The 57,671-nt window shown below is 72.9% G+C and carries 44 protein-coding genes (1 of these 44 only partly in view); 15 read left to right on the top strand and 29 right to left on the bottom strand.

The genetic code is table 11. The annotated features are described in order from the left end of the window. The first annotated feature begins 106 nt into the window (after positions 1-106). From EUS26_RS09565 to EUS26_RS09545, 5 genes are all read left to right on the top strand, one after another. On the top strand, positions 107-1,627 hold the full coding sequence (locus tag EUS26_RS09565) for an aldehyde dehydrogenase family protein (protein WP_130013514.1): 1,521 nt from the start codon (positions 107-109) through the stop codon (positions 1,625-1,627). Beyond that, positions 1,620-3,416, top strand: coding sequence for a choline dehydrogenase (gene betA / locus EUS26_RS09560; RefSeq protein WP_130013512.1), 1,797 nt, complete (start codon positions 1,620-1,622; stop codon positions 3,414-3,416). The genes EUS26_RS09565 and betA overlap by 8 nt, the downstream gene beginning before the upstream one ends. Beyond that, entirely contained in the window at positions 3,416-5,461 is a 2,046-nt protein-coding gene (gene betT / locus EUS26_RS09555) for a choline BCCT transporter BetT (RefSeq protein ID WP_130013510.1), read from the top strand. The genes betA and betT overlap by 1 nt, the downstream gene beginning before the upstream one ends. A 34-nt stretch (positions 5,462-5,495) precedes the next feature. Then, positions 5,496-8,348: an FAD-binding and (Fe-S)-binding domain-containing protein gene (locus tag EUS26_RS09550; protein WP_130013508.1), complete on the top strand. Its 2,853-nt coding sequence runs from the start codon at positions 5,496-5,498 to the stop codon at positions 8,346-8,348. Between the two features lie 151 nt (positions 8,349-8,499). Further along, complete coding sequence (locus EUS26_RS09545; protein ID WP_130013506.1) at positions 8,500-10,494, top strand: DUF305 domain-containing protein; 1,995 nt, start codon at positions 8,500-8,502, stop codon at positions 10,492-10,494. A gap of 92 nt (positions 10,495-10,586) precedes the next feature. Here EUS26_RS09545 and EUS26_RS09540 read toward each other — a convergent pair whose 3' ends face one another. The 6 genes from EUS26_RS09540 to EUS26_RS09515 form a co-directional block, all read right to left on the bottom strand. Beyond that, positions 10,587-12,239: a thiamine pyrophosphate-binding protein gene (locus tag EUS26_RS09540; RefSeq protein ID WP_130013504.1), complete on the bottom strand. Its 1,653-nt coding sequence runs from the start codon at positions 12,237-12,239 to the stop codon at positions 10,587-10,589. Between the two features lie 143 nt (positions 12,240-12,382). Then, positions 12,383-13,183 carry an aldolase/citrate lyase family protein gene (locus tag EUS26_RS09535; protein WP_130013502.1) on the bottom strand — a complete coding sequence of 267 codons (801 nt, stop codon included), beginning with the start codon at positions 13,181-13,183 and terminating at the stop codon, positions 12,383-12,385. Then, the gene (locus EUS26_RS09530) at positions 13,168-13,953 is read right to left on the bottom strand and encodes a 2-keto-4-pentenoate hydratase (protein ID WP_130013500.1); all 786 of its coding nucleotides are present in this window, start codon (positions 13,951-13,953) and stop codon (positions 13,168-13,170) included. Before EUS26_RS09530 ends, EUS26_RS09535 begins: the two co-directional genes overlap by 16 nt. A 16-nt stretch (positions 13,954-13,969) precedes the next feature. Next, the gene (hpaD, locus tag EUS26_RS09525) at positions 13,970-15,136 is read right to left on the bottom strand and encodes a 3,4-dihydroxyphenylacetate 2,3-dioxygenase (protein WP_130013498.1); all 1,167 of its coding nucleotides are present in this window, start codon (positions 15,134-15,136) and stop codon (positions 13,970-13,972) included. Positions 15,137-15,185: 49 nt separating this feature from the next. Continuing rightward, a complete protein-coding gene (hpaE, locus tag EUS26_RS09520) occupies positions 15,186-16,709 on the bottom strand; it encodes a 5-carboxymethyl-2-hydroxymuconate semialdehyde dehydrogenase (protein WP_130013496.1) in 1,524 nt (507 codons plus the stop codon). Between the two features lie 42 nt (positions 16,710-16,751). Then, positions 16,752-18,317: a fumarylacetoacetate hydrolase family protein gene (locus tag EUS26_RS09515; RefSeq protein WP_238148892.1), complete on the bottom strand. Its 1,566-nt coding sequence runs from the start codon at positions 18,315-18,317 to the stop codon at positions 16,752-16,754. Positions 18,318-18,493: 176 nt separating this feature from the next. Between EUS26_RS09515 and EUS26_RS09510 the strand changes: the two genes are divergently transcribed. Beyond that, positions 18,494-20,392, top strand: a complete 1,899-nt coding sequence (locus EUS26_RS09510) for an FAD-binding monooxygenase (protein WP_130013493.1) — start codon at positions 18,494-18,496, stop codon at positions 20,390-20,392. 49 nt (positions 20,393-20,441) lie between these two features. Further along, positions 20,442-21,848, top strand: coding sequence for an AI-2E family transporter (locus EUS26_RS09505; RefSeq protein WP_130013491.1), 1,407 nt, complete (start codon positions 20,442-20,444; stop codon positions 21,846-21,848). A 17-nt stretch (positions 21,849-21,865) separates the two neighbouring features. On the opposite strand, the gene EUS26_RS09500 is transcribed toward EUS26_RS09505, so the two are convergent. The 3 genes from EUS26_RS09500 to EUS26_RS09490 are packed head-to-tail and all read right to left on the bottom strand — an operon-like array spanning position 21,866 to position 24,121. Next, positions 21,866-22,225 (bottom strand): 2-polyprenylphenol hydroxylase, encoded by a 360-nt coding sequence (locus tag EUS26_RS09500; RefSeq protein ID WP_130013489.1) that lies wholly within the window; start codon positions 22,223-22,225, stop codon positions 21,866-21,868. Then, on the bottom strand, positions 22,222-23,484 hold the full coding sequence (locus EUS26_RS09495; protein ID WP_202865103.1) for a saccharopine dehydrogenase family protein: 1,263 nt from the start codon (positions 23,482-23,484) through the stop codon (positions 22,222-22,224). Before EUS26_RS09495 ends, EUS26_RS09500 begins: the two co-directional genes overlap by 4 nt. Before the next feature lie 52 nt (positions 23,485-23,536). Next, positions 23,537-24,121, bottom strand: coding sequence for a TetR/AcrR family transcriptional regulator (locus EUS26_RS09490; protein WP_130013485.1), 585 nt, complete (start codon positions 24,119-24,121; stop codon positions 23,537-23,539). 23 nt (positions 24,122-24,144) lie between these two features. On the opposite strand from EUS26_RS09490, the gene EUS26_RS09485 reads away from it, so the two are divergent. After that, positions 24,145-25,272, top strand: coding sequence for an MFS transporter (locus EUS26_RS09485; RefSeq protein WP_130013483.1), 1,128 nt, complete (start codon positions 24,145-24,147; stop codon positions 25,270-25,272). A 64-nt stretch (positions 25,273-25,336) separates the two neighbouring features. Here EUS26_RS09485 and EUS26_RS09480 read toward each other — a convergent pair whose 3' ends face one another. From EUS26_RS09480 to EUS26_RS09405, 16 genes are all read right to left on the bottom strand, one after another. Then, positions 25,337-25,990, bottom strand: a complete 654-nt coding sequence (locus EUS26_RS09480) for an HAD family hydrolase (protein ID WP_130013481.1) — start codon at positions 25,988-25,990, stop codon at positions 25,337-25,339. 26 nt (positions 25,991-26,016) lie between these two features. Further along, positions 26,017-27,279 carry an AGE family epimerase/isomerase gene (locus EUS26_RS09475; protein WP_130013479.1) on the bottom strand — a complete coding sequence of 421 codons (1,263 nt, stop codon included), beginning with the start codon at positions 27,277-27,279 and terminating at the stop codon, positions 26,017-26,019. A gap of 22 nt (positions 27,280-27,301) precedes the next feature. Beyond that, positions 27,302-28,033 carry an SDR family oxidoreductase gene (locus EUS26_RS09470; RefSeq protein WP_130013477.1) on the bottom strand — a complete coding sequence of 244 codons (732 nt, stop codon included), beginning with the start codon at positions 28,031-28,033 and terminating at the stop codon, positions 27,302-27,304. Continuing rightward, the gene (locus EUS26_RS09465; protein WP_130013475.1) at positions 28,030-28,950 is read right to left on the bottom strand and encodes a tagatose-bisphosphate aldolase; all 921 of its coding nucleotides are present in this window, start codon (positions 28,948-28,950) and stop codon (positions 28,030-28,032) included. Before EUS26_RS09465 ends, EUS26_RS09470 begins: the two co-directional genes overlap by 4 nt. Positions 28,951-29,023: 73 nt before the next feature. Beyond that, on the bottom strand, positions 29,024-30,517 hold the full coding sequence (locus tag EUS26_RS09460; protein WP_202865102.1) for an FGGY family carbohydrate kinase: 1,494 nt from the start codon (positions 30,515-30,517) through the stop codon (positions 29,024-29,026). Between the two features lie 140 nt (positions 30,518-30,657). Further along, positions 30,658-31,665 (bottom strand): ABC transporter substrate-binding protein, encoded by a 1,008-nt coding sequence (locus EUS26_RS09455; protein ID WP_130013471.1) that lies wholly within the window; start codon positions 31,663-31,665, stop codon positions 30,658-30,660. Then, on the bottom strand, positions 31,665-32,774 hold the full coding sequence (locus tag EUS26_RS09450; RefSeq protein WP_130013469.1) for an ABC transporter permease: 1,110 nt from the start codon (positions 32,772-32,774) through the stop codon (positions 31,665-31,667). Before EUS26_RS09450 ends, EUS26_RS09455 begins: the two co-directional genes overlap by 1 nt. Next, on the bottom strand, positions 32,771-33,538 hold the full coding sequence (locus EUS26_RS09445; RefSeq protein WP_130013467.1) for an ATP-binding cassette domain-containing protein: 768 nt from the start codon (positions 33,536-33,538) through the stop codon (positions 32,771-32,773). The genes EUS26_RS09450 and EUS26_RS09445 overlap by 4 nt, the downstream gene beginning before the upstream one ends. A 73-nt stretch (positions 33,539-33,611) precedes the next feature. Then, positions 33,612-34,775, bottom strand: a complete 1,164-nt coding sequence (locus EUS26_RS09440) for a LacI family DNA-binding transcriptional regulator (protein ID WP_165368568.1) — start codon at positions 34,773-34,775, stop codon at positions 33,612-33,614. A 163-nt stretch (positions 34,776-34,938) separates the two neighbouring features. After that, positions 34,939-35,493 carry a P-loop nucleotide/nucleoside kinase family protein gene (locus EUS26_RS09435; protein WP_165368567.1) on the bottom strand — a complete coding sequence of 185 codons (555 nt, stop codon included), beginning with the start codon at positions 35,491-35,493 and terminating at the stop codon, positions 34,939-34,941. A gap of 10 nt (positions 35,494-35,503) precedes the next feature. Next, positions 35,504-37,357, bottom strand: a complete 1,854-nt coding sequence (locus EUS26_RS09430) for a glycoside hydrolase family 2 protein (RefSeq protein WP_130013461.1) — start codon at positions 37,355-37,357, stop codon at positions 35,504-35,506. After that, a complete protein-coding gene (locus EUS26_RS09425) occupies positions 37,354-38,418 on the bottom strand; it encodes a glycoside hydrolase family 43 protein (protein ID WP_238148891.1) in 1,065 nt (354 codons plus the stop codon). The genes EUS26_RS09430 and EUS26_RS09425 overlap by 4 nt, the downstream gene beginning before the upstream one ends. Then, positions 38,415-40,673 (bottom strand): glycoside hydrolase family 43 protein, encoded by a 2,259-nt coding sequence (locus EUS26_RS09420; RefSeq protein WP_130013459.1) that lies wholly within the window; start codon positions 40,671-40,673, stop codon positions 38,415-38,417. Before EUS26_RS09420 ends, EUS26_RS09425 begins: the two co-directional genes overlap by 4 nt. A gap of 40 nt (positions 40,674-40,713) precedes the next feature. Next, positions 40,714-41,541 carry a carbohydrate ABC transporter permease gene (locus EUS26_RS09415; RefSeq protein ID WP_130013457.1) on the bottom strand — a complete coding sequence of 276 codons (828 nt, stop codon included), beginning with the start codon at positions 41,539-41,541 and terminating at the stop codon, positions 40,714-40,716. Next, the gene (locus EUS26_RS09410; protein WP_238148890.1) at positions 41,538-42,479 is read right to left on the bottom strand and encodes a carbohydrate ABC transporter permease; all 942 of its coding nucleotides are present in this window, start codon (positions 42,477-42,479) and stop codon (positions 41,538-41,540) included. Before EUS26_RS09410 ends, EUS26_RS09415 begins: the two co-directional genes overlap by 4 nt. A 9-nt stretch (positions 42,480-42,488) precedes the next feature. Then, complete coding sequence (locus EUS26_RS09405) at positions 42,489-43,841, bottom strand: ABC transporter substrate-binding protein (protein WP_130013455.1); 1,353 nt, start codon at positions 43,839-43,841, stop codon at positions 42,489-42,491. 131 nt (positions 43,842-43,972) lie between these two features. On the opposite strand from EUS26_RS09405, the gene EUS26_RS09400 reads away from it, so the two are divergent. Beyond that, complete coding sequence (locus tag EUS26_RS09400; RefSeq protein ID WP_130013453.1) at positions 43,973-44,989, top strand: LacI family DNA-binding transcriptional regulator; 1,017 nt, start codon at positions 43,973-43,975, stop codon at positions 44,987-44,989. A 105-nt stretch (positions 44,990-45,094) separates the two neighbouring features. On the opposite strand, the gene EUS26_RS09395 is transcribed toward EUS26_RS09400, so the two are convergent. Beyond that, on the bottom strand, positions 45,095-46,261 hold the full coding sequence (locus EUS26_RS09395) for a M14 family zinc carboxypeptidase (RefSeq protein ID WP_238148889.1): 1,167 nt from the start codon (positions 46,259-46,261) through the stop codon (positions 45,095-45,097). Between the two features lie 196 nt (positions 46,262-46,457). Here EUS26_RS09395 and EUS26_RS09390 point away from each other — a divergent pair, with 196 nt between their 5' ends. Beyond that, on the top strand, positions 46,458-47,189 hold the full coding sequence (locus EUS26_RS09390; protein ID WP_130013452.1) for a flavodoxin family protein: 732 nt from the start codon (positions 46,458-46,460) through the stop codon (positions 47,187-47,189). Between the two features lie 54 nt (positions 47,190-47,243). Here the strand turns inward: EUS26_RS09390 and EUS26_RS09385 are convergent, their stop codons facing one another. Continuing rightward, positions 47,244-48,230 carry a diacylglycerol/lipid kinase family protein gene (locus EUS26_RS09385; protein WP_165368566.1) on the bottom strand — a complete coding sequence of 329 codons (987 nt, stop codon included), beginning with the start codon at positions 48,228-48,230 and terminating at the stop codon, positions 47,244-47,246. Positions 48,231-48,292: 62 nt separating this feature from the next. On the opposite strand from EUS26_RS09385, the gene EUS26_RS16930 reads away from it, so the two are divergent. Next, entirely contained in the window at positions 48,293-48,787 is a 495-nt protein-coding gene (locus tag EUS26_RS16930; RefSeq protein WP_165368565.1) for a hypothetical protein, read from the top strand. After that, entirely contained in the window at positions 48,784-50,733 is a 1,950-nt protein-coding gene (locus EUS26_RS09375; RefSeq protein ID WP_130013446.1) for a DUF5671 domain-containing protein, read from the top strand. The genes EUS26_RS16930 and EUS26_RS09375 overlap by 4 nt, the downstream gene beginning before the upstream one ends. 75 nt (positions 50,734-50,808) lie before the next feature. Here EUS26_RS09375 and EUS26_RS09370 read toward each other — a convergent pair whose 3' ends face one another. Then, a complete protein-coding gene (locus tag EUS26_RS09370) occupies positions 50,809-52,050 on the bottom strand; it encodes an amidohydrolase (protein ID WP_130013444.1) in 1,242 nt (413 codons plus the stop codon). An 11-nt stretch (positions 52,051-52,061) separates the two neighbouring features. Between EUS26_RS09370 and EUS26_RS09365 the strand changes: the two genes are divergently transcribed. The 3 genes from EUS26_RS09365 (at position 52,062) to EUS26_RS09355 (ending at position 56,596) form a co-directional block, all read left to right on the top strand. Then, entirely contained in the window at positions 52,062-53,219 is a 1,158-nt protein-coding gene (locus tag EUS26_RS09365; RefSeq protein WP_130013442.1) for a M20 family metallopeptidase, read from the top strand. 243 nt (positions 53,220-53,462) lie between these two features. Continuing rightward, complete coding sequence (locus EUS26_RS09360) at positions 53,463-56,057, top strand: hypothetical protein (protein ID WP_130013440.1); 2,595 nt, start codon at positions 53,463-53,465, stop codon at positions 56,055-56,057. 62 nt (positions 56,058-56,119) lie between these two features. Beyond that, positions 56,120-56,596, top strand: coding sequence for a PPOX class F420-dependent oxidoreductase (locus EUS26_RS09355; protein ID WP_130013438.1), 477 nt, complete (start codon positions 56,120-56,122; stop codon positions 56,594-56,596). A 114-nt stretch (positions 56,597-56,710) separates the two neighbouring features. Here the strand turns inward: EUS26_RS09355 and EUS26_RS09350 are convergent, their stop codons facing one another. Continuing rightward, positions 56,711-57,671: the 3' portion of a cryptochrome/photolyase family protein gene (locus EUS26_RS09350; RefSeq protein WP_130013436.1), read on the bottom strand. The gene runs 527 nt beyond the window's last position; only the last 961 of its 1,488 coding nucleotides appear in the window; the start codon falls outside the window, past its right edge; its stop codon occupies positions 56,711-56,713.

Genomic DNA, 57,671 nt, shown 5'->3' with positions numbered 1-57,671 from the left:
GGACCAGCGCCACGCAACACCAGATCGCCCCGCGACGCACGTCGAAGCAGCGCGACCGTCCCGCTGGACTGGTGACGGCCGGCCGGTTTCCTGGTATCTATGGGCGATGAGCCAACTCTTCATCGACGGCACCTGGCGCGACGCTTCCGATGGGGGGACACGGACGATCCTGTGCCCGGCCGACCAGACCGAGGTCGGCGTGGTCGCGGAGGCGACCGCGGAGGACGCCGAGGCGGCCGTGCTGGCCGCCCGTCGCGCCTTCGACGACGGCGCGTGGCCGCACACCCCGGCACCGGAGCGCGCGCAGCTGCTGCGCCGCGTCGCGGACCGGCTCGCCGCCGAGCGCGACGAGGTCGCGCGGCTGGAGTCGCGCGACACCGGCAAGCGCTTCGTCGAGTCGCAGATCGACGTCGACGACATCGAGGCGGTCTTCCGCCACTTCGCCGATCTCGCGGCCAGCGAGGCCGGTCGTGTCGTCGACACCGGTATGCCGGACGTCGCCAGCAGGGTGGTGCACGAGCCGGTCGGCGTCTGCAGCCTCATCACCCCCTGGAACTTCCCGCTCCTGCAGACCAGCTGGAAGGTCGCCCCGGCCCTGGCCGCCGGCAACACCTTCGTCCTCAAGCCCAGCGAGCTGACCCCGCACACCTCGGTGTGGCTCATGCACGCGCTCACCGACGCGGGGCTGCCCGCCGGTGTCGCCAACCTGGTGCTCGGCAGCGGTGCCACGGTCGGCCCGACGCTCACCTCCCACGAGGCGGTCGACCTGGTCTCCTTCACCGGCGGCGTCGAGACCGGGCGGACCATCATGGCCGCGGCCGCGCCGACGGTGAAGCGGGTCGCCCTCGAGCTCGGCGGCAAGAACCCCAACGTCGTCTTCGCCGACGCCGACCTCCCCGCGGCGATCGACAACGCGCTCACCGCGGTCTTCCTCGACTCGGGACAGGTCTGCAGTGCCGGCGCGCGACTGATCGTCGAGGAGTCGGTGCACGACGAGGTCGTCGACACCCTGGTGGAGCGCGCCCGGCAGATCCGGCTCGGCGGCCCCTTCGACGACGACGCGGAGACCGGGCCGCTCATCAGCGAGGCGCACCGCGACAAGGTCGCCCGCTACGTCGCCGAGGCGCTCGAGGACGGCGCCGAGCTGCGGTGCGGCGGCGGCCCGCCGGAGGACCCCGCGCTCGCGGACGGGTGGTACTTCTCCCCCACCGTCCTGGACCACTGCGCCCAGGACATGCGGTGCGTGCACGACGAGTCCTTCGGCCCGGTCCTGACGGTCGAGACGTTCTCCGGAGAGGACCCCGACGCGGCCGAGGAGGCCGCCGTCGCGATCGCCAACGACACGATCTACGGCCTGGCCGGCGCGGTGTGGACGCAGAACGCCGGGCGCGCCGAGCGGGTGGCGGGGCGGCTGCGGCACGGCACCATCTGGATCAACGACTACCACCCCTACGTCCCCGGGGCGGAGTGGGGCGGGTTCAAGCAGTCCGGCATCGGGCGCGAGCTGGGGCGGGCGGGGCTGGAGGAGTACCGCGAGACCAAGCACATCTACCACAACACCCGCCCCGCCCCGGCCGGTTGGTTCGCCGACCGCGGCGCCCCCACCCCGGAGGACAGTGATGCCTGACCGCTACGACTACGTCATCGTCGGCGGCGGCTCCGCCGGCTCGGCCCTCGGCAACCGGCTGAGCAGCGACCCCTCGACGAGCGTCCTCGTCCTGGAGGCCGGCCGCAACGACTACCGGTTCGACCCGTTCATCCACATGCCGGCGGCGCTGCCCTTCCCCATCGGCAGCCGCTTCTACGACTGGAAGTACGAGTCCGACCCCGAGCCCGCCATGGGCGGGCGCCGGATCTACCACGCCCGCGGCAAGGTGCTCGGGGGCTCCTCCTCCATCAACGGCATGATCTTCCAGCGCGGCAACCCCATGGACTTCGAGCGCTGGGCCGCCGAGCCGGGCCTGCAGGACTGGGACTACGCCCACTGCCTGCCCTACTTCAAGCGGATGGAGACGGTGCTGCTCGAGGACGGCAGCACCGGGGCGGACGCGTGGCGCGGCGGCTCCGGCCCCCTCGTCACCGAGCGGGGCCCCGCCAGCTCGCCGCTCTTCGGCGCCTTCTTCGAGGCCACCCAGCAGGCCGGCTACCCGCTCACCGACGACGTCAACGGCTACCGGCAGGAGGGCTTCGCCAAGTTCGACCGCAACGTCCACCGCGGCCGCCGGCTGTCGGCGGCACGGGCATACCTGCACCCCGTCGAGCACCGCCGCAACCTGCACATCGAGACCTTCGCCACGGTCACCGGCCTGCGGATGCAGGGCACCCGGTGCACCGGCGTCGACTACACCCGGGCCGGGCGCCTGCACCGCGTCGTCGAGGCCGGCGAGGTCATCCTGTGCGGCGGCGCCTTCGCCTCGCCGCAGCTGCTCCAGCTCGCCGGCATCGGCGACCCCGAGGTGCTGAGCGCGGCCGGCGTGCCGACCCGGGTCGAGCTGCCCGGGGTCGGGGCCAACCTGCAGGACCACCTCGAGGTCTACCTGCAGCACTCCTCCACCCAGCCGGTCTCCATCGCGCCGTGGATGGCGCACCACCACAAGCCGCGGATCGGCGCCGAGTGGCTCTTCGGCCGCCGCGGCGTCGGCGCCAGCAACCACTTCGAGGCCGGCGGCTTCATCCGCTCCAACGACCAGGTGGAGTGGCCCAACCTCATGTTCCACTTCCTGCCGATCGCGATCCGCTACGACGGCAGCAAGCCGGCCAGGACCGAGCACGGCATCCACGGCTACCAGGTGCACATCGGGCCGATGTATGCCGACACCCGCGGCCACGTGCACATCCGCTCGGCCGACCCGGCGCAGCGCCCGTCGATCCTGTTCAACTACCTGTCGACCGACACCGACCGGCGGGAGTGGGTCGAGGTCGTCCGGGCAGCCCGCGACATCCTCGCCCAGCCGGCGTTCGCGCCGTTCAGCGGCGGCGAGATCTCCCCGGGGCCGGACGTCGAGACCGACGAGGAGATCCTTGAGTGGGTCCGCGGCGACGCCGAGACCGCCCTGCACCCCTCGTGCACGGCGCGGATGGGCAGCGCGGAGGACCCGCAGGCCGTCGTCGACCCCACGTCGATGCGGGTGCACGGCACCCAGGGCCTGTCGGTCGTGGACGCCTCGGTCTTCCCCTACGTGACCAACGGCAACATCTACGCCCCCGTGATGATGGTGGCCGAGAAGGCCGCCGACCTCATCGCCGGCAACACCCCGCTGCCCGCCTCGCAGGCCCCGTGGTACCGCCACGGCACCGGGCAGCCCCTGTACCCGCCGGGCGACCCGCGCAACGACGCGTGGGACGCGATGCAGGACCCGCCATCGGCCGAACGGCTCCGACGGGAAGCCGGGTCCACCAGCGAGAGGAACCCGTGATGACCGCCAAGACCGAGCAGGCCGCCCCCGCCCCCTCCCCCGCCGAGAAGCCGTCCGGGTCACCCCCGGTCCGCCTCCCCGTCTTCGTCGCCTCCCTCGTGGGCGTCGTCGTCTTCGCGACGTGGGCCATCCTCATGCCCGACCGCGCCTACGAGACCATCTTCTCCTGGACGGAGTGGGTCGGCGGCACGTTCGGCTGGTTCTACATCGCGCTCGGCACGGCGATCCTCGTCTTCGTGCTCTTCCTCGGGTTCTCCCGCTACGGCACGCTGCGCCTCGGCCCGGCGCACTCCCGCCCGGAGTTCTCCACCTTCGCCTGGGCGTCCATGCTCTTTGCTGCCGGCATCGGCACCGACGTCATGTTCTTCTCCGTCGTGGAGCCGGTGACGCAGTACATCAATCCCCCGCTGATCGAGGGCGAGACGGTCCAGGCGGCGCGGGAGGCCACGGTCTGGACGCTGTTCCACTACGGCATCACCGGGTGGGGCATGTATGCGCTCATGGGGATGGCGCTGGCCTTCTTCGCCTACCGGCTCAACCTGCCGCTCGCCGTCCGGTCGGCCCTCGCACCGGTCTTCGGCCGGCGCATCGACGGCCCGCTCGGCCACGCCGTCGACACCGCAGCCGTGCTCGGCACCATCTTCGGGGTGGCCACCAGCCTCGGGATCGGTGTCGTCTTCCTCAACTTCGGCCTCGGCGAGCTGTTCGGCGTACAACAGGGTCTGGCCGCCCAGATCGGCCTCATCGTCCTCGCCATCACCATGGCCGCGATCTCGGCCACGACCGGTGTCGACAAGGGCATCCGCTTCCTCTCCCAGCTCAACGTGCTGCTCGCCCTCGGCCTCGCGGCGTGGGTCCTCGTCACCGGCCGCACCCAGCTGCTCATCGAGGGCGTGGTGATGAACGTCGGCGACTTCGTCGCCCGCTTCCCCTCCATGACGATGGACACCATGGCCTACGACGGGGCCAACGAGTGGATGAACCTCTGGACCCTGTTCTTCTGGGCCTGGTGGGTGGCCTGGGCCTCGTTCGTGGGCATGTTCCTGGCCCGCATCTCCCGCGGCCGCACGATCCGGCAGTTCGTCGCCGGCACCATGGTCATCCCGTTCGCCTACATCGTCATGTGGGTCTCCATCTTCGGCAACGCTGCGCTGGCTCGGGTGCGGGACGGCGACGCCGACTTCGCGGCCGCGGCGCAGGAGTACGACGGCCGGGGTTTCTTCATGCTGCTGCAGGACTACCCGGCCGCGGGGCTGCTCGTGCTCCTGGCCACCGCGGTGGGCCTGCTGTTCTACGTCACCTCCGCCGACTCCGGGGCCCTGGTCATGGGCAACCTGTGCTCGCAGCTGCGCGAGGTGCAGGAGGACTGCGCGCCCTGGCTGCGGATCGTCTGGGCGGCGGCCACCGGCCTGCTGACCATCGCGGTGCTGGCCGTCGGCGGCATCTACGCGCTGCAGTACGCCACCGTCATCATGGGCCTGCCCTTCGCCGTCGTGCTCGTCCTGGTGATGTGGGGACTCTTCACAGCCCTGCGCACCGAGCTGCGCCGCGTCGACGCCGGCAACGGGACCCACGCCGTGCTGTATGCCGTGGGTGACGGCAAGGCGGACCGGGAGACGTGGAAGGCGCGGGTGGCCCGCGCGACCAACTTCGTCGACACCGAGGACGCCGAGGCATACCTGGACAGCGTCGTGGACCCGGCGCTCACCGAGGTCGCCGAGGAGCTGCTCAGCCGCGGGGTGGAGGCCGAGACGAGCAGCGGCACCGCACCGCCCGACGACCAGGACAACGAGGGCGGGCGGTTCGTCGAGCTGCGGACCGGGGAGGACGAGCACCCCTTCGTCTACCGGGTCAAGATCTCCCAGCACCCCGTCCCGACCTACGGCGGGCGGATGATCGGCAACCGCGACCGGTACGCCCGGCTCGAGGTGCACCTGGCGGACGGCGGCCAGGACTACGACGTCATGGGGTTCACCCGTTCGCAGGTCATCCACGACTGCCTCGACGCCTACGAGGCGCACCTGGACTTCCTGCGCACCGTGTGAGGCGTCGGGGAGGTGCCGGTCTAGGCTGGCCGGCGTGCCGCGGACGACCCTGGAGATCCCCTGGAGCCGGCTCGAGAGCGCGCTCGGCGAGCAGCTGGGAGACGGCGCGGTCAGCCGGCGGCCGCTGGACCTGCACGCGCTGGCGCACGACGCGTCGCACTACCTGCTGACGCCCGAGCTGCTGGTCCGTCCCACCTCCACCGCGCAGGTGGCCGTGGTGATGGCCGCCTGCGACCGCGTGGGCGCGCCCATCACCTTCCGTTCCGGCGGCACCAGCCTGTCCGGGCAGTCCGTCACCGACGCGGTGCTGGTCGACACCCGCCGGCACTTCACCGATGTCGAGGTGCTCGACGGCGGGGCCCGTGTCCGGGTCCAGCCCGGGGTGACGGTCCGCGCGGTGAACGCACGGCTCGCGCCCTACGACCGCAAGCTCGGGCCGGACCCGGCGAGTGAGGGCGCCTGCACGCTCGGCGGCGTCATCGCCAACAACTCCAGCGGCATGCACTGCGGCACCGAGCTCAACACCTACGCCACCCTCGAGTCGCTGACCTTCGTGCTCCCCTCGGGCACGGTGATCGACTCGGCCGCCCCCGACGCCGAGGCCGAGCTGGCGGCCCGCGAGCCCGAGCTGGTCGCCGGGCTCCTCGCGCTGCGGCGCCGTGTGCTGGCCGACCCGGAGTCGGTGGCGACCATCCGCCGGCTGTTCTCGATGAAGAACACCATGGGCTACGGCATCAACGCGCTGCTCGACTACGAGCGGCCGCTCGACATGCTCGTGCACCTCATGGTGGGCAGCGAGGGCACGCTCGGCTTCGTCGCCTCGGCCGTGCTGGCGACCGTGCCCGTCCACCCCGAGGTGGCCACGGGTCTCCTCGTCCTCGACACCATCGCGGAGGCCACCGGCGCGGTGCCCGCGCTGGCCCAGACCGACGTCGCCACCGCCGAGCTGCTCGACGCCGCGTCGCTGCGGGTGGCCCAGCAGGACCCGACCTGCCCGCCCCAGATCGCCTCCCTCACCGTCGACGAGCACGCCGCGCTGCTCGTCGAGTGGCAGGGCGACACCCCCGCCGAGCTGGACGGCACGCTGGGGTCCGCGGCCGCCACCCTCGACGGGCTGACCCTGACCGAGCCTGCCCGGCTCACCCGGGACGCCCGGGAGCGCGCCGCGCTGTGGAGGGTCCGCAAGGGGCTGTTCTCCGCCGTCGCCGAGGCCCGCCCCGCCGGCACCAACGCCCTGCTCGAGGACGTGGTGGTGGGCGTCGACGTGCTCGGGGAGACCTGCGTCGCGCTGACCGAGCTCTTCGACGCGCACCGCTACGAGCAGTCGGTCATCTTCGGGCACGCCCGCGACGGCAACGTCCACTTCCTGCTCAACGAGCGCTTCGACGACCCCGACGCGATGCGCCGCTACGCGGCCTTCACCGAGGACATGGTCGACCTGGTGCTGGGCCAGGGCGGCTCGCTCAAGGCCGAGCACGGGACCGGCCGCATCATGGCGCCCTTCGTCCGGCGGCAGTACGGCGACGAGCTCTACGACGTCATGTGGCGGCTCAAGCGGCTCGTCGACCCCCGGGGCCTGCTCAACCCGGCGGCCGTCCTCTCCGACGAGCCCACGTCATACCTGCAGGACCTCAAGACCGCGCCGCCGGTCGAGGAGGAGGTCGACCGGTGCGTCGAGTGCGGATACTGCGAGCCGGTCTGCCCGTCCAAGGACCTCACGCTCACCCCGCGCCAGCGGATCGTGGTGCGCCGCGACATCCAGACCGCGCGCGCCGCTGGCGACCACGCGCTCGCCGACTCCCTCGAGCGCGACTACGACTACGACGGCAACCAGACCTGCGCCGTCGACGGCATGTGCCAGAGCGCGTGCCCGGTCCGCATCGACACCGGCGCCCTCACCCGGCGGTTGCGCCGGGAGTCCGCCACCCGCACGGCGCAGGCAGCCTGGGCAGGGGCGGCGCGGGCCTGGGGCACGGTCGCGCCGCTGGGAGGGCTGGCGCTCAGCGCGGCGAGGTTGGTGCCCTCCGGCGTCCCGGTGGCTGCCACGCGGGTGGTGCGCGCGGTGGCCGGCGCCGACGCCGTGCCGCTCTACGACCCGCGCCTTCCGCGCGGCGGCCGGCGTCGCCGTGAGCTCGACCCCGCCTCCCCCGCCGCCGTGCTCTTCAGCACCTGCATCGGCGAGATGTTCGGGACCGAGCCGGGCGGCCACCGCGGCGACCTGGGCTCCGGGGCGACCGGCGCGCTCGTCGACCTGTGCGTGCGCGCCGACGTCCCGCTGCGCACGCCGGCCGGCATCCGCGACCTGTGCTGCGGCACCCCGTGGAAGTCCAAGGGGCTGGACGACGGGTATGACGTCATGGTCGACCGGGTCGTCCCGGCCCTGCGGGAGGCCACCGAGGGTGGCCGGCTGCCGGTGGTGGTCGAGGCGTCCTCCTGCGTCGAGGGCCTCGTCGTGATGCTCGCCGAGCGCGCACCGGAGCTGCGGGTGGTGGACGCCGTCGAGTTCGTCCGGGACACCGTGCTCCCCCGGCTCGCCGTGCGTCGCACCGACCAGACCGTCGTCGTGCACCCCACCTGCTCGTCCGAGCGGGCCGGCAGCACCGAGGCCCTGGTGGCGCTGGCCCAGGCGGTCTCGACCGACGTGGTGGTGCCGGTGTCCTGGGGCTGCTGCGCCTTCGCGGGCGACCGGGGCCTGCTGCACCCCGAGCTCACCGCCTCGGCCACCGCGGCGGAGGCCGCCGAGGTCGCGGAGGTCGTCGGGAAGTCGGGTCCGTGCGAGCCGGGCTTCGTCTCGTCCAACCGCACCTGCGAGATCGGGATGACCCGGGCCACCGGTCACCCCTACCGGCACGTGCTCGAGCTGCTCGCCGAGGCGAGCCACGCCTGACCGAGGAGGGATGCGCGTCTGGCCGCCCACGCTGTCAGCGCTTCCACCAGGTCCGTAAAGGTTGTCCCAAGTTTGGTGGTTCACCCTCGGCTTCCCCGACGTCACCCCCCTAGGGTCGAAGGATCCCCGAAACCACTGGAGGTTGGCTGTCATGGGCGACACCACGAACCGGACCAGACGTCTGCTGCGCACGGCGGCGACGGCGGTCTTCGCGACGACCCTCAGCGTCGCGTACCTACCGGGAGCGGTCCAAGCCGACCCCGACGACATCGAGACCAGCGACAACATGACGCTGCTGAGCAACACCCCGAAGCAGGCGCCGCTGGAGGGCTTCAACTCCGACATCGCCTTCTGGGGCGACTACGCCTTCCAGGGCAACTACGACGGCTTCCGCATCTGGGACATCTCCAAGCCCAAGGACCCCGAGCTCGTCACCCAGGTGCTGTGCCCCGGCGGCCAGGGCGACGTGTCCGTCTCCGAGGACGGCTCACTGCTCTTCATGTCGGTCGACTCCCCCCGGTCCGACGACAGCTGCTCCAGCACATCCGGCAGCATCCTCAGCCCGGACTCCTGGGAGGGGATGCGCATCTTCGACATCTCCGACCTGGAGAGCCCCGACTACGTCAAGGCCGTGCGCACCGACTGCGGCTCGCACACGCACACCCTCATCCCGGGCGAGGACGAGGGCACCAACTACCTCTACGTCTCCTCCTACGGCCCCAACTCCCGCTTCCCCAACTGCCAGCCCCCGCACGACGGGATCTCGGTCGTCGAGGTGCCGACGGACGACCCGGCCTCGGCCGCGGTGGTCTCCGAGCCGGTGCTCTTCCCGGACGGCGGCAACCCCCGCACGAGCGGCTGCCACGACATCACGGCCTACCCCGAGCGGGACCTGGCCGCCGGCGCCTGCATGGGCGACGGCATCCTCATGGACATCTCGGACCCGGTGAACCCCGAGGTGGTCGAGCGGGTGCAGGACTCCAACTTCGCGTTCTGGCACTCGGCCACCTTCAACGACGACGGCTCGAAGGTGATCTTCACCGACGAGCTCGGCGGCGGTGGCGCGGCCACCTGCAACGAGGCGGTGGGGCCCAACCGCGGCGCCAACGCGATCTTCGACATCGCCTACGGCGACACCGCGTCGCTGGACTTCCGCAGCTACTACAAGATCCCCCGCTACCAGGAGGACACGGAGAACTGCGTCGCGCACAACGGCTCGATCATCCCGGTCGTCAAGGGTGACGTCATGGTGCAGGCGTGGTACCAGGGCGGCGTCTCGGTGTTCGACTTCACCGACTCCGACAACCCCGAGGAGATCGCCTACTTCGACCGCGGTCCGATCGACGACGACAACCTCGTCCTCGGTGGCTCCTGGTCGGCGTACTACTACAACGGGCACATCTACTCCAGCGACATCACGCAGGGGCTGGACGTGCTCAAGGTGCGCGGCACCAAGGGTGACAACCGGGTGAAGATGGACTTCCTCAACGCCCAGACGCAGTACGAGTCGACCCCGGGACGCTCCGGCTCCCGCCCGGGGAACGCCCCCGGTCTCGACGGCAAGGACGTCACCTCCGCGGTCGTCCCCGCCGCCCCGGGCGCGAGCGCTCAGGTCGTCCCGGCGCCGCAGGCCGAGCGCATGGTCGCGCAGAGCCGCCAGGACATGGCCGACCACTCCGACCACGACGCGATGTTCATGTCGATGATGGTGCCGCACCACTACCAGGCGATCCTCATGGCGCAGCTCGCCGAGGACCGGATGGCCGACCCGCAGCTCGCGGCGCTGGCCGACCGGATGCTCCTGGAGCAGCAGCTGGAGATCGACGTCATGCAGGGCTGGCAGGGCGCCAACGGACACCCGGTCACCGACGAGGTGGCGGCCTACGAGCGCATGCTCGCCGACCCCGCCATGCGTGAGCAGATGGGTATGGCCTCGCCCGAGCAGATGCAGCAGCTCGCCGAGGCGGAGGGCGCCGCCTTCGACGCCCTCTTCGTCGAGCTCATGGTCCCCCACCACGAGGGCGCCATCGACATGGCCGTCGAGGAGATCATCTTCGGCTCGGACGTCACCGTGCAGCAGCTGGCGACCGACATGATGGTCACCCAGAGCGTGCAGATCGACCAGATGCAGCGCCTGGCCGGCTGACGGCACGAGCAAGGGCCCGGCACCTCACGGTGCCGGGCCCTTCGTGCTGCCCGGGGCATGCCCCGGGGCCGGCTCCCGCGAGCCCGGCCGCCTCAGCTGTTCACCCGGATGATCTCCTCCTGGTAGGGCGCGACGACGTCGCGGGACACCCGGCAGTCGAGGACCAGGAACGGGCGCTCGTCGGCCGGCTGCGCCGCCCAGTCGGCGAGCTGGTCGAGGTCGTCCAGGCTCCGCACGACGACGCCCCGGGCGCCCACACCGGAGGCCAGCGCGGCGAAGTCGACCTCCGGGATGAGCATCGGCGCGAGCGCCAGCCCCTGCAGCCCGTAGAGGTTGACCTCGGCGCCGTAGGCCCCGTCGTTCCACACCACCGCCATCCCGGACCCGCCGGCGACGCGCACCGCCGACTCCAGGTCGGCGAGGGCCATGAGCCCACCCCCGTCCCCAGTGGTGAGCACGACCGTCGCCTCCGGGCGGGCCAGGGAGGCGCCGAGCACCGAGGGCCAGCCCAGCCCGATCGACTGGAAGGCCGTGCCCACCATGATCATCCGGTCGGGCGCCGCCACCGGCCAGTACATGTTCGCCCACCCGATGAAGTGCCCGCCGTCGGAGACGACGACCCGGTCCTGCGGCAGCAGCTCGCCGATCCGGACCGCCACCGACCGCGGGTCCAGCCGGCCGTCGGGCGCGAGGTCCTCCCCGGGGTGGTAGGCGCGCAGCTCGGCGACGGGGACGGACTCGCGCCAGGCGCCGGGCACGTGGCCGAGCTCGGAGAGCTGCTCGGTGACCGCCCGCGCCACGAGGGCCGCGTCGCCCTGGACGTAGCCCCCGACGTGAGGGTGCGTGGCGGCCGGCGCGACGTCGACCTGGAAGATGCGGGTGCCGGGCGCCAGCAGCGCCCCGAAGCGCATCGTGAACTGGTTGAGCGAGGCGCCGAAGACGACCGCGACGTCGGCCTCGCGGACGAGGTCCATCGCACCCTCGGCACCCCAGCCACCGGCCACCCCCAGGTCGTACTCCGCCCGGGGGAAGATGTTGCGCCCCAGCGAGGTGGTGGCGGTCACCGCGCCGGTGGCGTCGGCGAGGTCCCCCAACGCCTCCCCCGCGCCGGCCAGCCACGCCCCGCGCCCGGCGAGCAGCAACGGCCGCTGCGCCCCGGCCAGGGCGGTGGCGATCTCCGTGATGGAGCCGGCGGCGAAGTCGCCGACGGGCTCCCGGGGCGCCGGGGTCAGCGGGGCGGGCACCTCGGGCACCGGCCCGGCCTCGAGGCGGGCGACGTCGTAGGGCACCGCCAGCACGGTGGGCACCCGGTAGGTGAGGGCGTGCTCGATGGCGATGACCGTGGTCGCCGCGGCGTCGGTCCGCCCGACCGTGTAGGTGCGGGCGCCGACCGCGGAGGCCAGCGCGATCTGGTCGACGTCCCAGGGGCGCGGGCCGGAGGTCGGGCCGTCGCCGACGACGAGGACGAGCGGCACCTTGGCCTGCACCGCCTCGGCCAGCGCCGTGAGCGTGTTGGTGAAGCCGGCGCCGTAGGTCGAGGTCGCCGCGGCGATCCGCCCGCAGGCCCGGTGGTGGGCGTCCGCCGCCACGACTCCCCCGGCCTCGTGGCGGACCGCGGTGAACTGCACGTCGCTCGAGCGCTCGAGGGCGTCGAGGACGTGCGCGTTGCCGTTGCCCATGACCCCGAAGACGTGGTCGACGTGGCGGGCCAGGGTGTGGGCGACGTGGGCGGAGACGGTGGGCATACGAGCTTCCTCTGCTGGAGACATGACGGGATCGAGGCCGTATGTGTCTCTCGCGCCGGGCGCGACTCCGTGCTCCTTTTTCGAGCACCGGCGCGCAGCGGCGCCGGACCCCTCGACTATAGGTGCTGGCGGCAGGCGGGACGTCAGGACCGGTCGGTGTCCTCCCCGGCGGAGCCGATGAAGCGCGTGGCCAGCGCCTCCGACCCGCGGGCGAGGAGCGCCACGTCGGCGCCGACGAGGACGAAGGAGGCGCCCTGCTCGAGGTAGGCGTCCGCCACGGCCGGGTCGAAGGCGTTGACGCCCACGGGGGTGCCCGCTGCCCGGACCGCGTCGAAGGTCCGGAGCACGGCGGCCCGCACGTCCGGGTGCGTCTGCTGCCCCAGCACGCCCATGGACGCCGCCAGGTCGCTGGGCCCGACGAAGACCCCGTCGACGCCGTCGACCGCCCCGATCTCGGCCGCCGCCTCGACGGCGGCCTCGGACTCGATCTGCACGAGCAGCGAGACGTGCTCCTCGGCCTGCTGGAGGTAGCCCTCGACGCGGTTCCACCGCGCCGAGCGGCCGAGGGCCGAGCCCACGCCCCGCCTGCCGCGCGGCGGGTAGCGGACCGCCGCGACGGCGTCGGCGGCCTCCTGCGCGCTGTCGACCATGGGCACGAGGATGGTCTGCGCGCCGAGGTCGAGGACCTGCTTGATGAGCACCGGGTCGGCGGAGGGGACGCGGACGACCGGCACGACGGGGTATGCCGCCACCGCCTGCAGCTGCGCGAGCACCGACTCCAGGCCGTTGGGGGCGTGCTCCATGTCGATGAGCAGCCAGTCCAGGCCGGAGCCGGCGGCGATCTCGGCGACCAGCGGCGAGCCCGAGCTGACCCACATCCCGACCATCGGCCGGTCCAGGGAGGCCAGCACGTCGCGGAAGGTCGGCGTCAGACGAAGCGGCACGTGACGGTCCCCATCTCGCGGTAGTCGCAGTGCACGTCGTCCCCCCGGGAGACCCACATCGGCCGGGTGAACGACCCGGCCAGGATGATCTCGCCGGCCTCCAGCCGGGCGCCGTGCTGGTGGAACTTGTTGGCCAGCCAGGCCACCCCGGTGGCGGGGTGCCCGAGGACACCCGCGGCCACGCCGGTCTCCTCGACCTCCCCGTTGCGGGACAGCACCCCGGGGACCCAGCGCAGGTCGATCTCGTCCGGGCGCCGGCGCTCCTCGCCGAGCACCATCGCGCCGTAGGCGGCGTTGTCGCTGATGGTGTCGACGATGGTGCGACCCTCGAGCTCGATGTGCGAGTTGAGGACCTCCAGCGCCGGGACGGCGTAGTCGATGGCGTCGAGCGCCTGCTCGAGGGTGCAGTCCGGCCCGGACAGCGGCCGCGCGAGGACGAACGCGAGCTCGACCTCGATGCGGACGTTGGAGAAGTCGTCCACCGGGATCTCGGCGCCGGAGGCGTGGACGGTGTCGTCGAACATGACGCCGTAGTCCGGCTCGCTGATCCCCGTGGCCTGCTGCATCGCCTTGGAGGTCAGCCCGATCTTGCGGCCCACCAGGCGGCGGCCGGCGGCGAGGTTCTGGTCGCGCCACACGCCCTGGATGGCGTAGGAGTCCTCGATGGTCGCCTCGGGGTAGCGCGCGGTGATCCGTGGGATCACCGAGTGCGTCCGGTCCGCCTCGGCCAGCTCCTCGGCGATCGTGGCGATCTGCTCGGGTGTCAGCATCCGTGGTCCTCCCTCGTCACAGCTGGTGCCCCAGCTTGTACTCGCCCTTCTTCCACTCGGGCATCTCCTCGTCCTCGTCCCGGCGGGTGTAGGAGAACCCGTCGGCACCGATGGTGACGCCCATCTCGGAGTCGTCGGTGCGCTCGACCACCGGTTGCGGGTTGCCGTCGAGGTCGAGCACGAGGGAGGCCTCGGTGTACCACGAGGGCACCACCGGGTTGCCCCACCAGTCCCGGCGCTGGTTGTCGTGGACGTCCCAGGTGATGACGGGGTTGTCCGGGTCGCCGGTGTAGTAGTCCTGGGTGTAGATCTCGACCCGGTGCCCGTCGGGGTCGCGCAGGTAGAGGTAGAAGGCGTTGGACACCCCGTGCCGGCCCGGTCCGCGCTCGATGGCGTCCGAGCGGCGCAGCGCCCCGAGCTTGTCGCAGATCGCCAGGATGTTGTGCTTCTCGTGCGTGGAGAAGGCGACGTGGTGCATCCGCGGACCGTCGCCGCCGGTCATGGCGGTGTCGTGGACGGTCGGCTTGCGCCGCATCCACGCGGCATACACCGTCCCCGCGTCGTCCTGGATGTCCTCGGTGACGCGGAAACCCAGGTCCTGCATGAACTTGGTGGCGCGGGGCACGTCGGGCGTCACCTGGTTGAAGTGGTCCAGGCGCACCAGCGCACCGGGGGTGTAGAGGTCGTAGCGCCAGGCCAGGCGCTCCACGTGCTCGACGTCGTGGAAGAACTCGTAGGGGAAACCCAGCGGGTCGGTGACGCGGACCGAGTCGCCGACCCCCTTCGTGAAGCCCTCGGCCCGCCGCTCGACGCGGCACCCCAGCTCGGTGTAGAACGCCACCGCCTTGTCCAGGTCCTCGGGGCTGCGCACCCGGTAGGAGAACGCCGCCACGGCGGCCACCGGCCCCTGGCGCAGGACGAGGTTGTGGTGGATGAACTCCTCGATCGAGCGGAGGTAGACGGTGGAGTCGTCCTCCTCGGTGACGGTCAGGCCGAGCACGTCCACGTAGAAGTCGCGGGACGCAGCCAGGTCGGTGACGACGATCTCCATATAGGCGCAGCGCAGGATGTCCGGAGCCGGCACCGACGGGGTCGGCACCGGGTCGTCGGTGTGGATGGGTGCCTCCTGGGAGACGTAGTAGCCCGAGGAGGTGAGGGTCTTGTCGATGTGCCTGTCGCTCATGTCGCGTCCTTGCGAGGTCGGGGTGGTCGGGGCTGCTCGGGGTGGGCGGTCAGCGGTCGGCCGGGTCGTGCTTGCCGAAGGTCGGGTGGTGGGCCCCACCGAGGGTGATGTGCACGGCCTGCTGGTCGGTGTAGAAGTCGATGGACCGGTAGCCGCCCTCGTGCCCCAGGCCGGAGGCCTTGACGCCGCCGAAGGGGGTGCGCAGGTCGCGGACGTTGTTGGAGTTGAGCCACACCATGCCCGCCTCCACGCTCTGGGCGAAGGTGTGCGCGCGGCGCAGGTCGTTGGTCCAGATGTAGGCGGCCAGGCCGTACCTCACCCCGTTGGCCAGCTCGAGCGCCTCCTCCTCGGTGTCGAAGGGGGTGATCGCCACCACCGGCCCGAAGATCTCCTCCTGGAAGATCCGGGCGTCACGGGGGACGTCGACGAAGACCGTCGGGGCGACGAAGTTGCCGCTCTCGAAGCCCTCGGGCCGGCCGCCGCCGGCGACCAACCGGCCCTCGCCGCGGCCGATCTCGATGTAGCTCATCACCTTGTCGAAGTGCTCGGGGTGGACCAGCGCGCCGACCTCGGTGCGCTCGTCGTGGGGGTGCCCCACGACGACGCGCCGGGCCTGAGCGGCATACCGCTCGACGAACTCGCCGTAGACCTCGCGCTGCACGAGGATCCGGCTGCCGGCGGTGCACCGCTCCCCGTTGAGGGAGAAGACGCCGAAGATGGTCGCGTCGATCGCGGCGTCGAGGTCGGCGTCGGCGAAGACGACGGCCGGCGACTTGCCGCCCAGCTCCATCGACAGACCCTTCAGGTGGGGAGCCGCGTTGGCGAAGATGAGCTGCCCGGTGCGGCTCTCGCCGGTGAAGGAGATGAGCGGCACGTCCGGGTGCTTGACCAGGGCGTCCCCGGCCTCCTCCCCGAGACCGTTGACCAGGTTGAAGACCCCCGGCGGCACCCCCGCCTCCTCGAAGATCCCTGCCCACAGCGAGGCCGACAGCGGGGTGAACTCGGCCGGCTTCAGCACCACCGTGTTGCCCGTCGCCAGCGCCGGGCCCAGCTTCCAGGACTCCAGCATGAACGGCGTGTTCCAGGGGGTGATGAGGCCGGCCACCCCGATGGGCTTGCGGTTGACGTAGTTCACCTGGCGCCCGGGCACCTTGTAGGTGTCGTCGGCCTGGGCCACCACCAGGTCGGCGAAGAACCGGAAGTTCTCCGCGGCCCGGCGGGCCTGGCCGAGCGCCTGGGTGATCGGCAGCCCGGAGTCGAAGGACTCCAGCTCCGCGAGCCGGGTGTCCCGGGACTCGACGATGTCCGCGACCCGGTGCAGGATGCGGCTGCGCTCGCGCGGCAGCATCCCCGGCCACGGTCCCTCGGTGAACGCCCGTCGGGCGGCGGCGACCGCACGGTCGACGTCCGCCTGCGTGCCGGCCGCCGCGCTGAGGTACGTCTCGTTCGAGACGGGGTCGAGCACCTCGAAGGTCGCGCCGTCCACGGAGTCGACGAGCTCGCCGTCGATGTAGTGCTGGATGCGCTCGGGCAGGTCGGCGGGGCGGTGCCCCGCGCCGGTGGGGTCGGTCATCATGCTCCTCCTGGGGTGGTCGGTGTCTGCGTCATCGGGTGCTCAGCCCTGCTCCTGCAGCCAGGTGTCGTAGCGGGCTCGCCAGTCGGGGTTCATCGGGAAGAGCCCGTCGACGGGATGGCCCTCCGCGACCCGTTCGGCGATCCAGGCGTCCTCGGCCTCCTTGGCGAGCGCGGCGTCGACGACCTCCTCGGCCAGGCCGGGCGGGATGACGACCACGCCGTCGGCGTCACCGACGAGGATGTCACCGGGCTGCACGGTGGTGCCGCCGCAGGCGATCGTGAGGTCGTGGTCCCAGGGGACGTGGCGGCGGCCGAGGACCGCGGGGTGGGCCCCGGCGCTGTAGACGGGGATGCCGACCGCGGCGACGGCGTCGTGGTCGCGCACCCCGCCGTCGGTGACGATGCCGGCCGCACCGTTGGCGTGGGCCCGGATGGCGAGGATGTCCCCGAGGGTCCCGGAGCCGGCCTCGCCGCGGGCCTCGATGACGATGACCTCGCCCTCGCCCACGGCGTCGAAGGCGCGCTTCTGTGCGTTGTAGCCCCCGCCGTGGCTGCGGAAGAGGTCCTCGCGGTTGGGCACGAAGCGCAGGGTGCGGGCCACTCCGACGAGCTTGGCGCCAGGGTGCAGCGGCTGGACGCCGTCGATGGTGACGTTGTCGAGGCCGCGCTGCCGCAGCTGCTGCGACAGCCCGGCGACGGGCACCTGCAGGAGCCGCTCGCGCAGGTCCGGGTCCAGGGCCGGGCGCGTCGCGACCTGGTGCTCGGGGGCGTCGATGGAGGAGGTGTCCTCCGCCGGCAGGCCGGCCGCCTCCCGGGAGCCCCACGCCTCCGCGCGCTGGGTGTCGTCGACCGCGGGCAGTGAGCCCAGCTCGGGGTCGAACCCGCCCTCCCCCTGGACCACCGTGGTGACGAGCCGCCCGCTGGTGGGTGCGCCCTCGGCGGTGGGGGCGTCCACCTCGACCTCCACGACGTCACCGGGGGCGAGGACCGAGGAGCCGGCAGGGGTGCCCGTGAGGATGACGTCCCCGGTCTCCAGGGTGAGGTGCTGGGCGAGGTCGGCGACGATCTGCGGCAGCGAGAAGATCAACCCCGCGGTGGTGTCGTCCTGCACCAGCTCGTCGTTGACCCAGGTACGCACCCTGAGTGCAGCGGGGTCGACGAGCCGCGCGTCGACGAGCCCCGGTCCGACCGGGGTGTACCCGTCGCGGCCCTTGGAGCGGGTGTTGGACCCCTTGTCGTTGGCGCGGAGGTCGTAGAGGCCGAGGTCGTTGGCGGCGGTCACCCAGCCCACGTGCGACCACGCCTCCTCCTCGGTGACGTGCCGCGCGGGCCGGCCGATGACGAGAGCCACCTCGCCCTCGAAGGCGAGCAGCTCGGTCCCGGCCGGGCGCTCCACGGTGCCCTGCGTGGGCGCCACGGAGCTGGACGGCTTGAGGAAGTAGGACGGTGCCTCCGGACGGCGACCGCGCTGGTCTGCCCGTGAGCCGTAGCTCAGGTGGACGGCGATGATCTTGCCGGGCCGGCCCGGCAGGGCGGCGAAGCGCGGGTCCGGGTCCCCCGTCCGGTCTCCGCCACCAGCGCCGGACGCGGTCTGGTCTGCCGACATCGGAGCTCCCTCGCTCATCATCATGGCTAGACCGTAGCCCGACGTCGCGCCGTCGCCGAACCGTGGGCCGGACGCGTCCGAGGGCCCGGTCCGTGCCTCGACCTCCCGTGCGATGCTGACATCCCGTACCCCGACGGCGTCCATCCGTCACCCGGTCGACGAAGGAGTCACCACCCATGCAGTTCCACCACCACGGCTACGTCTCGGGCGACCCGCGCGTGCAGGAGGCGGCGGGCACCGGGGTGGACCGGCCTGCGGACCTGCCGGACGTGACCGACGTGCTGCTCGTGGGGTCCGGGCCGGCGGGCATGCTGCTCGCGGCGCAGCTCTCGCAGTTCCCCCAGGTGTCCACCCGGATCATCGAGCGGCGGGAGGGCCGGCTGCCGCTAGGGCAGGCGGACGGCATCCAGCCGCGCAGCGTCGAGACCTTCCAGGCCTTCGGGTTCGCCGAACGCATCGTCGCGGAGGCCTACAACATCGCCTACATGAACTTCTGGGGCCCCGACCCCGAGCACCCGGAGAACATCGTCCGCACCGCCCGGACCGAGGACTACGCGTTCAAGATCAGCGAGTTCCCGCACCTCATCGTCAACCAGGCCCGCGTGCTCGACTACTTCGCCGAGGCCGCGCGCAACGGCCCCGGCCGGATCGTCCCGGACTACGGCGTCGAGTTCCTCGGGCTGACGGTGCACGAGGAGGGCGAGCACCCCGTCGAGGTGCGGCTCCGCCACGTCGCCGGCGACCGGGAGGGCGAGGAGCGCACGGTCCGGGCGAGGTATGTCGTGGGCTGCGACGGCGCGCGCAGCGGCGTGCGCGAGGCGATCGGGCGGCGGCATACCGGGAAGTCGGCCGCCCACGCCTGGGGCGTGATGGACGTGCTCGTCAACACCGACTTCCCCGACTGGCGCACCAAGTGCGCGATCAACGCGGAGGCGGGCAACATCCTGCACATCCCACGCGAGGGGGGCTACCTCAGCCGGATGTACATCGACCTCGGTGAGTCCCCGGAGGACCCCGACCACGCGATCCGGCGCACCCCCATCGAGGACATCATCCGTCGGGCCAACGAGATCCTGCACCCCTACTCGATCGACGTGAAGCAGGTCGCCTGGCACAGCGTCTACGAGGTCGGCCACCGGGTCACCGACAAGTTCGACGACGTGCCCGAGGGCGTCGACCGGGCGCCCCGCGTCTTCCTCACCGGGGACGCCTGCCACACGCACAGCGCCAAGGCCGGCCAGGGCATGAACGTCTCGATGCAGGACGGCTTCAACCTGGGGTGGAAGCTCGGCCACGTGCTCACCGGGCTCAGCCCCGAGTCGCTGCTCGCGACCTACTCCGCCGAGCGGCAACCGGTCGCGCAGCAGCTCATCGACTTCGACCGCGAGTGGTCCTCCCTCATGGCGCGCAAGCCGCAGGACATCTCCGACCCCTCCGAGCTGGCCACCTTCTACCTCGGCACCGCCGAGTTCCCCTCCGGCTTCATGACGCAGTACGCGCCCTCCACCCTCGTCGCGGACACCGGCCACCAGAGCCTCGCCGAGGGGTTCCCGCTCGGCAAGCGCCTCAAGTCCGCCGAGGTGGTCCGGGTGTGCGACGGCAACGCCGTGCACCTGGGGCACCACGCGCGGGCGGACGGGCGGTGGCGCATCTACGCGTTCGCCGACGCGCCCGCCGCCGGCGAGGCCTCGGCGCTCTCCGACTGGGCCGCGTGGGTGGCGTCGTCGGAGTCCCCGGTCTCCCGGTTCACGCCGGAGGGGGCCGACCCGGACGCCGTGTTCGACGTCAAGGTGGTCTACCAGCAGGCCTACGAGGACGTCGACCTCGGTCAGGTCCCGGAGGTGTTCCTCCCCCGGAGCGGGCCGCTGGGCCTCACCGACTGGGAGAAGGTCTTCGCCGCGGCGCCCAGCGCCTGGACGGACACCGACATCTTCGTCGAGCGGGGCCTGTCCCGGGAGGGCGTGGTCGTCGTCGTGCGGCCGGACCAGTACGTCTCGGCCGTCTTCCCGCTCACCGCCACGCAGGAGCTGGGTGCGTACTTCGAGAGCAACATGCGGGTGCGGACCACGGGCTGACCGGCCCCTGACGCTGCCGCGGACCGGTGTCGAACCTATGCTGCAGGACATGCCCACCCACGACCTTCCGCACGAGGCGCGCGCCGCCGCCTCGCTCGACGTCCAGGCCGAGGAGCCGGCCGCCGAGCCGGGTCACCGGCCACCCACCGTGCCCGGGAGCCACCGGCGGCCCGACGGGCCACCGGCACCGACGACCAACGTCGGCGTCGACCGCATCCGGGTCATCGGGGACGGCTTCAGGTTCGTCACCGCGTGGTCGCTGCGTCTCATCATCGTGGCGGTGGCCCTGTGGCTGCTCTGGTGGATCCTCGAGAAGGTCTGGTTCGGTGTCCTGCCGATCCTGCTCGCCCTCATCGTCGCGACGGTCCTGGCTCCCGTCGTCGCGCTCGGGCGACGGATCGGGCTCCCGTCGAGCCTGGCGACCGTCCTCACCCTGCTGCTGTCCCTCGCCGTGCTCGCCGGGGTGGTCGCCGGTCTCGTCCCGTCCATCGCCACCCAGTCCCGGGAGATCTTCCAGCAGGCGAGAGAGGGCGTCGGCCAGGTCCGCAGCTGGATCAGCGGACCCCCGCTCAACCTGGACGACGCGCAGGTCGACGAGTACCTCAACTCCGGGGTCTCCTGGATCCAGGAGCGCAGCAGCGAGACCGCCGGCGCGGTCGCCTCCGGTCTCGGTGCGGTGGGGTCCGCCCTCGTGACCCTGGCCCTCATGCTCGTGCTGCTCTTCTTCTTCCTCAAGGACGGCCCGCAGTTCCTCCCCTGGGTACGTCGCACCACCGGGCGCACGGTCGGGCGGCACCTCACCGAGGTGCTGAGCCGCATGTGGGGCACCCTCGGCGGCTTCATCCGCACCCAGGCCATCGTCAGCGCCGCCGACGCCGTCCTCATCGGCGCCGGGCTGCTCATCCTCCAGGTGCCGCTCGCGCTCACGCTGGCGGTGCTCACCTTCCTCGGCGGCTTCATCCCCATCGTGGGCGCGGTCGTCGCCGGCGGCATCGCCGTCCTCGTCGCGCTCGTCACCCAAGGGCTCACCAGCGCGCTCATCGTCCTGGGCCTCGTCCTCCTGGTGCAGCAGATCGAGGGCAACGTGCTGCAGCCGATGCTGCAGGGCCGCAGCATGCAGATGCACCCCGGCATCGTCCTGCTGGCGGTCGCCGGCGGCAGCACGCTCTTCGGCATCATCGGAGCGTTCCTCGCTGTCCCCTTCGCGGCGACCTTCGTCGTGGGCCTGCGCTACCTCAGCGAGCAGGTGGACCTACGCAGCGGCGACATCGGTGCCGCCGAGCTCCCCTTCGTCACGCCGGAGGGCTACGTCGCCGCGGCCCAGGCGGAGTATGCTGCCACCGCCGCCCGCGAGGCGGAGCAGACCGCCATGGCTGCCGCGGCCCAGGGCACCGTCGCCTCGGCGGTCCCGCGCGAGCGGCCGGGCTTCGTCGGCTGGCTCCTCGGCCGGCACTGACCGATACGTCGGAGACCTCAGGCCCCGCCGCCCTCGCCTGCATCCGGTTCGGCGTCGTCCAGCGCGTCCAGCTCCCGGAGCGCCAGCTCCCAGCGCTCTCGTCGCTGCTGCTCGTCCTGCTCCCACCAGGGGTCGCCACGCTCCCCCAGCCCATGCTTGGCCAGGTCGACCCGCCGTCGGGCCGGCGCCGGGTCGTCCCCACGGCGCCGCAGCGCCCGCACGCCCGACCGGCCCCGGCCCAGGTGCGACAGCAGCCGAGCCGCTACGTCGGCCGGCAGTGACGGATCCTGGCGCCGCCACCGCCGCCCGTCGACGACCAACCAGCGCTCGTCCTCACCCTTTCCCGGACCACCGGTGCCCGACCCCGACCCGGTCACGAAGGCCCGGCCGGGGCGGCCGCCGCCGCTGGCACCACCGGGCCGGTCCGCGCCACCTCGAGGGTGAACCCCTGCGCGCGCAGGGCATCGACCAGCTCGTCACCGAGCGCCACCGCCGGGGTCAGCACGCCGCCCTCCCGGCCCTCACCGCCGCGGGTCGCGAGCAGCACCAGGGCCGACTGCCCCAGCTGCACGGACGTGGCGGCATAGCCCGGGTCCCCCTGGGCGGCGACGGTCGCGGCATACCTCGAGCCGTCCTCCGTCGTCGTCATGGTCTCGGTGCGGAACGACCCGGCCTCGCGCTGCTCCCGGCTCGGGCCCTCTCCCGGTGAGGGCAGGAGCCGGTCGACGATGCCGCCGAGCCCGGGTGTCGCCATCGCTCCCATGAGCCCGCCGATCGCGGCGACCATGGCGTGGGCGCGCCACCGGCCGCGCAGCCCACGCCCGGTGGCGACCAGCTCGCGGTAGCGGAAGCGAGGACCGTAGGCACCGTCGCGCAGCGCGTCGGAGCGACGCACGACCCGGGTGTTGTAGGGGGCCATGAAGAAGGGGGCGGCCCACCGCCCGCTGTGCTCCTCGACGAAGGGGCGCCAGTGCTCGCGCTGGCCCGGCGCGCCACGGTGGCCGCCGCTCAGCGCGAAGGGGTCACCGACCACGCGGCGCAGCGCCGGGTCCTCGCGGGTGCGCTGCACCTGCACCCGCAGCGAGTCGACGGTGCCGCCGCTGAACCCGCCCTTCCCCTCGCGCGCCCACAGGGTGGTGTCCGTGAGCCCGCCGGCACCGTCCGCCTGCGCCGCGCGGTGGACCAGGTGCACCCCCAGGTCGGAGGGCACCGAGTCGAAGCCGCACGACACCACGATCCGCGCCCCGGTCTCCCGCGCCTGCTCGTGGAACCGGTCGACCACCTCGCGGACGAAGAGCACCTCGCCGGTGAGGTCGCAGTAGTCGGTGCCGGCGGCCGCGCACGCCTCGACCACGGGTATGCCGTGCCGCTGGTAGGGCCCGACAGTGCTCACCACGACGCGGGACCGTCCGGCGAGGGCTCGCAGGGTGGCGGGGTCACCGGAGTCGGCCACGACCAGCGGCCACCCCTCAGCTCCCGGCCCCAGCCCCGTCCGGACCTGCTCGAGCCGTTCCAGCGAGCGTCCCGCCAGGGCGACCACCACCCCCTCGGGTGCGGTCTGCACGAGGTGCTCGGCGACCAGCCGGCCCACGAAGCCGGTGGCGCCGAAGAGGGCGATGTCGATGTCGCGTGCCATGCCGACCATCGTCACAAACGACCGGCCCCGGCGCGCCGTGGGGTGAGTCACCTCAGCCCGGGACGGGCCCCCACCCCAGGGCGGCCCGCGCCACCTCACGGGCCCGGCCGGCGGGGTCCTGCGGGTGCCCGCGCAACAGGCTGGCCAGGACACCGTTGTAGACGAGCAGGACGGTGTCGACGACCTCGTCGACCCGTGCGGGGTCCGCTACCTCGGCCAGCTCGCGCAGCCTCGTCCGCAGCCCCTCGGTGTCCGCCGCCACCAGCTCGGCGGCAGGGTCCGCCCCACCGCCGGCGTCGGTCGGTCGCTCGGAGGCGGTCGACAGGAACGAGCACCACTGGGCGGGCGTCGAGTCGTCCCGGTATGCGGTGACCGCGCTGAACACGGCCAGCACCTTGTCCCTCGGCTCGGTCTGCGCGCCGACCTCGCGCTCCCAGGTCGCGCGCCACCGGTCCAGCCGGCGTCGCAGCACCTCCGCGAGCAGGCCGTCCTTGCTGCCCATGTGCTTGTAGAGGGTGACGACCGAGACACCGGCGACCTCCGCGACCCGGTCCACCCCGGTGACCGCTATGCCGTCGCTGAAGAACAACGACTCCGCCGCGTCGAGGATCCGGGACCGGGTCTGCTCCACTGCCATGAGAAGAGTGTAACGTTCGCTTCATGCTGAAACGATCGTTTCATTACGTTGCCCGCGCCCAGTCTGCTCCCTTCCCCGTCGGCCTCGTCGCGGCCGGCGTGGCGCTCATCGCGTCGACCTACGGGATGGCGCGCTTCGGCGTCGGCCTGATGCACCCGCAGATGGTGCAGGCCCGGCCGGGTCTGGACGGGGCGCTGCGCGCCGCAGGGACCGCCCAGTTCGCGTCCTACTGCCTCGCCGTGCTGGTCGGCGGCCGGTTGGCGGCCACCCGGCCCCGTGGCGTCGTCGTCGCCGCCGGTCTGTCCGCGGGCGTCGGGGCCCTCGGCCTGGTGCTCGCGCACTCCGTGCCGGCCTTCACCGCCGCCGCGTTCCTCGCGGGGGCGGGTGCCGGTCTCGCGTCACCGGCCCTGGTCCCGCTGCTGGACCGCGCCGTGCCGACGCGCCAGGCGGGGCTGAGCCAGGCGGCGGTCAACTCCGGCACGGCGCTGGGGCTGCTGGCCATGGGTGCCGTGGTGCTGCTCACCGCGGCGGTGGTCACCCCCTGGCTCCTCGTGGCCGCGGTGTGCGCCGGCGCCGGCCTCACGGTCCGCGTGCTGGCCGGCCCGTCCGGACCGGCGGGTCGGCGGCGCGGTGACGCCGGTGACGTCGGTGACGCGGGCGAGACCGGTGAGGTCGCTGTCCCGGTCGGTGGAGCCGTCGTCGTCGGGCATCAGCGCATGGTGCTCCCCTGGGTGCTGGCTGCCCTGACGGGCGCCGTGTCCGCCTACGTATGGACCTACGGCCCGTCCGTCGTCGTCCGCGCCACCGGGCTGGGGACCGACCGCATCGGCTGGCTCTGGGTCACCGTCGGGGCCGGAGGTCTGCTCGGGGTCCTCACCAGCCGGCTGGTCGACCTCACCAGCCCGCTGCGCGCCGTCCTCCTCACTGCCGGTGCCGTCGTCGCCGCGACCGGCGCGGTGGCGTCCACCACCGTGCTCGGGGTGGCGGTGGGCGCCCTGGCGCTGTTCGGCGCGGCGTACATGGCCCTGAGCGGCACCCTCATCCTCTGGGGTCGCGAGCTGCGCCCGCAGGACGGGGGGCGGGCGACCGCCTGGCTCTTCCTGGCCCTGGCGGTGGGACAGGCGGTCGGCGCCGCGCTCCTGGACCCGTGATCACGTGCGTCGCCCCGCCACGGCCACCGGCGGCGACCGTCCGGGACACCGGTCCCGAACCCGGTCAGCGCCGGGACACCCGCACCCCGTCGGCCTCGACCCGGAAGCGTACGGCCGCGAGGTCGGGCACGACGAGGTCGGCCGTCCCCAGCTCCGCCTCGGGGGTCGTGGTGAGCAGGGCCAGGGTCGCGGCCCCGGCAGCGTGCCCGGAGCGCACGCCGGCCGCCGAGTCCTCCACGACGAGGCAGCGGGCGGGGTCGACGCCGAGCCTCGTGGCCGCCTGCAGGTAGGGGTCGGGGTCGGGCTTGCCCCGCTCCACCTCGTCGGCGCAGACCAGCACCGCGGGAGGGGTGAGCCCGGCCGACCGCAGCCGGGCGGTGACCAGCGGGCGGCCGGCCGACGTGACGACCGCGGCCCGGTCGCCGAGCGCCGCGAGCGCCTCGCTTGCCCCCGGGAGCGCCACCACGTCCTCCAGGTCGGAGAGCTCGATCTCGTCGAAGACGGCACCGGCCTCCTCCAGGTCGAGACCGAGGCCGAGCTCGCGGTCGAGCCGCCCGATGGTCTGCCGGCTCGGCATACCGTGGGTCTCCCCCAGCCGCCCCGGCGGGACCCCGTAGCGGTCCGCCCAGGCCTCCCAGCTGCGGGCGACGGCGGCCTCGGAGTCCACCAGGGTGCTGTCGCTGTCGAGCAGGACGGCCTCGAAGTGCTCCCCGGTCACGTCCCGCGGGTGGGGCGACGCCTCGGTCACCCCGCCCACGGCGCCACCCCGGCGGCGAACGACGCCGCGCCGGGCACGTCCGCGACCAGGGACGCCTGGTAGGCGTGGTAGGCGTCCGGGCGCCCGGGCCAGGTGCGCGCGCTGGGCCGGTTGTGCTCATCGAGCTCGTGCCGCCACGACCGGCCCTCGGCATCCACGAGGTAGCGGTCGGCGTAGTCCCACCAGCGCTGCAGGTCGACCGCGTGCCGCGCCTGGCCGGTGGCCCAGTGCAGCACCGTCGAGGTGGCGATCGCCTCGGTGAGCACCCAGTGCATGCGCTCCTGCACGACGGGCCGACCCTCCCAGTCGGTGGTGTAGACGAACCCGTCCTGCCCGTCGGCGGCCCAGCCGTCGACGACCGCGCGGTCGGCGAGCCGGACGCCGGCCTCCAGCAGGCCGTCATCGGTCGCCTCGCCGGTGGTGGCCAGGGTCACCAGGAGGCGCGCCCACTCCAGGCCGTGCCCGACGGTCGCGCCGTAGGGCCGGAACGGGTCGGCCGGTCGGTCCTTGTTGTGCTCCGGCAGCGGCGTCCAGTCGGTGTCGAAGTGCTCGGGGATGCGCCACGAGCGCTCCCCCGCCCACTCGACGACCCGGCCGGCGATGCGCAGCGCCCGCTCGCGCCACTGCGGCCCGGCGCCCGCGGCCCAGGCACCGAGGTAGGCCTCGACCGTGTGCATGGCGGAGTTGATGCCGCGGTAGGCGTCGAGCTCGGACCAGGCGGCGTCCCACTCCTCGACGACCATGCCCTGCTCCTCGTCCCAGAAGCGCTCGTCCTGGATGGCGAGCGCCGCGTCCAGCAGCTCGTCGGCGCGCGGCACCCCCGCCGTGCGGGCGGTGCTGGCGGCCAGCACGACGAAGGCGTGGGCGTAGGCCTGCTTGGCGGGGGTGTCCACCGCGCCGTCGCGCACCCCGGCGAACCAGCCACCGTGCTCGGCGTCACGCAGCGGACCGTCCAGCAGCGCCGCCACGCCGTGCGCCGCGAGCTCGGCCAGCTCCTCCTGTCCCGGGCCGCCGGCCGCGGGGGGGTCGCCGGCCATGAGCCCGAGCGCGAAGACGTGGGTCATCCGGCAGGTGACGTAGAGCTCCACCGGCCGGTCGGGGTCCACCTCACCCTCGTCGTCGAGGTAGCCGAAGCCGGCGTCCACCCGCGCACCGCGGGCGAAGCGGAGCAGCTCGGTCCGGCGCCGGCGCCGGTAGTCCCGACCACCCGGGGCCAGGCCGGGTCCAGCTGGTGCTCCGCCGTCGGTCATCGTCGCCCTCCGTCGCTCTCGTTCATCGGCACGTGTACCCGCCGTCGACGGGCAGGTGCGCCCCGGTGATCATCGCAGCACCCTCCCCGAGGAGGAAGACCACCGGCGCGGCCACCTCGGCCTGGGTGGCCCACCGGCCCAGCGGCATCTGCTCCAGGAACGGCGGGCCGACGTCCTCGCGGCCCCAGTAGAACTCGGACATCTCGGTCATGACGACGGTCGGGTGCACGCTGTTGACCCGGATGCCGTGGCCGCCCAGCTCCAGGGCGCTGACCCGGGTGATGTTGTCGAGCGCGGCCTTGGACGAGCCGTACGACACGTGGTTGGGGAGCGCCACCAGCGAGGCCTGGCTGGACACGTTGACGATGGACCCGCCCGCGCCGAGCCGGATCATGGTGCGCGCGGCGTACTTGATGACCAGCAGGGCCCCCCTGGCGTTGACCGCCATGGCCCGGTCGAAGACCTCGATGTCGGTCTCGGTGGGCGTCGCGATCTCCCCGCCGAAGCCGCCGCAGTTGACCACGCCCCACAGGTCGAGGTCCTCCAGGGCCGCGGCGACCTGCTCCTCCGAGGCGAGGTCGAACAGGACCGTCCGCGCCCCGGTCTCGGCGACGAGGTCCGCGAGCGACTCCTCGGTCCGGGCCGCGGCGACCACGTCGGCACCGGCCGCCACGAGGTGGCGCACGATCTCGGCACCGATGCCGCCGGAGGCCCCGGTGACGAGGACGGTCCTGCCGTCGAGGCCGGCGCTCACGCGGGGATCCCGGCGCCCACCGTGGCGGCCGGCACGGCACCGTCGATGGTGGCCGACAGCTCGGCCAGCCGCGGCTGGGCGCGGGTGCTGAGCAGCTGCTCGCGCTCCCCCGTCGTCATCGCGAGGCTGTCCTTCCACAGGGAGCGGCCCGCCATCGCCCCGGCGGCACCGTTCTCGACGGCGGTCCGCACCTGCTCGACGAAGGTCGCGTGGTCCACCCCCGCCGACAGCACGGCCCAGGGCACGTCACCGGCGGCGGCGCTCACCTCGGCGCACGCCTGCGCCGAGCCGGGGTAGGCGAGCTTGAGCACCTTGGCACCGTGCTCCACCGAGACCCGCGCGGAGTCCACGACGAGCTGGCCGAAGCGGGCGGCATACTCCTCCTCGGTCTCGTCCTCGAGCCGGTAGGTGAGGATCTCGACGATGAGCAGCAGCCCGGCCGCCTCGCAGTCGGCGACGAGCGCGTCCATCTCGGCGGCGACCCGCGCGACCGAGGCGGGCTGGTCCGGCCGGAGGTACCACAGCATCTTGGCGGCGTCCCCGCCCAGCTCACGGACGGTCGCGGCGGTGACCCCGGGGACGTAGCGCGTGTAGCGCAGCCCGTCGACGGTCTCGAAGCCGGAGGCGTCCATGCCGACGACCAGCGCGGTGTCGGCCGAGAGGGTCCCCTCGTCGACGATCTTGGGCAGCGCGACCTCGGGGTCGAGCAGGATGGCCGGGGCGTGGTTGCCCAGGTGCGCGACGAGGTCGGACTTGGCCTCGGCCAGCTCCGCGACCGAGATGCCCTCGGGGCCCTCAGGGCCGTTCATGACGGCCTTCATCCCGTTGCGCTGGTCCGCGGCGACGACGAGCATGCGCCCGGCGGGCGTGGTGAGCCGGGAGAACGCGCGGCGCTCGAGCGTGGACAGGGTGTTCATGTGGATCGCTCCTCGTGGGTTGCGGTGGTGGTGGTGCGGGTTCAGGGGTGGGCGGGGACGTCGGGGGTCGGCCTCAGCGGCGCGCGAGGCCCTGCGAGAGGGCGGAGACCGCGGCGCCGTAGGCGGTGTCCTGGGAACGGTGGGAGACCTCGAGGCCCGGCAGCACCCGGCCGCGCGCCTCGCGGACGGAGGCCCAGGAGGTCCAGCCCCCGGTCAGCAGCGACGAGGTCGCCGGTGGGAGCTCGGCGTCCATCACCTCGATGAGCCGCGCGATCTCCTCGTTGCCGTGCTCCAGGACGGCGCGCATGAGCAGCGCCGGTGACACGTCGTCGGTGCCGATGCGCAGCCGGAGCTCGCCGTCGTCGTTGCGGGCACCGGTGACGCCGATGCCGGCGGTCGACCCGGCGCCCGGCGGCAGGGCCAGCACCGCCTCGTCGAGGGCCCGGCGCGACGGCTCGTCACCCATCCCGAGCAGGGTCAGGGCACGACGCATGAGCAGCCCCGTCTTGACGCCGGCGACGACGACCCACCGGCCGGGGACGACGTGCGGGACGCAGTTGATGAGGTATGCCCCGAGCCGGCTCCGGGCCTCGAAGTCCAGGGGCGTGTCGAGGACCCGCAGCAGCACCTCGGCGGTGCCGAGCGAGACGTGGTAGCGAGCCTCCGGCGCACCGCCGTCGACGTCCGCCGAGGCGGCGGGGGTCTCGTGGGAGGAGGCGCGGTCGCCGGACAGGCTGGAGACGAGGTGGTCGTGCCCGGCCACGCTCAGCCGGGCCTCGGAGAAGGGGGCGGGCACCCGGGCGGGGTCGACCCGGCCCACGGGGGTGCCGGCGTCGACGAGCGTGGGGACGACGTGCTCGCTCAGACCGAGGTGCTCCAGCAGCTCGGGCCAGACCTCCCCGGTCTCCACCTCGAGCAGGCCGGTCCGGGCCGCGAGGGAGCGCTCGGCGACGACGGGTCCGCCGAGGGCGTGCACGACGAACTCGGGCAGGCTGAGCCAGCGCGCGTCGGCCACCGGGGTGCCTTGGTCGCGCAGGTGGGCGATCTTGGCCGCGGACACCTGCACCCCCCACGGCAGCCCGGTGCGCCCGGGGAACTGCGCCCGCAGGTCCTCCGGCAGCGCGTCGGCCGCCTCCTGCCCGGACCGGTCGAACCACGCGAACGCGGGCGCGAGCACCCGGTCGTCGGGACCGACGAGGAAGCCGGACTCCCCCATCCCGGTGACCGACAGCACCTCGACGCGGGGTGTGGCCGCCGTGTCGTCGGCGCGGGGCTGCCGTGCGTCGGTGCGGGGCTGCCGTACGTCGGCAAGGGTCGTCCCGGCCCCGGGTGCCTGCCCGGGGTCCGGTCCCTGCCCGGTGTGGGCGCCCAGCTGCCGTGCGGTGTCGTCGAGCACCTCGTGCACGGCCTCGACCAGCGTGGCCTCGGTGAGCACGATGGCGCCGTCGGCCTGCTCCTGCCAGGGGGTGGGGACCCGGCTCAGCGCGACCTCACGGCCCTGCTCGTCCAGGACGAGGAGCTTGATGCCGGTGCTGCCCAGGTCGAGCCCGGCGACGAGTGTCTGCACGTGGGTCCTTCTCTCCGTCATGGTCTGCGGCGGATGCGGTCGTGGGTATGGCGTGCGGTGGTGTCGTGCGGTGGTGAGGGCGGTGGCCGTCGTGGTGCCCCGTTCCAGGGCCGGGGCACCACGACGGTGTCAGCGCCGGGTCAGCACTCGGAGGCGTAGAGGGCGGCCTGGCCCTCCTCGGACTCCAGCGTGTCGGCGGTGACGATGGTGAAGCCCGTCTGGATCTGGGCCTCGGTCTCCTCGCCGTCCAGGGCCGCGAGCGCCTGCTCCACGCCCTGGTAGCCGATGTCGTAGGGCTGCTGGGCGATGATGGCCTGCAGGGTGCCGTCCTGCAGGGCCTCGACCTGCGCGGGGCCGGCGTCGAAGCCGACGACCTGCACCTCGCCCGAGACACCCGCCTGCTCGATGCCGGTGGCGGCACCCTCGGCGCTGAAGATGTTGGTCGCGAAGATCGCCACCAGGTCGGGGTCGCGCTGGAGCGCCGAGGTCACGATGGAGGCCGCCCGGGCCGGCTGGTTCTGGGCGTACTCGACACCGACGTACTCGAACGAGTCGTCCTGCGCCACGGCCTCCTCGAAGCCCTGCACCCGGTCGTCCGAGGTCGAGATGCCCGGCTGGTTGTCGATGACGAGGACCTTGCCGCCGTCCGGCACCAGCTCCTTGATGGCGTCGAAGGCCGCGGCCCCGCCGCCGACGTTGTCGGAGGCGATCTCGGAGACCGCGAACGACGGGTCCTCCACGGTGGTGTCGACGAGCACGACCTCGCTGTTCTCCGCGGCGTTCTCGAGCGGGCGCTGGAGCGCGGTGACGTCGTTCGGCGCGATGAGGATGGCGTCCGGCTCGTTGGCGGCGACCGACGTCACGATCGGCTGCTGCAGCGCCGGGTCCCACCGCTGGGGGCCCTGCACGGACACCTCGGCGCCCATCTCCTCGGCGGCGGCCCGGACGCCGCACTCCATGGAGATGTAGAAGTTGTCGCCGATGACGCCCTGGATGAAGGCGACCTGCGGGGTGCCGGACGAACCACCCTCGGCCTGGGTGCCGTCGGCGCCGTCGCCGCCGCTGTCGGCGTCACCGCCGCCGCAGGCGGCCAGCCCCGTGGTGGCGAGGGCTGCGGCGAGGATCGTCATTGATCGGTGGAGTCGCATCAGGAGTCCTTTCGGTGGTGGGTGAAGATGCGTGCGAAGAGGGAGGTGCTGGGGCGGCCCCGGGTCGCCGAGGCGCGCCGAACCTGGTCGAAGTAGACGGCGCCGATGAGGAAGGCACCCACGACGACCTGCTGCCAGTACGGCGCCACCCCGAGGATGACGAAGCCGTTGCGCAGGGTGGCCGGGATGAGCAGGCCGATGACCGTGCCGAAGACGGTCCCGACGCCGCCGAAGAGGCTGGTCCCGCCGATGACGACGCCCGCGATGACGTCGAGGTTGGTCAGGCTGTGGCCCGCGATGGTGGTGGAGCGGAAGAACGTGAGGTTGAGGATGCCCGCGAGACCCGCGAGCAGCCCGGCGAAGGCATACACCCGGATGAGCTGACGGTCGACCTTGATGCCGACCCGGCGGCAGGCCTCCGGGTTGGAGCCGACGGCGCTGGTGTGCAGCCCGAACTTGGTGCGGCGCAGCAGCACGATGCCGGCGAGGACGACCACGGCCGCCACGAGCACGAGGACGGGGATCCCCAGGACCTGGCCGAAGCCGACGGTGTTGACGAGCTCGTCGGGGACGGCGCGACGGTCGATGCCGCCGGTGAAGACCTGTGCCAGGCCGAGCGCCGCGCCGAAGGTGCCGAGGGTGACGATCATCGGCGGGACCTTGGCCTTGGCCACGAAGAAGCCGTTGACCAGACCCCAGCCCAGCCCGCAGCCCAGCGCGACGAGGATGCCGACCAGGGCGACGCCCCAGCCCTGACCGTCGCCGAGGCGCTCCATCGTCAGCGAGGACACCACCCCGCTGAAGACCAGGATCGACCCCATGGACAGGTCGATCCCGCCGGTGACGATGATGAAGGTGGTGCCGACGCCGAGCACGGCGAGGATCGCCACGCTGACGGCGATGTTGCGGAAGTTGGCCACGTCCAGGAACGCCGACGGCGCCAGCGCGCTGAAGATCGCGCAGATCACCAGCCAGACGAGGACGATCTGCAGCGCCTGGGCCTGCACCCGGCGGCGCAGGTGCTCCCCCACCGAGGTGCGGGGGGCGGCCGCCTGGGCCTCGGGCGCCGGGGCGGCGACGTCGTCCTTGGTATGGGTCGCGTTGCTCATGAGGCCTCCTTGGTCTCCAGCGCTCCGGTCATGGCACCGACGAGCTCCTCGACGCTCGAGGACTTCGCGTCGTAGACCGCGACACGTCGGCCCTGGCGCATGACGTGCACCCGGTCCGAGACCTCGAGCACCTCGGGCATCGAGTGGCTGATGTAGACGACACCCAGCCCCTTGTCCCGGATCCGGCGGATGAGGTCGAGCACCCCCTTGGTCTGCACGACGCCGAGGGCGGCGGTCGGCTCGTCGAGGAAGATCACCTTGTCGGCCCAGGTGGCCGCGCGGGCGACCGCGATCGCCTGGCGCTGCCCGCCGGACATCCCGCTCACCGCGCCCTCGTAGTCGCGCACGGTGGCGCCCAGGCTGTCGAAGGCCTCCGCCCCGCGGCGGCGCATCTCGGCGCGCTGCATGAAGCCCAGCCGGCCGAGCAGACCGGGGCGCATGAGCTCGCGGCCGAGGTACATGTTCTGGATCGGGTCGAGGTGGTTGGCCAGGGCCAGGTCCTGGAAGACCGTCTCCACCCCCAGGTCACGGGCGTCGGTGGGGCTGGTGAGCGTGAGCTCGCGGCCCTGGAACGAGATGGTGCCCCCGTCCGGGGCGTCGGCCCCGGCCAGGATGCGCACCAGCGTGGACTTGCCGGCGCCGTTGTCGCCGATGAGGGCGGACACCTCGCCGGGTCGGACGTCGAAGTCGGCGCCGTCGAGCGCCTGCACGGCCCCGAACCGGCGGACGATGCCGCGCGCCTCGTAGATCGCCTCGGTGCTCATGGCGCCGACCCCTTGCTGCGGTGGCTCCCAGGGCTGTCGCACCCCGTCGTTGCGGTAGACATGTGCCTCCTTCTCAGGCTCGGGTCGTCTGCTCGGGTGCGGGAGGCGCGGCGATCTCGCCGGTCCCGCGGGGGATGAGGCGCGCCGGCACCTCGATGACGCCGGTCGGCCCGTGGCCGGGGTCGTGCGGCGGCAGGTGCGCCAGCAGCGCCTCGGCCGCCGCCTGCGCGATCCGCCGGGCGGAGTGGTCGACCACGGTCACCGCGGGCTGCACGCTGTCGGCCATGGTGAAGTCGCCGAAGGAGACCAGCGCCACATCGGTGCGACCGAACTGGTGCAGGGCCGGGACCACCCCCAGCGAGAGTCGCGAGCTGCAGGAGAAGATCGCGGTGGCCGGCTCGTCGAGGTCCAGGACCTCGCGGACCTGGCGCATCGCCGAGCTCTCGTCGTCGCACTGCATCCGCGTGAGCGCCGGATCCACCTCGATGCCGGCCTCGGCCAGCGCCCGCCGGTAGCCCTCCTGCCGGCCCCGGGTGGTGGGCAGGTCGAGGGAGTCGCTGAGCAGGGCCACGCGTCGGTGCCCGTGCGCCAGCAGGTGCCGGGTGGCCTCGTAGGCCATCCCCGGGTCGTCGGACACCACCGAGGCGGCACCCTGCACCGACCCCACGCGGTCCACGAAGACGACCGGGGTGCCGGCCAGGTCGGCCTCCGAGATGGAGGTCGGCGAGCTGGGCGCCACGATGACGCCGGCACACCGACGTCGCACGAGGCTGCGGACCACGTCGCGCTCACGGTCGGCCTCGCGGTTGCTCGAGGCCAGCAGGCAGCTGTAGCCGGCGGCGTCGAGCGCCGACTCGAGGGTCGCGGCCAGCTCGGAGAAGAAGATGTCGCCGATGCTGTCGACGACCACGCCGACGGTGCGGTCGTGACCCGCACGCAGCGAGCGGGCGGCCGGGTCCGGCTCGTAGGACAGGGACTGCATCGCCTCCTGCACCGCCTCGCGGGTGGCGGCCGAGACGTTCGGCCCGTCGTTGAGGACGCGGGAGGCCGTCTTGAGGCTGACGCCGGCCAGCGCCGCGACGTCCCTCAGCGTCGGGCCGGACACCCGCCTGCGGGCGGCGGAGGAGCTCGTGGTGGTGGTGGACCCTTCCGTCGACCCGGGCTCGCCAGCACGCCGCGGCGTGTGCGCCTGCTCCGCCATGGAGGCCCTCCGGTCGTCGTTGTCCATCGTTGTCATCTGCTGACGAAACGAGTCTGCACTGGCCATGACACCGTTGTCAACAGGTCGGGTGCAGGAGTTTTGCCGATCACGCCCGGAGGGGGGTTGCGTGAGCCGACGACGAGGCCCGGACAGGGTCAGGAGATGGAGCGCGGCGCCCGGTGACGAGGCCCGGACAGGGTCAGGTGAGCTGCTGCGCCAGCCGGCGCGCCTGCTCCTGCGGGGTGAGGGTGGCATCCGCGACGGCGTGCGGACCCACCGGCGGGGTCAGGTCGAGGGAGGCGAGGTAGGCCGGGAGGTCGGCCAGCTTGGCGTGGTCGCGGTCCGCCGCGCGCCGGCGCAGCCGCTCGCCGAGCTGCTCGGCCGTGATCTGCAGCCAGACCAGCCGCGGGTCCCCGCCCGCCTCGGCCAGCTCCCGCGCCAGGGCGTCCCACGCGGCGGGGTCGAGGCGTTCGGCGGTGAAGGGCGCCACCAGGACCACCGGCGTCCCGGTGCGCAGGCAGTCCCGGGCCGCCCCCACGAGGCAGGCGTAGCGCGCCCGCCGCAGCTGCGGCGCGACCTGCGTGTCGTCATACCCCTGGCCGCCGAGGGCGGAGACCAGCAGGTCGACGAGCGGGTTGGTCACGGTGTCGAGGTCGAGCAGCGCGGCCCCCAGCAGCCGGGCCAGCTCCTGGCCCGTCGAGGTCTTGCCCGCCCCGGGCGCACCGGTCACCGCCACCGCCAGCTGCTCTCCCACGGCGGTCAGCCTAGTCAGCCTCCTGCTCGTAGGCCGCGTCGGCGGCGAAGATGGTCCGCAGCCGCTCGGCGTCGAACTTCGGCGACCGGTCGAAGGCGTAGATGCCGTTCTTCTCCTGGAAGACGTCGGTCAGCTGGGTGTAGCAGTAGCCGAACATCAGCGGGTCCTGGTCCAGCACCCGGGTGAGCCCCTCCGCCCGTGCGTAGAACTCCTCCTCGTCGCGGACCCGCTCGCCGTAGCCCCAGGACTCGCCGGAGTCGTCGGTCTCGTCGGCCCGTGAGCGCTCCGCCTCGGGCACCCACCAGATCCCGCCGTACTCGCTGCAGAAGTAGGGCTGACCGGCGTAGGGCAGGGAGTAGTCCGGCGCACCGTCCTGGCACGCCCCGGTGTTCCGGCCGGTGTTCGTGTGCGGCCGCCCGTCGGCGAGGCCCGCCATGTGCTCGGCGAAGACCCCTGGGTCCTGGGCGTAGTCGTGGCTGTCCCAGACGTCGGTGGCCGCCACCCGGTGGCTGTAGCCGGACGCGTCGACCACGGGCCGGGTCCGGTCGACGCCCTTGGTCGCCCAGAACATCGCCAGGGTGACGTCGTCCAGCACCGTGAAGCGGTCGTGCAGGAACTGGTGCGTCTCGTTGAGCGGGCACCAGCCGACGATCGAGGGGTGGGAGTAGTCGCGCTCCACCGCCTCCACCCACTGCGCGACGAAGGTCGCCCCCGGTCGCTGGTTGTCCCCCGCCGGCCCGGCCCCCGACACGCCCCAGTCGGGGAACTCGCCCCAGACGAGGTAGCCGAGCCGGTCGCAGTGGAACAGGAAGCGTTCCTCGGCGATCTTCTGGTGGATGCGGGCGCCGTTGAATCCCGCTGCCAGCCCCAGCTCGATGTCCGCCACGAGGGCCTCCTCGCTGGGCGCCGTCATGAGCGAGTCCGGCCAGTAGCCCTGGTCCAGGACCAGGCGCTGGAAGACCGGCCGACCGTTGAGCAGGATCCGGTGCCCGTCGACGGCGACGGTCCGCAGCCCGGCGTACGCGTCCAGCGTGTCGACGACCTGCCCGTCCCGACCCACGAGCTCCAGCCCCAGGTCGTAGAGGTGCGGGTCGCGCGGCCCCCACCACCGGCGGCGCCCCGGCGGGACCTCCAACCGGACCCGCGGCACCATCTGCGCACCGACCGGCGCCTCGCCCACCACGACGTCGCCCTCCGCGTCGCGCAGGGTCGCCCTCACCCGCTGCCCCGGTATGCCGTGCAGCACCGGCAGCTCGACGTCGAAGGCCCCCGAGGCGTCGGGCGTGATGCGGGGACGCCCCAGGTACCTCTGCGGGACGGACTCGATCCACACGGGCTGCCAGATGCCGGTCGTCCTCGGGTACTGCGCGTGGGTGGCGTCGAACCAGGTGGACTGCTTGCCCCGGGGCAGCAGCTCGTGCCGGGGGTCGCGCGCCCGGATGACCACCTCCGCGCTGCGCCGTCCGCCCAGCGTCGAGGTCAGGTCGAGGGTGAAGGTCGTGTGCCCGCCGCGGTGCCGCCCCACTTCGAGGCCGTCCACCCAGACGGTGGCGTCGTGGTCGACCGCCTGGCAGTGCAGCAGGACGCGCGCGTCCTCGGGCCAGTCCTGCGGCAGCTCGACGGTGCGGCGGTACCAGACGGCCTCGTGGAAGTCGAGGTCGCCGACGCCGGACATCGCCGACTCGGGGGCGAAGGGGACGAGGATGGTGCTGGCCAGCTCCCGGCGCACCAGACCCCGCTCCAGCCCGGAGTCCCCGGGGTCGCGCTCGAAGCCCCACGTGCCGTTGAGGCTGAGCCAGCGCCCGTCCGGGCGGACGGACTGCGGACGCGGGTGCTCGGGACGGGGAACCTCCTGCGTGCTCACTCCCCCGCCTCCGGCGCGACCGGGTGCTGCACGGTGGGCTGCTCCACCTCGACGCCGCCGTCCGCGGTGAAGTCCACCCTGGACAGCCACATCTGGCGCCCGGTCACCTCGTCACCGACGGCCCCCGGCACCCAGGCGTGGTAGACCATCCACACCTGGCCACCGACCTCGATGAGCGAGTTGTGCCCCGGGCCGGCGGCGACGTCGTTGCTCACGAGGACCGGCTCCTCGTCCTTGACGAACGGTCCGGTGGGGTCGTCCGCCACGGCGTGGCCGACGGCATACCGGTCGGTCCAGAAGCCGTTGCCGGAGTAGAAGAGGTGGAACCGGCCGTCGTGCTCCCACACCGACGGGCCCTCGACGAGCATGTCCTCCCAGGGCAGGTCCTGCTGGAGCACGTCGGTGGTTCCGCCCTCGACGGAGAGGCCGTCCGCGGACAGGCGCGCCACCCGGATGAAGGTGTCGACCCCGACGTGGTTGCCGTCGTTCTTCCAGTACAGGTAGGCGGTGCCGTCGGAGGCGATGAACGGGCTGGTGTCGATGGAGCCGCCCTCGTCGACCTCGCACAGCAGCGGCTCGGTCGACCCGTCGACGTAGGGCCCGGCCGGGGTGTCCGAGGTCGCCACCGCGATGCACTGCCGGTCCTCGCCGGCCAGCGCCGTCGTGTAGTACATGCGGTAGGTCCCGTCCGGCCAGGCGATCGTCTCCGGCGCCCACACCTTGCCCGGGGTCGACCAGCCCGGCAGCGTCGGCAGCGCGTCGCTGCCCTGCCGCCAGGTCACCATGTCCTCGCTCGTCGCGGTCTGGACGTTCATCGCGTTGCCGTTGGTGGCGAAGGCGATGTACCCGCCCTGCCCGTCGGCCACGATGTGCGGGTCGGGGAAGTTGGTCGGGTGGACGGGGTTGGTGAACCCGGTGCCTGCGGACACGGCGTCGGCCTCGCTCTCGGTCGTGTGGTCGGTGGTCTGGTCCGTCGCGGCGTCCGGGCCCGTCCCCGCCGCGCACCCGGCGAGGACGAGGAGGAGCAGCGGTATGCCGCCCGTCCTCGGCCCCCGCCTCACGGCGCCGGCTCGTAGACGGTCAGCTCGTGGAAGCGGGCGTCGACCGGCGGTTCCGCGCCGCCGCCGGCGTAGAGCCCGAGGCGGGGGTCGGCGTCCCCCGGGAAGGTCCACGCGGCACCCCACGCCCAGGACGTGCCGTCCCTGCTGATGCCGGCGCGGTAGACGTGCTCGCCCTCGGCGTTCGTGGTGTGCGCGATCCGCATGGACATCGTCGGCGCCGGGGCACCGATGATCGCGCCGGCGTAGATCGTCCGCTCGTCACCCTCGGCGACCGCGAGCTCCCGACCGAACTCGACGGTGCGGGTGTTCCAGATGGCCACCGACCCCAGGCGGGCGAAGTCGTCGTCATCCTCGTGGACGATGAGCCCCGCCTGCTGGTAGTTGCGCACGGTGTCCTCGCCGAGGTCCAGGGTGAGCTCGGTCTCGGCGATCCAGTCACCGTCCGGCATGTCCCGCAGCAGCAGGGCCCCGGTGTTGGCGCCACCGACGGCGTCGACCGACCGCAGCGGCCACACCAGGTCGCCGCCCTCGGCACGGATGCCCTCCTCCGGGCGCACCCACTCCCAGGAGGGGGCCACGCCCCCGTCGAAGGTGTCGCGGAAGAGGACCTCGCCCGGCTCGGGGTCCGGCACCGCCTGGGTCACGGGCTCGGCCGGGGTCTGCACCCCGACGTTGTCGACCCGGGCGCCGTCCCCGGTCAGCAGGACGGGCGCCGCGCGGAGGGAGAAGCCGGGGAAGGAGGTGCCGGTCACGGCCATCGGGTCGTTGAGGTCGGACGCGGACACCTGGGCGTCCGCGGTGCGTCCGGCCGCCTCGACCGTCAGCGTGCGCCATCCCTGCCCGGCGGGCAGCGGGGCGACCGACTCCTCGACCACCTTCCGGGCGCCCATGACGACGGCCGTGCGCAGCTCGCCGGCCCCGCCGTCGTAAGTGACCCGGACCCTCTTGGGGTGCTCCCCCAGGGTGAGCGTCACGGTGTCCTCCGCGCGCACGTCCAGCCGCACCCGGGCCCCGCCCGCCGGCGCCGCCACCCCGCTGGCTGCGGTGCCGTCGACGACCCCGATGCTCCCTCCCTGCGGGTCCTGCCCCTGCCGCATCCCGTCGAAGCCGGTGGTCGGGTCGGCGGGGTCGCCCCCGAGGACGGAGTCGGTCACCGGCAGCGGCTGGGGACCCTCGGAGGGGCCGGCGCCGGCGCGGGTGCGCGGCCACCCGTCGATCCAGTCGAGGCGGTCCAGCAGCATCGGGCGCCGGTTGATGCCGAAGGGGTCGGTCAGCCAGGGCTCGTCCTTGTCGATCGCGTGGTAGACGACGAAGTCCTGGCCGGCCGCGTCGGTGAGGACGGCGTGGTGCCCGGCCCCGACCCAGCTGTTGCCGTTCTGCGTGAGCACCGTCGTGCCGCCGGTGACGGAGGCGTTCAGGTCCAGGCCCTCCGCGTCCAGGAACGGCCCGCGCGGGTCGCGGGAGCGCCCGGCGAAGACGGAGTACCCGGTGGCCGGTCCGGCGCAGCAGTTGGCCGAGGACCCCATGAGGTAGTACCACCCGTCGTGCTCGACGACGTAAGCGCCCTCGTACCGGTCCCCGATCGCCACCTGGGTGGGCTCACCGATGGGTGTGAGCCCGTCCGCGCTCACCTCGGTGACCTGCAGGCCGCCGAAGTAGGAGCCGTAGTAGAGCCACTGGCGGCCGTCGGTGCTGGTGAACCCGGCCGGGTCGAAGGTCCACAGGAAGCGGCCGTCGTCCAGCGACCGCGGTGGGACGACGGGCTCGTCGGCGGGCACCCAGGGACCGCCGGGGTCGTCGGCCGTGGCCACACCGATGGCGGAGTCCTCGCCGGGGTTGAGGGTGGTGTCGGTGACCGTGAAGTAGAGGACGTACTGCCCGTCGACGTAGCGGATGTCCGGGGCCCACAGCCCGGCCGAGCTCTCGGCCCAGGAGGGGCGGTTGGTCTCGTCGAAGATCGTGCCGACGTAGTCCCAGCTCGCCCAGTCCCGGGTGCGTGCGATGTGACCCACCCCCGGCTCGTCCCCCGCACGCAGCGGGTCGGCCGTGGCGTAGGCGTACCACCACCCGTCCTTGCCCTGGATGACCGCGGGGTCGGCGTAGGTGTCGGCGAAGGACTCGGACACGGCGTTGGTGTAGGTCGTCCCTTCCTCCTCGGGCGCCGCCGTGACCGGGGCCGTGAGGCCGGGGCCGGTCATGAGCACGAGCGCCGCGACACCGGAAGCGAGGGTGCGACGTGGGGTGATGGGCCTCATGCGGATCTCCTGGTGGGTGGTGCGCTGCGGGTCACCGGGCTCAGCCCTTGACGCCGGAGCTCGCGACGCCGTCGATGACGTAGCGCTGGACGAAGACGTAGAGCACCAGGACCGGCAGGGACGCGATCGCCGCGCCGGCCATGATGACGGGGTAGTCGATGGTGTAGGCGCCCTGCAGCTTGGTGAGGCCGATGGGCAGGGTGAGGCTGTCGTCGTTGAAGAGCACGTAGAGCGGCCAGACGAAGTCGTTCCAGTTCGCCAGGAAGCTCAGGACCAGCAGCGTGACCATCGCGGGCATGGCGTTCGGCAGGACGATCCGGAAGAACGTGGTGAACGCCCCGGCGCCGTCGATGCGCGCGCTCTCCTCGTACTCCTTGGGCAGCGAGAGGAAGAACTGCCGCATGAAGAACACCCCGAACGCCCCGGCGGCGCCCGGCACCACGATGGCGAGCAGGGTGTCCAGCCAGCCGAAGCTGTCCAGGATGAGGAAGTTGGGCATGAGGAAGATGAAGCCCGGGACGAACATCGTCGACAGGACGATCCCGAAGAGGACCCGCCGACCCGCGAACTCCATCCGGGCGAAGGCGTAGCCCGCCATCGAGGCGACCAGGACGACCAGGAGCGCGTGCGCGGTCGCGGCCATCATGGAGTTGGCGAACCACCGCAGCACCGGGTTGTCCGGGCTGGACAGCAGCACGTCGTAGGCCCGCGTCGTCCACTCCCCCGGCCAGATCGTCGGCGGCACCGCCTGCGACTCCCCCGTCGTCTTGAACGAGGTCAGGACCATGACGACCAGGGGGCCCAGGAAGACGACCGACAGCAGCGTGAGGAGCAGCCAGAGCAGGGGGTTGCGCGCGGTCCTGCTCATCGGGTCACCGCCCGGCGCTGCGCGCGGGCCTCGCGGCGCTGCTGCGCGGCGTCACGGTCCCGAAGCAGCCAGAAGTTGAGGACCGAGACCACGGCCAGGAACAGCGCCAGCAGGTAGCTCTCGGCGGCCGCCGCCCCCATCTGGAAGCGGGACAGGCCGAGGTCGGTGATGACCATGATGGCGGTCTGGGTGGACTGCGTCGGTCCGCCCTGCGTGACGATGTAGGACTGACCGAACATGTTGGCGCTGGCCAGCACCGTGATGACGACGACGAAGACCAGCACCGGACGCAGGCCGGGCAGCGTGACGTAGCGGAACTTCTGCCACCAGCTGGCGCCGTCGAGCGAGGCTGCCTCGTAGTGCTCGACCGGGATGTCACCGAGGCCCGCCAGGTAGATGATGGCGTTGAAGCCCATGGTCCACCAGACGGTGACGGCGACGAGACCGACCCACGCCCAGGGCTGGGAGGTCGTCCACGCGATGTCGGTGCCCAGCAGGCTGTTCACCAGCCCGAAGTTGGCGTCGAGCAGGTAGCGCCACATCAGGCCGATGACGGCGACCCCGAGCACGTAGGGCGCGAAGAACATGGCCCGGAAGAAGGTGCGGCCGGGGAACTTCTGGTGCAGCAGCAGCGCCAGCAGCAGCGGCAGGGCGACCAGGAAGGGCACGCTCGCCAGGGTGAAGACGAGGGTGTTCTGCATACCGTTCCAGAAGTCGGGGTAGATCACCGACGTGGGGTCGAACAGGTCCGCGTAGTTGCCCAGCCCGACGAAGAGCTGGGAGTCGAGCATGTAGTCCCAGTCGTGCAGGCTGATCCAGAGCCCGAAGACCGCCGGGACGGCCACGAACGTGACGAAGAGCAGGAGGTAGGGCGCGAGGAAGAGGTAGGGCAGCCAGGGCGAGCCCTCGCGCCGGCTGGTGCCGAGTCGCAGCGCCACCGCCACGGGTCAGCCGCCGTACTTCGCGGCGTTGTCGTCCAGGATCTTCTGCGCCCGCTCGGCGGAGTCGGCCAGGGCCTTCGCCGGGTCGGTGCCACCGAGGGTGGCCGCGTTGAGCGCCTTGTCGAACTCGCTCATCGAGTCGCCGATGCCGGGCACGGTCGGCAGGAAGTGCAGGTCGTCGATCTGGCTGGCGAGCTCGGTCTGCTCGGGGAGGTCCTGGAACTCGGCCGACTCCCGCGCGCTGTTGCGGGCCGGCACCTGGCCCGCCTCGGCCCAGGCCTGGGACTGCTCGCTGATCCAGTTGAGGAAGACGCGCGACGCCTGGGCCCGGTCGCTGTCCGACGACTTCTGCACGGGCAGCACGAACTGGTGCGAGCCGGCCCAGGCGGCCGGCGTCCCACCGATGGTGGGCAGCGCCGCGACACCCCACTCGAGGTCGGTCTGCTTGAGGTCGTTGATCTGCCAGATGCCGTTCCAGTTGAAGGCGGTCTTGCCGTTCTTCAGCGCGATGTAGTCGGCGTCCTGGTCGACCTTGGCGGGCGAGTAGCCCTGCTCGATGAGGTCGACCCACCAGGTCAGGGCCTCGACCCCGGGGTCCTCGGCCCAGGTCACGCTGGCACCGTCCTCGGTGAACAGGCTGCCGCCGAACTGGTAGACGAGGCTCTGCACGCTCAGCCCGCCGGTGAAGGGGAAGGGGCTGGCCCAGTGGCCCTCGATGCCGGCGTTCTTCAGCGCCTCCAGGGCGTCCATGTAGGAGGTGGCGTCGGTCGGGGGGGCCTCCGGGTCGAGCCCGGCCTCCTCCATGACCGTCTTGTTGTAGTAGAAGCCGAGCGGGTGCACGTCGAGCGGGATCGCGTAGCGCTTGCCGTCGTAGAGACCGGCCTGCCAGGGGACCGTGGCGAAGTCGGACTCGGCCAGCTGCAGGGCGCTCGCCACGTCGTCGAGGGGCTGGATGACGTTGCGGGCGGCGTTCGTGGCCACCGAGTCCACGTGCATGATGCCGACGTCCGGGCCGTTGCCCGAGGACACCGCCGTCGGCAGCTTGGCGTAGTAGTCCGCCCACTGCATCGTCGTCATCGTCACCGCGATGTTGGCGTGCTCGGCGTTGAACTGGTCGACGAGAGCCTTCATCGTCGGGCCGTCCCCGCCGGTGAAGCCGTTCCAGAACGTCAGGTCCATCTGCGGACCGTCGTACCCGCCGGCGCCGCCGTCCCCCGTCGCGGCGGCCTGGCCCGACCCGCCCGCGTCACGCGGGGAGCTGCCGCCGCCGCAGGCGGCCACGGTCGCGCTCATGCCCCCGGCGGCCGCCAGGGACAGGAACGAACGGCGGGTGAACGGAGAGCGGGTCGGCTGGGGCATGAGACGTCCTTGTCCTCGTTTACAACGGATAACCACCACGGTCGACAGCGAGTATGCCGTGCCTTTCCACCGTTGTAAAGAGGTCAGGTCGTCGGTGTGTCCGGAGTCCGCCTGGGCCTACGATGGGCCGCATGCCGGTCAGACTCAAGGACGTCGCGCAGCATGCGGGCGTCTCGGTGAAGACCGTCTCCAACGTCGTCAACGACCACCCCAACGTGAGCGCGGCCATGCGCGAGCGCGTCCAGGCCTCCCTCACCCAGCTGGGCTACCGGCCCAACCTGGCGGCCCGCCAGCTCAAGCACGGACGCGGTGGGTTCATCGCGCTGGCGGTCCCCCAGCTGGACTCCCCCTACTTCGCCGAGCTGGCCGCCCGGCTCTCCGACGAGGCCACCCGGCGCGGCTTCCTCCTGCTCCTCGACATCACCGGGGCCGACCCGGACCAGGAGCGCCTGGTCCTGTCCGGGATGCGCTCGCACATGGTCGACGGGGTCGTCTTCAGCCCCCTGGCGCTGTCGGCCGAGGAGATCGCCGCCCGGACCGACGACATACCCCTGGTGCTGCTCGGCGAGCGCCGCACCCCCACGCAGTTCGACCACGTGGCGGTGGACTCGGTCGCGGCGTCCCGGGCCATGGGCGAGCACTTCCGGCAGCAGGGACGGCACCGCTGGGCGGTCATCGGCCGGCAGACGCGCGAGGGCACGGCATCGGTCCGCCTCGAGGGCTTCGCCGAGGCCGCGCGCGACGCCGGCGTCGAGCTGCCGGACGAGCGCGTCGTCACCGTCGACGGCTTCGGCCGGGACGAGGGCTACCGGGGGATGCGACGGCTGCTGGACCTGCCGGACGACCGCCGGCCCGACGCCGTCTTCGCCTTCAACGACCTCCTGGCCGTGGGTGCCCTGCGGGCCTGCCACGAGGCGCGCGTCCGGGTCCCCGACGACATCGCGGTCGGCGGCTTCGACGACATCGCGGAGGGTCGCTTCCACGCCCCGTCGCTCACCACGGTGTCCCCCGACCTCGACGCCCTCACCGGCAGCGTCCTGGACCTGCTGGTCCGCCGCATCGAGGGGTGGACCGGGCCGCCCGAGCACCCCGTCGTGCCCTGGACGCTGCAGCCCCGGGAGTCGACGTCGGCACGCGCCGCACGCTGAGCGTCGACAGCACCGCCAGGGCCGGCCCGGCCCGCCCGGCCACCGGAGGGACGAGTCGGGCCCGACACCACGCGAGGTGGCGCCGGGCCCGACGTCTGCCGTGCGTCAGGCCGGGATGATGCCGCCCCAGTCGGTGAAGTACTGCAGCACCGGGGTGCCGGGGATCTGGTCGTCCCAGATGGTCGGGTCGACGTCGAAGATCTCCCCGCTGGCGAGGCCCTCCAGCCAGGCAGTCAGACCGAGGACGTTCTGGCGGACCATCTTGCCGCGCGCCTTGTGCCCGATGCTGCCGTCGCGGGTGTTGCCCGAGGTCTCGAAGAACACGGCCGGGTTGGAGTGCCCGCTCGGGTTCATCCCCTGGTAGTCCAGCCCCAGCATCATCGCCGAGACCACACCACCCCGGATGTCGATGACGGTCCCGTACCCCACGTCGTACTTGTCGGTGCTGATGAAGCCGTAGCGCTCGGTCTCCAGCCACACGTGGCTCTGCATCTGCCGCGTCTGCACGTCGTAGAGCCCGCCCTCGATGCCGGGCAGTGTGGGGCCACCGGGCGCCAGCGAGATCCCGAGCGAGAAGGTGATCGCGTCGCCGGTCTCCCGGTCGGTCTTGAGGCCCTGGTGGTGGATGTCGAGGGCGTAGGCCGGCTGCACCATGGCCCAGTACTCGTACCACGCGAGGGACTCACGGGCCACGAAGCGGTCCGGAGCCCAGTCGCGGTTGAGGTCCACCCGCTGCTGGTTGCCGTTCGCGTCCAGCCGGGGCGCGTCGGCCGCGCGGTCCCAGAGGATGGTCTCGCGGATGTTGGCCTCCGAGCCGTCCGGGTTGTAGCAGGGGATGACGTGGACGGTGAACTCGTCGCGGATCTGCTGCCACTCCCGCTTGCCGCTCGTCGCGAGGTTCTTCAGCACGGTCATGGTGGAGTCCAGCCCGTAGGGCTCGTTGCCGTGGATGCGGCCCTGCACCCAGATCGGGGTGTCACCCGTCCCGACGGTCGCGACATACAGCTCGCGGCCCTGCTCGCTGAGCGACTCGGCGGTGCCGATCTCCGACAGGGTCCGCACGGTCACGGGGTAGCGGCTGGTGCTCTCCAGCCGCTGCAGCTGGGTGACCATGTCGCCGTAGGAGCGGATCGCCGCCAGCGGCGTCTGGTTGCCCGGGTTCGGGTACTGCGCGTCGGCCTGCGCTGCGCCGGTGCCGGTCACGGTCGCGCCCAGGGCGGCCAGGCTGCCCCAGCCGAGCAGGGATCGGCGGGACATCGGGGTGTGTGGCATACGTGTCTCCTCGTTGAGAGCGTGGGTGCCGCACACCTTACGTGGGGTTCGGTCACGACGGGGCACGGACCTGCCGGACACCCCCGGGTGACCCGCCTGACACCACGCACCTCCCCCTCACCACGATCGCGGCGCGACGGTCGTGGGGCGTGGCAGGCTGGACCGGCGACCCCCGCCCCTGCCCAGGAGGACCACCATGGACACACCGAACTACGAGGGTCTGCGCGCCCTGCTCGTCAACTGCTCGCTGACCCCGGACGCCGAGGCGTCGCACACCGGCCGGCTGCTCGACGTCGTCGACCACCTCATGGCCGGCGCGGGGGTCGAGGTCGACCGGCTCCACGCGGTCGACCACCGCATCGCGCCGGGCGTGCAGCCGGACATGCGCGAGCACGGGTGGGACGACGACGCCTGGCCGGAGCTGTGGCCGCGGGTCGAGGCCGCCGACATCCTCGTCGTCGGCACGCCGCTGTGGCTGGGCGAGGAGTCGTCGGTCTGCCGCCGGGTCGTCGAGCGTCTCTACGCCATGTCCGGGATGCTCAACGACCGCGGGCAGTCGATCTTCTACGGCAAGGTCGGCGGAGCCGTCATCACCGGCAACGAGGACGGCGTCAAGCACACGTCCATGTCGCTGCTCTTCGCGATGCAGCACCTCGGCCTGGTCATCCCGCCCCAGGCGGACTGCGGCTGGCTCGGCGAGATCGGGCCCGGCCCCTCCTACGGCGACCCGCAGGACAGCGGGCGCCCAGTCGGGTTCGACAACGACTTCACCCGCCGCAACGCCACCATCATGAGCTGGAACCTCATGCACACCGCGCACCTGCTCCGCCAGGCCGGCGGCCTGCCGACCTACGGCAACGACCGCAACGCGCTCGGTGACGGCGAGCTCTTCGGGTATGCCGAGCCGCGGGCGGTCCCGGGCAGCTGAGTCCGCGCGGGGCGGGTCCGCGCGCGACGGGTCTGCGCGCGAGGGGTCGGCGCGTCAGCCCCGGTCGCCTCTCGACCCCTCCGGCACGCGCAGGGCCCAGCCCTGGTCCAGCAGCCGCCAGGAGCGCTCCGTGACCCGCTGCTCCTCGACCTCGCCGTCGGTGTTGATCCGGAAGGCGTCCACCTCACGCTCGGCCCGGACGACGACCTCCCGCCCCGACGTGAGGGTGACGTCCTCGCGCCGGGTGTGCCTGCCCTTGCGCAGGTCGAGCGCGAAGCTGACCCGCTGCAGGGGCGACACGCCGTGAGCCACGACGACCTCCACCGTCCCGTCGTCGGCGCGCGCGTGCGGCGCGACGGGGGTGCCGCCCCCCACCGAGCTGCCCAGCGCCAGGCTCACCATGAGCTCGGGTCGCTCGTCCTCGGCGATGGCCTCCCCGTCGACGAGCACCTGCAGGTGCCAGCCCTTGGAGGTCAGCCCCGCGCGCAGCGCACCCCACGCGTAGCCGGCCTTGCCCAGCACGCCCTTGACCTCGCTGGCGTGCGCGGTCGCCTCGGCCGCCACCCCGGCGTGCACGACATTGACGACGACCTCACCGGCGTCGTCCACCAGGAGGCCGCGCGGGGTGCGGGCGCCGCCCACCGCCACCCGCGCCGCCTCCTGCGGGTCCAGCGGGATGCCGGCGCCGCGCGCCAGGTCGTTGCCGGTGCCGAGCGGCACCACCCCGACGGCGCCGATGCGACCCAGCAGGTCCTGGTCGTGCACCGCCTGCAGGAAGCGGTGCACCGAGCCGTCCCCACCCATGACGACCACGTCGCGCCCGACCGCGGTGGCGACGGCCGCGGCATACTCCTCGTCGTCCCCGGGCGTGACGACCTCGAGGCCGCCGTCCGAGCAGGAGTCGAGCTCGCGGCACACCTCCCTCACCACCTCCTCCTGGGAGGAGCCGGCGCCCGCGTTGGACAGCACGAGCACCCTCGGGTCGGCGGGTTCGGGTCCGTCGGCGCGCTCGGTGGAGTGCGTCGGTTCGTCGGTGGGCACGGCGTCTCCTCGCCTCGGGTCAGGACATGGCCACGCTACGCCCCTGGGTGGGATGATCAGACATGGACAACAGGGCGACCCGTCTGCTGCTCGCCGCCGTCGGCGCGCTCGTCGCGCTCGCGGTCGTGGCCGCCGTCGTCTCGGTGGTCCGCGAGCCCAGCCAGCAGCCCTCCGGCTCGCCGGGCCGCGCGGTCCAGGACTACGTCCAGGCGGTCCACGACCGCGACTACGAGGCCGCCGCGGACCTGCTCGCACCGTCGTCGGAGTGCACGACCGCCGACCTCGAGCAGGGCTTTGTCGACCGTGACGCCCGCATCGTGCTCGTCGAGACCGAGGTCGACGGCGGGTCCGACGACGACGGGGTCGGTGCGCCGCAGGGCTCCACGGCCCGGGTGACCATCGAGATCGTCCGGGGGGACGACGGCCCGGTGCAGGTCGAGGAGTGGGCGGAGGAGCACGTGCTGCGGCTGGAGCGGGTCGCCGACGGCTGGCGGCTGACGGGCAGCCCCTGGCCCGCGTACGACTGCGGGCGCTCCCCGGTGGGTGACGGCCGGTGATCGTCGCCGCACTCTCGCTGCTCGTCGTCGTCGGGCTGGTCGTGGCGCTGGTCACCGGGGTGCTCGCCCTGGTGCGTCGGCGCGCCGACGCCGTGTCCGGTCACGGTGCGCCCCCGGAGATCACCGGCACGGCCGTCCGGCGGTTCTTCCAGTACCTGCTGCTCACCGGCATGCTCGTCGCCGCCGCGTCCGGGCTGACCGGCCTGCTCGGCCGGCTGCTCGAGCGGGGCGCCACCCTCGAGCGCGACGACCAGCAGCTCGCCCTGCAGCTCACCTTCGTCCTCATCGCCCTGCCCGTGTGGGCCGTCCTCGCGTGGTGGTCGGCGCGGCGGCTCCGCACCGACGACCGGGAGGCCCGCTCGGTGGGGTGGTCCCTCGCCGTGCTCGCCGGCGGGCTGATCGCGCTGGTCGTGGCGGTGGTCGGCTGGATCCGGGCGCTCTCGGCGCTGGTGGGGCCCGAACGCCTCGACGGCTCCGCGGTGGCGCAAGGCCTGGTCTGGACGGCCGTCTACGTCGGCTACCGGTGGTGGGGGGAACGGCCGGTGCGGGCACGCTCGGTCCGTGCCCTCGACCTGGTCGGCTCGCTCATCGGGCTCGGCGTGGCGGTGACCGGCCTGGCCCGGCTGACCGGCAGCTCGCTGCGCGCGCTGACCTCGACCGAGAACTCTCTGGTCTCCACCCGCCTGGACGACATCCTGGTGGCCGCCGCCGTGGCCCTCGTGGGCGGCGTCGTCTGGGTGTGGCACTGGCTGGTCCGCAGCGTGGCCGGCCCCCGGGACACACCCTGGCTGGCGCTGGTGCTGCTCGCCGGCGTGGGCGGCGGCCTCGTCATGGCGATCGTCGGGGCGAGCCGCGTCGGGTATGACCTGCTCGTCTGGTGGCTCGGCGACCCGGTGGCCACCTCGGCGTCCCAGCACTTCCGGCCGTTGCCCCTCGAGGTCGGCGTGAGCGTGGTGGGCCTGCTCGTGTGGCGGTACCACCAGACCGTGCTGGACCTCGGGGACGCGGACCGGACCTCCGGCGCGCGGCCCCGGAGCGAGGTGCGGAGGGTCTACGAGTACCTCCTGGCCGCCATCGGCCTGCTGGCGGCGGCGGCAGGTCTGGTGCTGGTCATCGTCACGCTCGTCGAGGCCCTCGCCGGTGACGCGGACCTGCTGACCGCGGGGTCGGCGGTCAACACGCTCCTGGCCACCACCGTCCTGCTCGCCGTCGGGCTACCGGTCTGGTGGCGCCACTGGCGCCAGGCCCAGCGCGCCCGGGCGGCGGACCCGGAGGCCGAGCTGGCCTCCCCCACCCGCCGCAGCTACCTCCTCGTGCTGTTCGGGGTGGCAGCGGTCACCGCCGTGGGCTCCCTGCTCACCCTCGTCTACCTTGTGCTCGAGGACGCCCTCGGCGGCCGCCTCGGCACCGAGACCCTCCGGGCGGTGCGGTACGCGCTCGGGGTGCTGGTGACCGCCAGCCTCCTCACGGCATACCACTGGAGCATCTTCCGCGACGACCGCGAGCACAGCCCAGAGAGCTCGCCGGCCACGTCCCCCGGCGACACGCGGGCGTCGTCCTCCGAGGAGGGCCGGCAGCTGCTGCTGGTGCTCCCCTCCCGACCGGCGGCCCACCGGCCCGGTCCTCACCCGTGGGCCGAGGAGCTCCGCCGGCGCACCGGGGCGCACGTGCGCGTGCTGGAGCGCGAGGACGTCCGCGACGACGAGCCCGGGGCGGGTCCGATGACGGTCGAGGACCTCGTGACCCGCCTGGAGCCGGTGGCGGGACGGTCCGCCGTCCTCCTCGTCGGCCCCGAGGGTCTGCAGGTCATCCCGGTCGGCGACGACCACGAGGCGCCCGCGTCGGCCTCCGGTGGGCAGCAGGCCCGAGCCCCGGCACGCAGCTCACCGACGAGGACCGCGCCGGAGTCCGGCGCAGCCCCCGGCCGGCAGCGCACGCCGGACTGATCCCAGTCCTCGGCGAGCTGCACTCCACGCCCGGCCGACCCCAGCCTCGGCCACCCGCGCGGGGCCGCCCGTTTCTCAGGCCGGGGTCCGCCCCAGACGGTCGGACAGCACGGCATACGCCGCGGTCACCCCGACGCCGAGCGTCGGCTCCAGCTGCGGACCGAAGTGCGGCGAGTGGTTGGTCACCGTCGGCTCCTCCCCCTCGACCTCCTCACGGGTCAGCCCGCCGAAGAACCAGTAGACCCCCGGCACCCCGATGGCGTCCGGCAGCGCGCCGAAGTCCTCGCTGCCCATGACCGCAGGGATCTCCTCCACCTGCTCCTCGCCGAGCTCCCCGCGCAGCACGCCCATCACCCGCGCCGTCTCCTCCTCGTCGTTGACGAGCAGGGGGAAGGTGTAGATCTCCTCGATCTCCGGCTCCGGCGCGTCCGAGGCCATCGCCTCGGCGAGGATCACGCGGCGCAGCGCACCGAGCAGGTGGTCGCGCACGTCCGCGTCGAGGTTGCGCATGTTGACGGTGAACTCGGCGGTCGCCGGGATGATGTTCTCCTTGAGCCCGGCGTGGATCGTGGCGATGGTGATGACGGCGGCCTTCTGCGCCGGGACCTCGCGGCTCTTGAGGCTCTGGATCCGCACGATCATGTGGGCGGCGAGCACGACCGGGTCGATGGTCGACTCCGGCTGCGACCCGTGGCCGCCGCGACCCTTGACGGTCACCCGCCACGCGTCGGAGAACGTCATGGCCGGGCCGGGCGTGACGTCGACGGTGCCGGCCACCCCCGGCCAGACGTGCTGGCCGTAGATCACCTCGGGCCGCGGCGCGCGGTCCCACAACCCGTCCTCGAGCATCGCGGCCGCCCCCTCGGCGGTCTCCTCCCCCGGCTGGAAGAGGAACACCACGGTCCCGGACCAGCCGCCGCGGTCCTGGGCGAGCAGCGTCGCCGCGCCGATCGCGGCGGTGACGTGCATGTCGTGGCCGCAGGCGTGCATGACGGGGACCTCCCGTCCGTCCGGCAGCGAGCCCCGGGCGGTCGAGGCGTACTCGAGGCCGGTGTCCTCCTCCACCGGCAGCGCGTCGGTGTCCGCACGGAAGCCCACCACCGGGCCGTCACCGTTGCGCAGCGTCGCGACCACCCCGGTGCCTCCACAGCGGAACACGTCGTAGCCCAGGGCGCTCATCCGCTCCTCGACGAGCGCCGCCGTCGCCTCCTCCTGCATGGACAGCTCCGGGTGGGAGTGCAGGTGCCGGTAGAGCTCGTGCAGCGATCCGCGCAGGTCGGCGTGCTCGGTCTGGTCCAGGAGGGTCGTCGGCGACATACGGTGAGGGTATGCCGACCACTCACGCGAGCGCTGTCCGGGACCTCGTCGAGGAGCACCTGAACGAGGTCCTGGCCGATCTCGACCTGCTGGTGTCGCTGGAGACGCCCAGCCGACGCCGGGACCTGCTCGTCGCCGCGCTGCCGCAGATCGAGGCATACCTCGTCCGGCGGCTCGGGGAGCCGACCCGCCGGGTGCAGCACGACGGCGGCGACCTCGGCGACGTCCTCGACCTCACGTGGGCCGGGACGGACGAGGGGCAGGTGCTGTCACTGGCGCACTACGACACCGTCTGGCCGGAGGGGACCCTGGCGTCGTGGCCGCTCACCCGCGACGGCGACGTGCTCACCGGACCCGGCGTGCTCGACATGAAGGTCGGCGTCGTGCAGACGGTCTGGATGCTGCTGGCCCTGCGCGAGCTCGGGGTGCCGCACCCGGACCTCCGGCTGCTGCTGACGGCGGACGAGGAGGTCGGCTCCCGGGTGGGGCGGCCGCACCTGGAGCAGGCGGCGCGCGAGGCGCTCGTCACCCTCATCACCGAGCCCAGCGCCGGCGGGGCGGTGAAGACGCGCCGCAAGGGCATGGTGTTCGCCGACCTCACGGTGCACGGCGTGGAGGCTCACGCCGGGCTCGACCCCGACGCCGGGGCGAGCGCCGTCCACGAGCTGGCCACGCTGGTGCCGCGCCTGGTCGAGCTGGCCGACCGGGAGCGGCAGACCACGGTCAACGTCGGCACGATCAGCGGCGGCAGCGGCCGCAACGTCGTGGCCGGCCGGGCGACCTGCGAGGTGGACGTGCGCATCCAGGACCCCGCCGAGGAGGAGCGGATCGTCCGGGCGCTGGAGGCGCTCGAGGCGACGGACCACCGGTGCCGGCTGGAGGTGGTGGTCGACCGCAACCGGCCGCCGATGAACCCCACGGCCGACACCGACCGGCTGCTGGCACTCGTCCGTGCTGCGGGTGCCGACCTCGGGGTCGAGGTGGGCGACCAGCCGGTCGGCGGCGCCAGCGACGGCAACTTCGTCGCCGCGCTGGGTCTGCCCGTGCTGGACGGTCTGGGCGGCATCGGCGCAGGCCCGCACGCCCGGCACGAGCACATCCTCGTCAGCGGACTCGCCCGCCAGACCGCCCTCATGGCGGGGGTCGTGGAGCAGCTCACGCAGGCCTGAGCTCCTGGGGGCGGGGCTGTACGACGGAGCTGGGGACATCTCGACGTGCCGTCACCAGGGGGCCCTGCACTGCAGCCCATGTCCTGATGGGGAACCGTCACGGATGTCCTCACACAGAACCGTCACCGATGTCTTGATACAGGACCGTCACCGATGTCCTGCCACAACACAGTCCGACAGGCTGTGGGCTCTTGCATCATTCGAACACATGTTCTATCATGGGGTATGGAAAGGGGGAGGGACATGCTGCACAGCTCGTGGTTCGAGTCGTCGTTGGAGCTCCGCCTGCACGAGCTCGTGGAACGGCATGCAGGGCGTCGGGCCCCGGCGGTGCACGAGCTGGACCTGAGCCCGTTGAGCATCCTGCTCCAGCTGGATCCTCCCCCACAGACGCGGCCAGGCGCGATGGTCGCGTGCCCGGGCGGTGCCGAGGACCCTGACGAGCCCTCCAGCACAGCACCGACCCAGCAGGTGTGCGCAGCACGACACGCCGGGGCGCACGGCTCGGGTGCACAGGACGCGGCCGGACCCGCGACCGACCACCACCCAGCTGAGACCGTCGCTCGGGTCCGGATGCTCGCGCGGCAGCGCTCGGCCGTGGAGTCCGCGCTGCTCGAGGCCGCTCACGCGCTGACGGCCGACATCGGACAGACCCTGCTGACGCACCAGGGGTATGCCGATGTGGACGAGCTGACCTCCTCCCTCCGTCGCCGCTGGCGTGCCGAGACCAAGCGGCTGGCCGTCGCCGAGCTGCAGGTGGCGCTGGGGCTGGGCGTCAAGGAGGCACGGCAGATGGTCGGTGTCGCCTGCGCGCCGACGCCGGTGCGCACCGTGGTGCGAGAGGCTCTCGACACCGGCCTGGCGTCGTGGGGCCATGTGCGAGCGTTCTGGGACCGGTGCGGGTCGCTGGCCGCCGACGAGGCGTCGCTGGCGTGCGAGTCCCTCTTCGGGTCCGATCCGGACACCGTGGTGCCCGAGCGCCTCGCGCCGGACGGCACGGTGCTGGACCGGCCCTGGCACCAGGCGGAGTTCTGGGCCGCCCTGGAGCGGGAGGCGGTGCGGGTCGAGGGCCAGGACGTCGTCGCCGAGCGGGGGCGTCGACGCAGGGCGCGGGCCGAGCGACGGGTCTGGATGCGCATCGACGACGACTCGACCGCCACCCTGGCGATCACCGGGCCGCTGACCAGCCTGTGCGCGATCTCCCAGCGCCTGGAGGGATCGGCCAAGGCGTTGCGCAAGGGTGGTGACGAGCGCACCCTGGCGCAGCTCCGCTCCGATGTCGCCCAGACCCTCCTGCTGCACGGGCGCCTCGAGCTGCCGGACCTGGGCGAGGACGGCCTGGTCACCCCGGACGACAGCGACACCGTTGCGCAGGTCGTCACCGCGCAGCCGGCCATCTCGCTCCAGGTCGTGGTGCCCTGGGACGCCCTCGCGGGCCGCCCCGCCTGCGCGACGTGCGTCGGGGCCTCCTCCGGTGCGACCGGACCGGCGCCGTCCGACGTCGTCCACCGCGGGCAGCCCGCGGAGACCGCCCCCTCTGTCCATCCAGACACCGGTGCGCCTCACCGTGCCGACGCGTCGACGCCTCAGACCCCTGACACGGGTGAGCCACCGCCGCCCGACTCCGGGACGGGCAGCACGCCCGACGGGAGACCCACGACCGCCAGTGATAGTCCCACCTCCCTCGACGGTCCCCGACGGCCAGACCGGCCGGGCGGCGGAACACCACCTCGACCCTCGCTCGAGGGACGGGGGACGGCACAGGCCTCCCCAGGTCAGGAGCCTCCACCAGCGGGTCATGCCCTCCCACCACCACCCGCGACCCTGCGTGGCGGATCGGTCGCAGAGCTCCTCGGGCGGCACCCCGCGTTCATCAGTCCTGGCCACAGCCGGGAGCTGGCACTGACCCCGGGGACGACGCTGTCCCGGTTGCTGGTCGACCCTGCAGACGGGCGCCTCATCGAGCGCAGCGTCGCCTCCTACCGGCCAGATGCCGCCATGCGACGCCAGGTCGTCGCCGCCGACGTCACCTCACGCGCTCCGGGCAGCCGCACCCCGGCGACCGCCTGCGAGATCGACCACGAGGAGCCGTGGGGTGCTGGCGGGTCCACGAGTGAGACCAACCTCGCGCTCAAGGACATCCGCAGTCACCAGTTCAAGACCGAGGGCTGGTGGGCCAGCGCGCTGAGCCCCCGCCGCGACCTGCGGTGGGAGACCGTGCTCGGTCAGATCGAGCAGACCCGTGGCCACGACTACCGGCAGTACCTCCCGTCAAGCCGCCTCCTGACCGACAGACAGGACGGTCCTCCCCCCGTCGACGCCACCCAGCACGGCGACCTGGGCCCCACCCGGCACGGTGACCCGGACCGCAGCCGGCACGGCGACCCGGAACCCCCCCCCCGGGACGACGACCTCGACGTCGCCTGCTGCGCCCTCTACGCCGCCCTGGCCCACCGTGGCGTCGCGGCGCTCCTCGCAGATGCGGACGATGCCGACGGTGCCACCGACCACGACCCCACGCTCAGCGGCTGGATCACCATGACGCACCGAGGGCCCGACGGGCAGCGTCGGTGTGGTCCGTCGGACGACCAGGCCACCCTGGCCAGCCTGCTGAGAATGACCCCTCGGACGACGGAGGAGGGACGTCAGCAGCGCGGGGAGTGCGTTGACGCCGACGCCACCCACGGCGACAGCACCAGCGATGACGACACAAACCCGATCGTCCCTGGCGACGCCACTGACGGGAGCGGCCCCCGCAACGAGAGCCCTGACGCAGGGCGCCCCTCTCGGACGCATCAGCCGTGGGGCGCCCGGCGCGACGACCCTCCGCCCTTCTGAGGACCCGTGGTCGAGCGGGGGCTGCCGCGACGCATACCCTCGCCGGTGGCACAGTGGGACCCATGCCCCGCACCATCGCCACCACCACCGAGGTCGACCGCGAGCGCCTCCTGGAGTTCGCCCGCGACCGCCACAGCCTCGTCCTCATCACCCAGCGGCAGGACGGCCGACCGCAGGCCTCCCCGGTCACCGGCGGGGTCGACGAGGAGGGTCGCATCGTCATCTCGACCTACCCGGAGCGCGCCAAGACGGCGAACGCGCGACGGGATCCGGAGGTGAGCGTCCTGGTGCTGTCCGACGAGTTCGACGATGCGTGGGTGCAGGTCGACGGCACCTGCGAGGTCCTCGACGGCGAGGACGCCGTCGAGCCGCTCGTGGACTACTTCCGGTGCATCTCCGGGGAGCACCCAGACTGGGACGAGTACCGCCAGGCCATGCGCGACCAGGGCAAGTCGCTCATCCGGGTCACCCCGCAGCGGTGGTCGCCGATCGCCACGGGCGGGTTCCCCGCCCGGCTGGCCGACTCCGACCGGAGCTGACCCGGCCGAGCAGGCCATACCCGAGCCACTCGACAAGAAGTGACGTGGCCTGAGCTGCAGGACCTCAACGACCCCGGCGACCCCTTCCGCTGAGCGATCCCAGCCGCGACACGGCTACCGACCGAGCCACGGCGCCGCTGACCCGCGGTGCTGCTGCTTCTTCTCGTCCGCCATCCCGTCCCACGTCCGGGCGGCGAAGTTGGCCCGGGTGTTGGCCTCGAAGACGTCGCGGTGGTCCTCCACGAAGGTCCAGTAGAGCCCGTCCCACGCCTGCCGCCACTCCCCGGTGGGCAGGTCCGACATCTTCCGCAGGTAGTTGCTGCCGGACACGTAGGGCTTGGTCGTGATGGCGTCACCGGCGGCGAACTGGCTCATCGCGTAGACATTCGGCACCATCACCCAGTCGTAGGCGTCGACGAAGAGCGACATGAACCAGCGGTACACCTCGTCGGGGTGCACGCGCAGCAGGCACAGGGCGTTGCCGAGCACCATGAGCCGCTCGATGTGGTGGGCGTACCCCCGCTCGAGGACCCGGCGGATGACCAGGTCGACCGGCTCGAGGCCGGTGTCGCCGGTCCACCACGACTCCGGCATGGAACGCCCGTGCTCCAGCACGTTGCTCGTGCGCATCCGCCGGCCCCACAGCCGGTACGTCGCCCGCATGTACTCCCGCCACCCGATGAGCTGACGCACGAACCCCTCGAGGCTGGGCAGGTCGACGTCGTGCTCGTCCGCCGCGTCCAGGGCGCGCTCCAGCACCTGGTCGGGGTTGATGAGACCGCAGTTCAGGGCGGGGCTGAGCGCGGCGTGGAAGACGACGGGGTGCTCGGTGCTGATCGCGTCCTCGTAGGGCCCGAACTGGGTGAAGCGTTCGTCGAGGAAGCGGCGCAGCGCGGCGTCGGCCTCGCCCGGCGAGGTCGACCAGCAGAACGTGTCGGGGTCGCCAGGAGCGTCCGGGAAGTGCTCGGCGACCCAGTCGGCCGCCTCGTCGACCCGGGTATGCCGTCGCGAGGGTCCGAGCGAGGGATCAGGCACGTGGTGGCCCGCGGGCAGCTTCTTGCGGTTCTCGGTGTCG

Source organism: Serinicoccus sediminis, from assembly GCF_004153545.1.
GTDB lineage: Bacteria > Actinomycetota > Actinomycetes > Actinomycetales > Dermatophilaceae > Ornithinicoccus > Ornithinicoccus sediminis_A.
Note: the sequence above shows the minus strand (reverse complement) of the source record. Positions and strands in the feature narration are given on the sequence as shown.

Bases quoted from the DNA above. Each gene is read 5' to 3' on its own strand.
- EUS26_RS09565 (WP_130013514.1), top strand. From the start codon at position 107: ATGAGCCAACTCTTCATCGACGGCACCTGGCGCGACGCTTCCGATGGG.
- betA (WP_130013512.1), top strand. From the start codon at position 1,620: ATGCCTGACCGCTACGACTACGTCATCGTCGGCGGCGGCTCCGCCGGC.
- betT (WP_130013510.1), top strand. From the start codon at position 3,416: ATGACCGCCAAGACCGAGCAGGCCGCCCCCGCCCCCTCCCCCGCCGAG.
- EUS26_RS09545 (WP_130013506.1), top strand. From the start codon at position 8,500: ATGGGCGACACCACGAACCGGACCAGACGTCTGCTGCGCACGGCGGCG.
- EUS26_RS09540 (WP_130013504.1), bottom strand. From the start codon at position 12,239: ATGCCCACCGTCTCCGCCCACGTCGCCCACACCCTGGCCCGCCACGTC.
- EUS26_RS09530 (WP_130013500.1), bottom strand. From the start codon at position 13,953: ATGCTGACACCCGAGCAGATCGCCACGATCGCCGAGGAGCTGGCCGAG.
- hpaD (WP_130013498.1), bottom strand. From the start codon at position 15,136: ATGAGCGACAGGCACATCGACAAGACCCTCACCTCCTCGGGCTACTAC.
- hpaE (WP_130013496.1), bottom strand. From the start codon at position 16,709: ATGACCGACCCCACCGGCGCGGGGCACCGCCCCGCCGACCTGCCCGAG.
- EUS26_RS09515 (WP_238148892.1), bottom strand. From the start codon at position 18,317: ATGTCGGCAGACCAGACCGCGTCCGGCGCTGGTGGCGGAGACCGGACG.
- EUS26_RS09510 (WP_130013493.1), top strand. From the start codon at position 18,494: ATGCAGTTCCACCACCACGGCTACGTCTCGGGCGACCCGCGCGTGCAG.
- EUS26_RS09505 (WP_130013491.1), top strand. From the start codon at position 20,442: ATGCCCACCCACGACCTTCCGCACGAGGCGCGCGCCGCCGCCTCGCTC.
- EUS26_RS09495 (WP_202865103.1), bottom strand. From the start codon at position 23,484: ATGGCACGCGACATCGACATCGCCCTCTTCGGCGCCACCGGCTTCGTG.
- EUS26_RS09490 (WP_130013485.1), bottom strand. From the start codon at position 24,121: ATGGCAGTGGAGCAGACCCGGTCCCGGATCCTCGACGCGGCGGAGTCG.
- EUS26_RS09485 (WP_130013483.1), top strand. From the start codon at position 24,145: ATGCTGAAACGATCGTTTCATTACGTTGCCCGCGCCCAGTCTGCTCCC.
- EUS26_RS09475 (WP_130013479.1), bottom strand. From the start codon at position 27,279: ATGACCGACGGCGGAGCACCAGCTGGACCCGGCCTGGCCCCGGGTGGT.
- EUS26_RS09465 (WP_130013475.1), bottom strand. From the start codon at position 28,950: ATGAACACCCTGTCCACGCTCGAGCGCCGCGCGTTCTCCCGGCTCACC.
- EUS26_RS09455 (WP_130013471.1), bottom strand. From the start codon at position 31,665: ATGCGACTCCACCGATCAATGACGATCCTCGCCGCAGCCCTCGCCACC.
- EUS26_RS09450 (WP_130013469.1), bottom strand. From the start codon at position 32,774: ATGAGCAACGCGACCCATACCAAGGACGACGTCGCCGCCCCGGCGCCC.
- EUS26_RS09445 (WP_130013467.1), bottom strand. From the start codon at position 33,538: ATGAGCACCGAGGCGATCTACGAGGCGCGCGGCATCGTCCGCCGGTTC.
- EUS26_RS09440 (WP_165368568.1), bottom strand. From the start codon at position 34,775: ATGACAACGATGGACAACGACGACCGGAGGGCCTCCATGGCGGAGCAG.
- EUS26_RS09420 (WP_130013459.1), bottom strand. From the start codon at position 40,673: ATGAGGCCCATCACCCCACGTCGCACCCTCGCTTCCGGTGTCGCGGCG.
- EUS26_RS09415 (WP_130013457.1), bottom strand. From the start codon at position 41,541: ATGAGCAGGACCGCGCGCAACCCCCTGCTCTGGCTGCTCCTCACGCTG.
- EUS26_RS09405 (WP_130013455.1), bottom strand. From the start codon at position 43,841: ATGCCCCAGCCGACCCGCTCTCCGTTCACCCGCCGTTCGTTCCTGTCC.
- EUS26_RS09400 (WP_130013453.1), top strand. From the start codon at position 43,973: ATGCCGGTCAGACTCAAGGACGTCGCGCAGCATGCGGGCGTCTCGGTG.
- EUS26_RS09395 (WP_238148889.1), bottom strand. From the start codon at position 46,261: ATGCCACACACCCCGATGTCCCGCCGATCCCTGCTCGGCTGGGGCAGC.
- EUS26_RS09390 (WP_130013452.1), top strand. From the start codon at position 46,458: ATGGACACACCGAACTACGAGGGTCTGCGCGCCCTGCTCGTCAACTGC.
- EUS26_RS16930 (WP_165368565.1), top strand. From the start codon at position 48,293: ATGGACAACAGGGCGACCCGTCTGCTGCTCGCCGCCGTCGGCGCGCTC.
- EUS26_RS09370 (WP_130013444.1), bottom strand. From the start codon at position 52,050: ATGTCGCCGACGACCCTCCTGGACCAGACCGAGCACGCCGACCTGCGC.
- EUS26_RS09365 (WP_130013442.1), top strand. From the start codon at position 52,062: ATGCCGACCACTCACGCGAGCGCTGTCCGGGACCTCGTCGAGGAGCAC.
- EUS26_RS09360 (WP_130013440.1), top strand. From the start codon at position 53,463: ATGCTGCACAGCTCGTGGTTCGAGTCGTCGTTGGAGCTCCGCCTGCAC.
- EUS26_RS09355 (WP_130013438.1), top strand. From the start codon at position 56,120: ATGCCCCGCACCATCGCCACCACCACCGAGGTCGACCGCGAGCGCCTC.